A 54,316-nucleotide genomic window follows, 5' to 3' on the forward strand; every position below is an offset into this window, starting at 1 on the left:
CCGCGGTTAATGCCGTGCGGCGCGCCCGCGGGCAGGACGAACTGGATGCCGTGGCGTTCCTGAAGATGGCGCGTGAGGCGGCCAAAGCCCTTTCCATGGCGCCGGACATGCTCAAGCGTAATGTGAATGTCGGCTTTTCAGGTGGTGAGAAAAAACGCAACGAAGTGTTGCAGATGACCCTGCTCCAGCCAACCTTTGCCATTCTGGATGAAACAGATAGCGGGCTGGACGTGGACGCCCTGCGCATTGTGGCAGAAGGGGTGAACCGCCTGCGCGCGCCCACCTTCTCGGCGCTGGTTATTACCCATCATCAGAAGCTGCTGGATTATCTGGTGCCAGACCGCATTCACGTTATGGCCCGTGGGCGGATCATCCTGTCTGGTGGGCCGGAACTGGCCCGCCAGATTGACCAGGAAGGCTACACCAAGTTTCTGGCGGAGGTGGCGTGAACGCACTCAGCAAAGATATGTCTGGCCCGTTAGCGCTCTTTGCAAACAGGCTGAACACCCTTGCCGGGGCAGAGCGGCAATCTGCCGCCGGCGCTCTGGCCAGAACAGGCTTGCCCGACCGTAAGGTAGAGGCATGGCACTACACAACCCTGCGCGCTTTGGGCAAGCAGGACTATGCTGCCCCCCCCATGCAGGTGGAGGCCAGCACGGTCCGCTCCCTGCTGGACGGGGTCTTGCAGGCCCACCCCGCCATGGCAGCCCTGCCACGGGTGGTGTTTGTCAATGGCCGGCATGCGTCCGCCTTCAGTGCGCTGCCTGATGACGTTGATCTGTCCTTTTTTGCGGATGATCCCCAGTTTGGCCAGCAGGCTGCCCCCGACCGGGACCCGCTGGTAGCCCTGAACACCGCATTGGCGGAGGATGGTCTGGTGCTGCGTGTACCCGCGGGGGTGGATGCGGGGCATGTCATGCTTATCTCCCTTGGCGTTGCAGGGGCGGACCCGCTTTCTTTCCACCCACGGCACACGGTTGTGGTGGAAAAGGAAGCCCATCTGCGGCTGATCTGCGTGCAGGCGGGGCAGGGTGCGTATTTCCATAACCCGGTTACGGATATTCAGGTTGAAGATGGCGCAACGCTGGAACACCTGACCTTGCAGACCGAAGGCGCGCAGGCTGTCAGCCTTGGCACCCTGTATGCCCATGTTGGCCAGCAGAGCGTGTATGACAGCTTTGTGCTGGGGCTTGGCGGCCAGCTTGTGCGGCACGAGGTACATGCCCGTCTGGCGGCAACCCGTGGTGTTGTGCATGTGAATGGCGCGCAGCGTCTGGCCGGGCAGCAGGTGGGGGATATTACCAGCGTTATTACCCACGCGGCATCGGACTGCACATCGCGCCAGACGGTGCGCAATGTGCTGGATGGCCATGCGCGTGGTGTTTTTCAGGGCAAGGTGCTGGTCGAGCGCATTGCCCAGAAGACCGATGGCTACCAGATGAATCAGGCTCTGCTGCTCTCCCCCGAAGCGGAAATAGACGCCAAGCCTGAACTCGAAATCTATGCCGATGATGTGCGGTGCAGCCACGGTGCGACTGTTGGTGCACTGGATGATGACCAGCTTTTTTATCTGCGCAGCCGTGGCATTCCCGAGCAGGAAGCCCGCCAGATGCTGATTGATGCTTTTCTGGACGAGGCCATCGCCCTTGTGGAAGACGCAACGGCACAGACCTTCTGCCGTGCGGTTATGGCAGCGCGGTTTGCCGGTAAGGGAGAAAGCGCATGAGCACGCATACCCCCACAACCCACGCGCACGCACAGCTGGACGTGCAGGCCATTCGCCAGCAGTTCCCCATTCTGGGGGAAAAAGTGCATGACCGACCGCTGGTTTTTCTCGATAGTGCTGCTTCGGCCCAAAAGCCCAATGCGGTGATCGACAGCATGGCCAGCACCATGCGGCACCAGTATGCCAACATCCACCGTGGCCTGCACTGGATGAGCGAACGCACGACCGAGGCGTATGAAGGCGTGCGTGATCTGGTGGCCGACTTCCTCAATGCGCCCTCGCGCGAGGAAATCGTGTTTACCCGCAACAGCACCGAAGCCATCAATCTGGTGGCTCATTCCTTTGGTGCGCTGCTTAAACCCGGTCAGGCGGTTCTGATCTCCCAGATGGAGCATCACGCCAACCTTGTGCCTTGGCAGATGCTCCGTGACCGGGCCGGTATTGACCTGCGCGTTGCCCCGATCACCGATGACGGTGATCTGGACATGGACGCGTACACGGCCCTGCTGGCAGATGGCAAGGTTGCTCTTGTGTCCATTACCCACATGTCCAATGTGCTGGGCACCATAACGCCAGCAAAGCAGATAGCGGACATAGCCCATGCCGCTGGTGCGCTGGTGTTGTTTGATGGCAGCCAGTCCGTTGTGCACCACAAAACGGATGTGCAGGAACTGGGGGCGGATTTTTACACCTTTACCGGCCACAAGCTGTACGGGCCTAGCGGCATTGGTGTTCTGTGGGCGCGGCGTGACCTGTTGGAGCAGATGCCGCCGTTCCTTGGTGGGGGGGATATGATCTCCACCGTCACGTTTGAGCGTTCCACATGGGCCAATATTCCCCACAAGTTTGAGGCGGGAACCCCGGCAATTGTGGAAACCATTGGTCTGGGCGCTGCCATAGACTGGGTGAGCAAGATCGGGTTTGACGCCATTGCCGCGCACGAGGCGGAACTGACCGCCCATGCCCTCACGCGGCTTGCGACTGTACCGGGCCTGAGCATTGTGGGGCGTCCGCGTGTGCGGGGTGGGGTGGTATCCTTCACCATGGCTGATGTGCACCCGCACGATATTGCCACCCTGCTGGACCGCAACGGCATTGCCATACGGGCCGGGCACCATTGCGCCGAACCGCTGATGCGCCGTCTGGGCCTGAGTGCCACAGCCCGCGCCAGCTTTGGGATTTACACCCAGAAGGAAGAAATAGACGTGCTGGCGGATACACTGGTGCGGATACGGGACTTTTTTGTGTGAACACCACCACCACAGAGCGTGATGCCCTGTATGACAGGCTGATTGTGGAGCGTGCGCGCGCTCCCCTTTACGCCGGTCGGCTGAGCGCGCCAGACGTGCAGGGTGATGGCCGTAACCCGCTATGCGGGGACAAAACACATCTGGATATTGCGCTTGACGGGCACCATATTCAGGACATCAGGCACAACACGCGTGGGTGCGCCATTTGTGCCGCCGCTGCGGACCTTATGGCCGAGCATGTGCGTGGGAACACCGTTGCTCAGGCACTTGCGGTGTCAGACCGTTTCAGGGCCATGCTGGTAGGCTCACCATCGCTCCCGGTGGTGGAGGCCCAGCCAGCCCCTTTGGACGCGCTGGAGGTTTTTGCTCCATTGCAGTCCCATAAAGCAAGAATACGCTGCGCAGAACTGCCTTGGATTGCGCTGAAGGAGGCTTTTTCTCATGTCGATGGTTGAAGAAGGCGTTCAGGCGCAAACACAAGCATCTGCTTCGCCGCAGGATACGCCGGTGGAAACTGTTCTGCACGCGGAGCATGATCAGGCCGCAGGCGCTACCGCAAAGGTGGAAGGCTGGACCCCTGATGGTGATGCCGCTCCCCAGGAGGGGGAGAGTAAAGTCACAGGCCCGGCATCCGAAGATGCCGTGATCGAAGCCATAGCCACGGTGCATGACCCGGAAATCCCGGTGAATATTTACGAGCTGGGGCTGATCTACGCCATTGACCTGTATGATGACGGGCGCGTGCGTATTGAAATGACATTGACTGCCCCCAACTGCCCCAGCGCACAGGAACTGCCCATTCAGGTTAAGGATGCGGTGGAAAAAGTGCCCGGCGTTAAATCAGCCGAAGTGGAAGTTGTGTGGGATCCGCCATGGGATATGTCGCGTATGAGTGATGAGGCCCGGCTGGCCCTGAATATGTTCTAACGGAAAGGATGGAGTGTTATGTCCCAAACAGCGACCATTTCATCAACCAAAAGGGAACTTCCCCCTCTTATGCGGCTGACGGATACAGCCGCCACACGCCTGCGGCACCTGTACGCCACGGCGCATGCGGGTGAGTTGCTGCGTATTTCCGTTTCTACCAAAGGCTGCTCAGGCAAAGCCTATGACATGGAGTTTGTGACGCAGAGCGGGGAAGGGGACGAAGTTGTTAAAGACCATGGCCTGACCCTGCTGGTGGACCGCAAGGCCACCCTCTTCCTGATCGGTACACAGATGGATTACCGTGAAACCGATCTGGAGGAAGGGTTTGTGTTTATCAACCCTAATGAGAAAGGGCGTTGCGGCTGCGGCGAGAGCTTTCACGTTTAAAGCGGCACACGGCTTCGGTTTCGGGCGACCACAGGAACTGGTCAATGACCGAAACCGTCTCCAGCCTGTAACCGGCCTGTGCAAGCTGGCTTGCATCGTTGCTTAACGCGGCCGGGTTGCAGCTCACGTAAATCACGTAGTCTGGCTTGCCCAGAGCAATCTGGCGCATTTGCAGCTTTGCCCCCGCATGGGGCGGGTCCAGCACAACCACATCTGCCTTGCCTAAATCCTTGCCCATAATAGGTTGGCGGTTCAGGTCACGGCAGACGGGGGTAACGCGGGATTTGCCAACACTTTTAAGGGCTGCCAGAGCGGGTTCATACCCTTCGTAAGCCTGGACCTGGCACCGGTCCCCCAAAGGCAGGCTAAGCGTGCCGCACCCGGCATAGAGCTCAATCAGGCAGGCGCGCTTGCCAAGGCGTGCGGGTAAGGCGTCCAGCACAGCCTGCTGGATGGCTGTTTCGCTCTGGGCAGTTGCCTGCAAAAAAGCGCCGGGAGGGGGTGTAAGCTGGTGCCCGGCAATGGTCTGGTAAACAGGCGCACGCTGTACCGCAGTTTCATACGGGGTTGCAGTTTTCAGGCGCTGCCAGCTTATGCGTGGAATACCCAGTTCTTCCGCCAGCGCCGTCAGGCGTTGCCGGTCCGTGGCAATGAGCGGAGAATCGGTGCTGAGCAGAATATCCAGCCCCGAATCCAGCAGATTGATGTGCAGGTCAGCCGTTTTGTGCACAGCATTCAGGGTGCGCAGGGTGGTGCGTAATGCTGGCAGGCTGGACACAATGGCCGGGTGCAGCACTGCGCAACTGGTCATGTCTGTTACGTCCTGGCTGCCTTTGGCGTGCAGGCCAATGACAATACCCTGTTCCGTTCGGCGCACTGCCAGATCAGCCCTGCGGCGGCTGTTAGGCGGCACCTGAAAGCTGGTTATGTCCTGCGGGATGTCAAATCCGGCTTTTTCCAGTGCATGGCTTACCAGCCCGGTCTTCCATGCCAGAAGGGAGGGCTGGTCCATATACTGCAAAGTGCAGCCGCCACAGCGCTCAAACAGCGGGCAAGGCGGGGTCGTTCTATGGGGGGAGGGTGTGACAATCTCAACCAGCTGGCCGCGCCCATTAGGCTGGATGCGGATGCGAACCTGCTCACCGGGGAGCGTCCCTGCAACAAAGACGGTATGTCCGTCAGGGAGCCGTGCGGCACCATCTCCCTGAGTTGCAAGATGGGAGATGGTGACTTCCTGTATGTCGGACACTAATTTTCCTTGGGTCAGGATGCCACGTCAGAGACGTGGGCGGTATCCTGCACTGTTTCTGCTTCAAGCACACCCGGTGTGGCCGGGCGTGAAGAATTGCGGCGTGGGAGCAGCATGAAGGCGGGCGTCTGGTCACCAAAGCCTGCAAATTCGCCTGCGGGTGCGGGCGGAATTTCATCACGCTGGTTGCGCCCACCTTTATGGGGCTGGGGCTTATTGGCAACAGGCTGAGCGGCCTGCTGCTGGGCAGGGCGCTGCTGTTCACGCTCACGGTTGGGTTCACGGTCGCGCTCGCGGGTTGCTTCACGCGTGCGGTTGGGTTCACGCTCCCGCTGTGGGGCCGGTTTGTCCTTGCGGTTTTGTCCGCCACGGGACTGGCTGCCGCCGCGTGGGCGTTTTTCTTCCGACCATTCCAGTTGCTGCACGCCTTCTATGGAAAGGCGGGGAATGGGCTTGCCGGTCAGTTGTTCAATGGCTTCGGCCAGTGTCTTGTCATACGGCGTGGCAATGCTGAAGGCATGCCCTTCGCGCCCGGCACGGCCAGTGCGGCCAATGCGGTGGACGTAGTCTTCCGCATGGAACGGCAGATCAAAGTTGAACACATGGGACAGGCCGCCAATATCAATGCCACGGGCGGCTACGTCCGAGCAGACCAGTACCTTGAGTTCGTTGTTCTTGAATTTTTCCAAAGTGGAAAAACGCACGGACTGGGGCAGGTCCCCGTGCAGGGCACCCACTGAAAAGCCGTGCTTCGTCAAGGATTTGGTGAGAACATCCACATCGCGCTTGCGATTGCAGAACACAATGGCGTTCTGGAGTTCCGGGTCCTTGAGCAGCAGACGCAGTGTTTCGCGCTTGCTGAATTCATCAACAATCACCAGCCCGGTTGTAATGGTTGTTGCCACGGAAGACTGGCGTGCAACCGTGATTTCCTTGGGGGAATGCAGGAACGCATCCGCCAGTTTGCGGATGGGCGGTGCCATTGTTGCCGAGAAGAACAGCGTCTGGCGGGAAGGGGGCAGCAGGCTGACAATTTTTTCAATGTCAGGAATGAACCCCATATCCAGCATCCGGTCTGCTTCATCAATGACCAGAATTTTGGTGTGGTTCAGCAGCAGGCCGCCGCGTTCAAACAGGTCGAGCAGACGGCCGGGGGTTGCTATCAGCACGTCCACGCCGCGGTTGAGCACTTCCTTCTGGTCAGCCATGCTCTCACCACCAATCAGCAGGGCATGGTTGAGCTTGAGGTGCTTGCCGTATTCCACAAAGTTTTCCGCGACCTGCAAGGCCAGCTCACGCGTGGGCTCCAGAATGAGCGAACGCGGCATGCGGGCACGAGCACGGGAGTCGCTCAGAATTTCCAGCATGGGCAGCGTAAAGGATGCCGTTTTGCCGGTACCGGTCTGGGCAACGCCCAGCACGTCGCGCGCCATGAGCACGGCGGGAATGGCCTGTGCCTGAATGGGGGTGGGGTGCTTGTACCCCATCTCGTCAATGGCCTGCAGAATGGGCTTGGAAAGCTCAAGGTCGGCAAAGGTTAGCGTTGGTTCTTCCGCAACGGGTTCCGCAGTTGCTGGTGTGGCAGGCTCAACCGGGGCGGGAGCAGCTTCTGGCGCAGGGGCAACCGGCACCTGCAGTTCCACGGCAACGGGGGCTTCCGCCTTTGTTGCAGGGGCGGATTTGGTGGCCGTGGCCGCCTTTGTGCGCCGTCTGGCCGGAGCGCGTGGTTTTTTGGGAGCCTCTTCGGTTACGGCGTCTGTGGTTGCGCCTTCATCTGCGGCTGCGTCTGCTACAGGCTCGGCAGCCGATTCGGCTTTGGCTGTACGGCGGCGGGGTGCGCGCTTTTTGGGAGCGGGTTTTTCCTCAGCGGGAGCATCTGCATCGGCTGCGGGAGATGTGTTTTTCACCTCGGTATCCTGCACATCCAATGCGGTTGAACTGGCGGAAACCGCCGCCTTTTTCCGGCTGCGAGTTGTCGTCTTGCGGGGGCGGGCGGTTGTTTTGGCTGTCAATATGCTCTCGGAACTTAGGTCTGTCGTTGCTCAGCTTGCTGGTGGCTTTGTGCATGTCCGGCAAAGACCGTTTGCCAGTTATTCCATGGTATTACAAAGCCACTCAGGCGCTAGTTCCGATAAAGGTCTTTGGGCTTAAAATCAAGTTTTTGGCTGGGATACTTGCTATCTTCACACAAAAGGATGGCCAAGGCAGGCTGCCAGCACGGTAATGATTCCCAGAGCCACAATAACCAGCACCTGCTTGCGTACCGAGTCGAAACCCGATGCCTGCGGGCGGATGGCCCGGCGCAGCTTCTGGTAGGTGCCCATGTACATCCGTACAAACAGTGCCGCCATGATCAGGCCCAGCAGTTGCATGACGTTGGTTGTCCACGGTGCGTTGGCAAACCCGCCTTCGTGCAGCACCAGCAGCCAGCCGGTGATCAGCGTTGTGGGAATGGCGTGTGTCAGCCCCTTAAAAAAACGGGCCATGGTCTGCAGGTGCACGGAGTTGCGCTGTGTCTGGTCCAGAAGGCTCAGGCTGGGGCGCAGCACAACAGCCGCATAAGCGCCACCACCAATCCACATGATGATGCTGATGAGGTGGAGAGCGAGAACAAGGCTCCAGAGGATGGAATGTGGCATGGTGTCTCCGTGTTGGCACGGTTGGGGGTAGGGATGGGCGCGAAGGCTGTTATGCGCAGCATCATGCCCGGTGCGTATCTGCCTGCCTGATTGCCAAGGGGACGGGGCGGGTGCAAGGGGCTATTATGCCTGACAGTAGTCACACACCCTGTGCGGAGCCAAGCATGCAACCTGCTTATCCTTCTTCCCTCAGCCTTTATACCCCTTTGCAAATGGGGGAGGTGGACCGGCAGAGTGCAGCCCATGTGCCTGTTGCCACGCTTATGGATAACGCAGGCCGGGCCGTTGCGCGCGCCATCCGCCGGTACGAGCGGCCTGCGCGCGTGCTCGTGTTGTGCGGGCCGGGGAATAATGGGGGTGATGGGTACGTAGCAGCCCGGTATCTGGCAGGTATGGGCTGGCCGGTTGCCGTGGCGGAACTGGCTCCCCCTCGGGCGGATACGGATGCAGGGCGCGCCAGTGCCGCCTATGAAGGGCCGCGTGTTCCTTTTGCTCCGGCAGAGGCCGCGCGGGCTGAACTGGTGGTGGATGCCGTATTTGGTGCAGGGCTAAGCCGTGATGTGGGTGGCCTAGTGGCCGAAACACTGGCCGCAGCCCGCCGGATTGTGGCGGTGGACACGCCCTCGGGGGTGGATGGAGCCACAGGGCAGGTGCGCGGTTATGCTCCGCAGGCTGCCATGACTGTTACGTTCTGCCGGTTCAAACCCGGCCATCTGCTTTACCCGGCGCGGGGGCTGCTTGGGCGCCTGGTTCTGGCGGATATTGGTGTGCCCGACTCTGTGCTGGCGGCCGTGCCAGCCAACACGTGGCACAACAGCCCCGGATTGTGGGCGCTGCCCGTGCTGGGTGGGGAGAGCAACAAATACACGCGAGGGGTGGTGAGCATTTGTGCCGGACAGTCCATGCCCGGTGCCGCGCGGCTATGTGCCTCTGGTGCGCGCTCCGTGGGGGCGGGGCTTGTGCGCGTGGCGGCTGGGGCTGGGGCTCCGGCATACCGTCTGGGGCAGCCGGGGCTGATCGTGGATGATGCCCCGCTGGCACAATTGCTGGAGGACAAGCGCAGGCATGTATGGGTCTGCGGTCCGGGGTTGGCAGAGGCGGAGGTGGAGGCAGCCCTGCCCATGCTGCTGGACTCGGGGCGGAGTGTACTGGCCGATGCTGGCGCACTAAGTGCCTGCGCCGGGCAGCCGGAAAAACTGCGCGGTGTTTCCGTGATTACTCCCCATACGGGCGAATTTGCGCGGGTGTTCGGCCCTGTGGGGGATAACCCGCCCGAGCAGGTGCGGGAGGCCGCCCGACAGATTAATGCTGTGGTCGTGCTCAAGGGGGCTTCCACCATGATCGTGGCCCCCGATGGACGGCTGGCAATTAACACGCATGCCACCGCAGCATTGGGTACGGCAGGGTCCGGGGATACGCTCTCGGGCGTGATTGCGGCCTTGCTGGCGGCTGGTATGCCTGCGTGGCAGGCAGCATGTGCGGGTGTCTGGCTCCATGGGGAGGCCGGTTTGCAGGCCGGTCCGTGGCCTGTGGCGGAGGATCTGGACCGCTATCTGGGGCTTGCCCGGCAGAAGGCAGAGCAGGCGCAGGGGCACTAGCATGTGCAAAATCCGTTTCGGTGTCTTGCCGTGCCCGGCACTTTGAGCTAAGTCCACGCATCTTGCCGACGGTGAGTATATTGAGTGTGCGCGGGCGTGGTGGAATTGGTAGACACGCCAGATTTAGGTTCTGGTGACGCAAGTTGTGGGGGTTCAAGTCCCTCCGCCCGTACCAATAAATTTTCATGCTCCCGTCCGCAGTCCGCCGCCGCCTTTTGGCGTTAGTGCAGCGGGTGACTGATTTTTTGTACCGAGAGGAAGGCCTGGCCGATGCAGGTTACCGAGACCCTTTCTGAAGGGCTGAAGCGTGGTTTCACAGTTACAGTTCCGGCCGCGGAACTTGAGGCTAAGCGTGATGCGCGCCTTAAGGAAGTTGCTGGCAATCTGAACCTGCCGGGCTTCCGTCCGGGCAAGGTGCCTGTCTCTCTGGCACGCCAGCGTTATGGCGATGCCATCTGGGGCGAAGTGCTTGAACAGGCCGTGAGCGATGCCATTCGCACCGTGTTTGAAGAGCGTGGCCTGCGCCCCGCTGGCCAGCCCAAGGTTGATCTGGTTTCCGGCCAGGAAGACAAGGGCGCGGATCTGGAATTCAAGGTCGAAAGCGAAATCCTGCCAGAAATTGCTGTGCCGGACCTTTCCGACCTCGCGCTGACCCGCCTGAAAACCCCGGTTTCTGACGAAGCGATCAACAAGGTGCTCGAAGATATTGCCAAGCGTGGCCGTACCTTTGAAGTGATCGAGGAAGTGCGTCCCGCAGGCAAGGGCGATGTTGTCGCCATTGACTTTGTTGGTAAGCAGGACGGTGTTGCCTTTGATGGCGGTACCGCTCAGGACGTGAATGTTGAGATCGGTGGCGAAGGCTTTATTCCGGGCTTTGCTGAACAGATCGAAGGCATGAAGCCGGGTGAAGAAAAAGTCATTACCGTGACTTTCCCCGCTGATTACGGCGCAGAAGAGCTGGCTGGCAAGGAAGCAACCTTTGACATCAAGGTGAACCAGCTCAAAAAAGCTGTGGACGCCCCGGTGGACGAAGAGCTGGCCAAGAACATGGGCTTTGAAAGCCTTGAACAGCTCAAGGATCTGGTGCGCAAGCAGATCGAAGGCGAATACGACCAGATGTCCCGCCTGCGTATCAAGCGTGACCTGCTCGACATCCTTTCCAGCAAGGCAGATTTTGCTGCTCCTGAAGGTATGGTGGAAGCCGAGTTCCAGCAGATCTGGAATCGGGTGGAAGCCGACCGCAAGGCTGGTCAGCTTGATGACGAAGATAAAGACAAGGACGAAGACACCCTTCGCGCTGACTACCGCAAAATTGCGGAACGTCGCGTGCGGCTGGGTCTGCTCCTTGCTGAAATCGGCCGCAAGAACGGTATTTCCGTCAGTGCGGAAGAACTTGGGCGGGCTGTGCGGGCAGAAGCCATGCGCTACTCCGGTCAGGAAAAAGAGGTCTTTGAATTCTTCCAGAAGAATCCGCAGGCCGCTGAATCCCTGCGCGGACCGATTTTTGAAAACAAGGTTGTCGATTACCTGATTGAGCTCGCCAAGGTCACGGACAAGGACGTGAGTCTGGAAGAACTATCAGATATTCCCCCAGCTAATATCTGATAAAACGGCTCTGTCCCGCCAGTGTGAACTGGCGGGACATTCTTTTTGGGGCTGTTTTTCGTTTCTGGGGTGGCATATTGCCACTTTATCTCTATCTTGAATCAGTGTGCCTGACCCTGGTTCTGTCCATGGCAGAGGCAGGGAGGGGCGTTTAAGTTTTTTGTACGGGAATGAGTGGTATGAGGGATCGTGATCCCGTTGAGATCTTCAGCAATGCACTGGTGCCGATGGTGGTCGAACAGACCTCTCGCGGTGAACGGGCTTTTGATATCTATTCCCGCCTTTTGCAGGAACGGATCATCTTCCTGACCGGGCCTGTCTATGATCAGGTTGCTTCGCTTATTTCCGCGCAGCTTCTGTATCTGGAAAGTGTGAACCCGACCAAGGAAATCTCCTTTTACATCAACAGCCCCGGTGGTGTTGTGTCGGCCGGTCTGGCTATTTACGACACCATGCAATACATCCGCAGCCCCGTAAGCACGGTGTGCATCGGTCAGGCGGCCTCCATGGGCTCCCTGCTGCTGGCTGGCGGTGAAAAAGGGCGCAGGTTTGCGCTGCCTAACGCGCGCGTCATGGTGCATCAGCCCTCTGGCGGTGCACAGGGGCAGGCGAGCGATATTGAAATTCAGGCCAAGGAAATCCTGATTATCCGGCAGCGCCTGAACGAAATCTACCGTGAACATACTGGCCGCACGCTGGAAGAAATCGAGCAGAAGCTTGAGCGTGATAGCTACATGTCCGCAGCCGAAGCCCAGTCTTTTGGTATTGTGGATGAAGTGATCAGCCACCACAAAGCGGCCGAAGCAGGTAAAAAGGATAAAGGTCATCCTTAATCTGGCATACTTTAAGCCTCCTGTTACAATAAGGGGGTCGTCTGTTCCTGGGCATGCAGAAAAGGCCCAGGGCTTGGCTCCGGGTTTCGTGGAGTCCGGAGTGATCGGGGGAGTGGGCTGATGAGTACAAAGTCCGGAGAGTCCAAGAACACGCTGTATTGCTCGTTCTGTGGCAAATCACAGCATGAAGTGCGCAAGCTTATTGCTGGCCCCACCGTGTTTATCTGCGATGAATGCGTTGAACTCTGCATGGATATCATCCGTGAAGAGAACAAAACCTTGCAGGTCAAGTCGCGCGAGGGTGTTCCTACCCCCAAGGAAATCTGCAAGGTTCTGGATGACTACGTTATTGGTCAGATGCAGGCCAAAAAGGTGCTTTCCGTAGCGGTGCATAACCACTACAAGCGCCTGTCGCAGGTGACCAAGGCAGGCGATGTGGAAATTGCCAAGTCCAATATCCTGCTCATCGGGCCTACGGGTTCGGGTAAAACACTGCTGGCCCAGACTCTGGCGCGTATTCTGGACGTGCCCTTTACAATGGCTGATGCCACAACCCTGACAGAAGCCGGGTATGTGGGGGAAGATGTCGAGAACATCATCCTCAAGCTGTTGCAGGCATCCGATTACAATGTGGAACGCGCCCAGCGCGGGATTGTCTATATTGACGAAATCGACAAGATTTCCAAAAAATCGGACAACCCCTCCATCACGCGTGACGTGAGTGGGGAAGGCGTGCAGCAGGCTCTGCTCAAGCTGATGGAAGGCACTGTTGCCTCTGTTCCCCCGCAGGGTGGTCGCAAGCATCCGCAGCAGGAATTCCTGCAGGTGGATACGACCAACATGCTCTTTATCTGCGGTGGGGCTTTTGCCGGGCTGGACAAGATTATCTCTGCACGTGGCAAGGGCACGGGCATTGGCTTTGGGGCTGATGTACGTTCGCTCGATGACCGCCGGATGGGGGAAATCCTGCACGATGTTGAGCCTGAAGATCTGATGAAGTTTGGCCTTATCCCCGAATTCATCGGGCGTCTGCCTGTTCTGGCAACGCTGGGTGATCTGGACGAGGCCGCACTGATCAAGATTCTGACCGAGCCTAAAAACGCTTTGGTCAAACAGTACCAGCGGCTCTTCCAGATGGAAGATGTCCAGTTGTCCTTTACGGATGATGCGCTCAAGGCCATTGCGGACCGGGCCATTGTTCGCAAGACCGGGGCCCGTGGGTTGCGTTCCATTCTGGAGAGCATCCTCATGGCGACCATGTTTGACCTGCCGGGGCTTGATACGGTCGAGGAGGTGGTTGTCAACCGCGAGGTGGCGGATGGCAAGGCCAGCCCGGTCTATGTTTACGGCAAGAAGAAAGACGTGCCAGCAGAGCAATCCGCCTGAGGCAGGTTAGAGTTTTAGCGTAAGCAGCACGAGCGGGTCACCTGTTCGTGCTGTTCTTGCCTCTGCCCTATTGTTCCGGGTTGTGGGCATAACAACATAAGAGAAACACGGGGGTGTTCCCTTTCGGGGGTACCTTCTTCAGTGCAGGGGTATGCCGCTTGGCGGGTGCCCGGCACCGATCGTCCTTATCGGGAGGTCATGACGATGGCTGATAACGAAAAACCGGCACCACGGCGTAGGCGCAAGAGCGATCAGGCAGTTTCGGCCGTGCCCGAACAGTCTGTTCCTGCGGTTGATGCAACTGTCGTGGAAGCCCATACCAAGAATACCCACGTGGCTGTTCTGCCGCTGCGCGATATTGTGGTTTTCCCCCACATGATTGTTCCGCTGTTTGTCGGGCGGGAAAAATCTGTACGGGCTCTGGACTCGGTTACAAAAGACGACCGGCACATTCTGCTGGTAGCCCAGAAAGACGCAGCACAGGACGACCCCACGCCTGACGATATTTATCGGGTTGGCACGCTGTCCACCATTCTGCAGTTGCTCAAGCTGCCCGATGGTACGGTCAAAGTGCTGGTTGAAGGGGTTCGCCGTGTGCGCGTTAAGGCGCTGCATGAGGTGAATGGCCACTTCGAAGCCGATATTGAGGAAATGCCAGCCGAGGCGGCTATTGGGCCGGAAGCCGAGGCTCTGGGCCGCTCCATCGTGTCGCAGTTTGAGCAGTATATGAAGCTCAACAAGAAAATTGCGTCCGAGGTTCTGGTCTCGCTTAACCAGATCAATGATCTGTCCAAGCTTGCAGATACGGTGACGAGTCACCTCTCGCTCAAGATTTCCGAAAAGCAGGAAATTCTGGAGGCCCCCACCGTACAGGGGCAGCTGGAAAAGGTTTTCGGTCACATTGAAGCAGAAATAGATGTGCTTCAGGTGGAAAAGAAAATCCGCAACCGTGTCAAACGCCAGATGGAAAAGACACAGCGCGAGTACTATCTGAACGAGCAGCTCAAGGCCATTCAGAAAGAACTTGGCGAAGGCGAGGACGGTAAGGACGAAACGGCTGAAATTGAAGAGCGGATCGCCAAGACCAAGCTCTCCAAGGAAGCGCGCGAAAAAGCTCTGAGCGAGCTGAAGAAGCTGCGCGGCATGAGCATGATGTCCGCCGAGTCCGGGGTTGTGCGGAACTACCTCGACTGGATTTTGAGCATTCCGTGGAAAAAGCGGACCAAAGTGCGCCATGATCTGGTTGAAGCAGAGGAAGTTCTGGACGCCGATCATTACGGGCTGGAAAAAGTCAAGGAACGCATTCTGGAGTATCTGGCGGTTCAGAGCCGCTCGCAAAAGCTTAAGGGGCCGATTCTGTGCCTTGTCGGGCCTCCGGGTGTGGGCAAGACCTCCCTCGCGCGTTCTATCGCCAAGGCAACGGGGCGGCATTATGTGCGCATGTCCCTGGGGGGTGTGCGGGATGAAGCCGAAATCCGTGGGCACCGCCGCACCTATATCGGTTCCATGCCCGGCAAGATCATTCAGGGCATGAAAAAGGCGAAAGTATCCAACCCGCTCTTCCTGCTTGATGAAATTGACAAGCTGGGATCCGACTGGCGGGGTGACCCGGCATCGGCTCTACTGGAAGTGCTGGACCCTGAACAGAACGGCACGTTCGCTGACCATTATCTGGAGGTCGATTACGACCTGTCCGATGTCATGTTCGTGACAACGGCCAACAGTCTGGATATGCCCCAGCCGCTGCTGGACCGCATGGAGGTCATTCGCCTCTCCGGTTACACGGAGGATGAAAAGGTCGAGATCGCCAAGCGCCACCTCATTAACAAACAGATCGAGGCGCATAACCTCAAGCCGGGTGAATGGTCGATCAATGAGGACGCGCTGCGTGACGTTATCCGGTATTACACGCGTGAGGCCGGTGTGCGTAACCTTGAGCGCGAACTGGCCAAGCTTGCCCGTAAGGCGGTGAAGGAGATTGTGACCGGTAAGGCCAAAAAGGTCGCGGTTACGGCGCGTAATCTGGAAAAATACGCAGGTGTGCAGCGCTTCCGCTACGGTGAGACCGAGGCGGAGGACATGGTCGGTGTTGTAACCGGTCTGGCCTGGACCGAAGTGGGCGGGGAAATCCTGACCATTGAGAGCGTTATGGTGCCGGGCAAAGGTGGCATTGTTGAAACCGGCAAGCTGGGCGACGTCATGAAGGAGAGCATCTCTGCTGCGTTCTCTTTTGTGCGGAGTCGGGCGGCCAGTTTTGGAATCGTGCCAACGATCTTCGACAAGCGCAGCTTCCATGTGCATGTGCCCGAGGGTGCGACTCCTAAAGACGGTCCTTCCGCTGGGGTTGCCATGGTGACATCTCTGGTAAGTGTTCTGACCGGTATTCCCGTCCGTCGTGACGTTGCCATGACGGGTGAAATAACGCTCAGGGGGCGTGTTCTGGCGATTGGGGGGCTGAAGGAAAAGCTTCTGGCTGCTGTTCGTTCAGGTATTCGCACGGTGTTTATTCCGCAGGAAAACGAGAAGGATCTGGCGGAAATTCCTGACAGCGTGAAGAAGAATCTGGAAATTGTACCCGTTTCGCATGTGGACGAAGTTTTGGCCCGTGCACTGGTCAGCCAGCCTCAGCCGATTCACTGGGAAGAGGTGCCCGAAACAGTGCCCGCCAACGGTGCACAGGCAGTTGCTTCGGTGCTGCCGCATTAACCAAAATGCATGAGAAGCCCGAAGTTTGCGTTTGCTTGGTTGACGTAGGAAAAAACGGCTTCATAGTGCGTTCAGGCAGCGGAGAGGCGGACGAAACCCGCCCGCCGCTCCTATGAATTGAAAGAAAGTGAAAGGCGTAAGATGGAGAAGCCGCTTAACAAGCAGGAGCTCGTCTCAGCAGTAGCAGAGGCCGTTGACCTGCCGAAGGCTAAGGCCGGAGAAGTGGTCGACGCCGTATTCGGTGCGATTGAAAAAGCTCTGTCCACAAAGCAGGAAGTACGTCTGGTGGGCTTTGGCACGTTTGTGACCGCAACCCGCAAGGCTGCCAAAGGCCGTAACCCCCGTACCGGCGAGGAAATTGATATTCCGGCTTCTACCTCTGTCCGCTTCAAGCCGGGCAAGGCACTGAAGGACGCCGTTAGCAAATAATCCTCCTTCGGATTTTATTTCAGACCGGCCGGCAATTTCTTTGAAAAAAGGGGTTGCCGGCCGTTTTGTTTTATGACACATAGGGCGCGGGCGATTAGCTTAGCGGTAGAGCATCTCGTTTACACCGAGAGGGTCGGCGGTTCGATCCCGTCATCGCCCACCATTCCCAACATTGTGTGTTGTGGAGCAGAATAATTTATTCTGCTAATGGCTTCCTCCTCCGGGCAGGGAGCCTTTTTTTTCGCCAATCCATTTTATTCACAACAAAGTGGCCGCGACCATACGCGTTCGTGCATGGCCGTCTGCATTTTGCGGGTCTAGGGTGACTGCATCAAACGGCTTATTACAAGCCTTTCATGCGTGCGGGAATTTTCCATGCAGTCTGTTCTAGGCGATTATGCCCCGGTTCTGATTTTTGGTTGCGTATCGGTTGTTATCGCGGCCGCAATGCTCGGTATGGCTCTGTTGAGCGGGCACCAAAAACCATATCCTGAGAAGCTCACGGCGTATGAGTGCGGGTTTGGCCCTTTTGATGATGCCCGGCGCCGCTTTGACGTGCGGTTTTACCTGGTGGCCATTCTGTTCATTATTTTCGATCTGGAGGTCGCGTTTCTGTTCCCCTGGGCTATCAGCCTGGGGCGGATCGGGCTGTTCGGCTTTTTGTCCATGCTTGGCTTTTTGGCCGTGCTGGGGATCGGCTTTTTGTATGAATGGCGCAAAGGCGCGCTGGACTGGGATTGAGAGAGGACGCCAGCATGACCACACATCACGACGAAAACGCCATTATGTGGAACAGGGAGGCTCTGCCGCCGGGGCCTGAGCAGGATGCGGTGGTGCGCGGCATTACCGGTGTGCTGGCTGAAAAGGGCTTTGTGGTTGCAAGCCTGGATAAGCTGGTCAATTGGGGGCGCACGGGTAGTCTGTGGCCCATGTCCTTCGGGCTTGCATGCTGCGCGGTGGAGATGATCCACGCGTATATGCCGCGTTATGACCTGGACCGTATGGGTATTATTCCCCGCGGGTCGCCCCGTCAGTCTGATGTGATGATTGTGGCAGGCACACTCACCAACAAGATGGCCCCGGTATTGCGCCGCCTGTACGAGCAGATGGCCGAGCCGCGCTGGGTTATTTCTATGGGGTCATGCGCCAATGGCGGGGGGTATTACCATTACTCCTACTCCGTTGTGCGTGGGTGTGACCGTATTGTTCCCGTGGATGTGTATGTGCCGGGCTGCCCGCCAACGGCCGAAGCGCTCATTTACGGCATTATGCTGCTCCAGAAAAAAATTCGGCGGACAGGGACAATTCTCCGTGGCTGATATTTCAGTAAATCCAAGGCAGGCCCGGCTGGAAGGGCAGTTGTCCTCTCTGGCATTTACGTTCCTTGCCTCCCAGCCCCATGTGTCTTACGCGGCTGTGGAGAAGGGCGAACTGGTGGTGCACACAACGCGTGAGCATCTGGTGCCGTTCCTTACCCTTTTGCGTGATGATCCGCGTTACAGGTTCGAACAGTTGATGGACCTGTGCGGTGTGGATTTTCCTGCGCGTGCCCAGCGGTTCGAGGTGGTCTATAACCTGCTGTCGGTTACTTATAACCGCCGGATCAGGGTTGTGGTCTGCACGGATGAATACGCGGCAGTGCCATCGGTGCATCATCTCTGGCCATGTGCGACATGGTGGGAGCGTGAGTGCTACGACCTGTTTGGCGTGCTGTTCTCCGGCCAGCCCGACCTGCGCCGTATTCTGACCGATAACGGGTTTGAGGGGCATCCGCTTCGCAAGGACTTCCCGCTGACCGGGTATGAAGAGGTCCGTTATGACGCGGAGCGCAGGCAGGTTGTTAAAGAGCCTGTTTCGTTAACGCAGGATTTCCGTGATTTCGATTTTGTTTCTCCGTGGGAAGGTATGCTGACCTTACCGGGAGATGAAAAAGCGCACGAAGTCCGGCAGGGTATGAAGAGGTCCTCCTGATGACAAAACAGGATAACACCGAATCTCTCGCGTTTGCGCAGACGATCCTGCGCGAAGATATTCCCCAAAGCCTTTTGCCAGATGAAAAAGCTTTGGAAATTGAGAAGAAGGTTGTCGAAATTGACTCCCATGCTCTCAATTTTGGTCCCCAGCATCCGTCTGCACATGGTGTGTTGCGTCTGGTGCTGGAAATGGAAGGGGAGCTTGTTGCCCGCGCCGTGCCGCATATCGGCCTTTTGCACCGTGGCACGGAAAAGTTGATTGAATACAAGACGTATCAAAAAGCCCTGCCGTATTTTGACCGTCTGGATTACGTCTCCCCCATGTGCGAGGAGCAGGCATTTGCTCTGGCCACGGAAAAACTGCTGGGTATTGATATTCCAGAACGCGCCAAGTGGTTGCGCGTCATGTTTGCGGAAATTACCCGTATTTTAAACCATATTCTCAATCTGACCGCTATGGGGCTGGACTGCGGTGCGGTAACCCCGGCTTTGTGGGGATATGAAGAGCGCGAGAAACTTCTGGAGTTTTACGAAGCCGCATCCGGCGCGCGCTTCCATGCCAATTACTTCCGCCCCGGCGGTGTCGCGCGGGATATTCCGGCAAGTCTGGAAGACCGGATTGGGGTGTGGGCCAAGGAATTTCCTGCCTGGATTGATGAGCTGGAAGGCCTGCTGACCGAAAACCGGATATGGAAACAGCGCACGGTTGGTATTGGCGTTTTTACAACCGAGCAGGCTCTGGCCTGGGGGTTTAGTGGTCCGTGCCTGCGTGCATCTGGCGTGCCGTGGGACCTCAGGCGCAACCAGCCTTATGATAACTACCATAAGGTGGATTTTAATGTGCCCGTGACCCGGCAGGGTGACTCGTACGACCGCTATCTGGTGCGCGTTGCCGAGATGCGTGAAAGCGTCAAAATTATCGAGCAATGCCTGAGCCAGATGCAGCCGGGTGACATTAAAATACAGGACCCCAAGTTCAGCCCGCCCCCCAGAGCGGACATGAAGCGCTCCATGGAAGCCCTGATCCATCACTTCAAGCTGTTCAGCGAAGGCTACCATGTGCCTGCGGGCTCCACCTACACGGCGGTGGAAAGCCCCAAAGGGGAATTTGGGGTCTATCTGGTGGCTGATGGCAGCAACCGGCCGTATCGGTGCAAAATCCGGCCAACGGGTTTTGCACATCTGCAGGCCATAGATGAACTCTCACGCCGCGGTATGCTGGCTGACATGGTGGCCATTATCGGGTCGCTTGATCTTGTGTTTGGGGAAGTTGATCGATGAGCACAGCCTGGACACCGGCAGAACAGCCGGACAGCTTTGTATTCGATTCTGCATCGGAGGCGGAAATTGCTGGTGTTCTCAGCAAGTATCCGGAGGAGCGCAAGGCAAGCGCTGTTATGCCCCTGCTCTATATTGCGCAGCGGCAGATGGGGCGGGTAACCGGGAGTGTCTGGGTGCCCGTGGTGGCCATGGATGTTATTGCCCAGCGTCTGGGTATGGCGGCCATACGGGTTTACGAAGTGGCGTCTTTTTACACCATGTTCAACACGCGTCCCATCGGGCGTTACCATTTGCAGGTCTGCACCACCACACCGTGCTGGCTGCGTGGCTCTGATGATGTGGTGGAAGCCTGCCAGAAAGCGACAGGTATCCAGCATTTTGGAGAAACCAGTGCAGATGGCCTGTTTACCATGACAGAAGTGGAATGCCTTGGTGCCTGCGCCAACGCGCCAATTCTGCAGGTTGATGATGATTTTTATGAAGATATGAACGCCGAACGCACGGCGCAGGTCATAGCCGAGTTGCGGGCAGGGCGCAGGCCCACGCCCGGCTCCATGATCGACCGTAACGTTTCGGCCCCCGAGGGTGGGCGCAAAACGTTGCTATCATCCTCTACGGCGGATCAGGAATAGGAGAGACGGCCATGCTGGCTGACAAGGACCGGATCTTCACCAATCTTTACGGGCAGAATGACTGGCGGCTGGAGGCAGCCCGCAAGCGGGGTGACTGGGCTAACACGGCAGATATTCTTGCCAAAGGCCGGGACGCCATTATTGCGGAAATGAAGGCCTCTGGCCTGCGTGGCCGCGGTGGGGCGGGTTTTCCTACCGGGTTAAAATGGTCTTTCATGCCCAAGCAGTCCGACGGGCGGCCGCATTATCTGGTTATCAATGGAGATGAATCCGAACCCGGCACCTGCAAGGACCGGGAGGTTATGCGCCATGAGCCGCATAAGCTGATAGAAAGTGCTCTGATCGCATCTTTTGCGATGGGGGCGCATGCGTCCTACATTTACATCCGTGGGGAGTTCTGCCGCGAGGCCGAGCGCCTGCAGGCCGCCATTGACGAAGCCTATGCCGCAGGGCTGCTTGGTAAAAATGCGGCAGGCAGCGGCTGGGATTTTGATTTCCGTATCCACAGAGGGGCAGGTGCCTATATCTGTGGTGAAGAAACCGCCTTGCTGGAAAGTCTGGAAGGCAAAAAAGGCCAGCCCCGCATGAAGCCGCCATTCCCCGCAGGGGTGGGGCTTTATGGTTGCCCGACCACAGTCAATAATGTGGAAAGTATTGCGGTTACGTCCACCATCATGCGGCGTGGGGCAGCCTGGTTTGCCGGGCTTGGACGCCCGAATAACGCGGGTTCCAAGCTCATGGCCATTTCCGGCCACGTCAATACACCTTGCGTGTTTGAGGAAGAGCTAGGTGTGCCGCTCAAGGACATCATAGAGAAGCACGGCGGTGGTGTGCGTGGAGGGTGGGATAACCTTCTGGCGGTTATTCCCGGTGGCTGTTCTGTGCCGCTGCTGCCCAAATCGGTCTGTGAAACCGTTCTGATGGATTACGACAGCCTGCGTGCCGAGCGTTCCGGCCTTGGTACGGCGTGCATGATTGTTATGGACAGATCGACCGATATTATAAAAGCCATTGCAAGGTTCTCAAAGTTTTTCAAACACGAGAGTTGTGGTCAGTGCACCCCCTGCCGCGAAGGCACGGGCTGGATGATGCGCATGATGGACCGGATGGTGCAGGGGCGTGCGGATATTGAAGAAATTGATCTGCTTGAGCAGGTCACACGGCAGGTTGAAGGGCATACGATCTGTGCGCTCGGCGATGCCGCAGCATGGCCCATACAGGGGCTGATCCGGCATTTTCGCCCGGAAATGGAAGAACGGATCCGCCAGTACAAAGCCGCATATGGCAGTACCGGGCTGGTGCAGGTTCCCGCCGGTGGCGTTCCGGCAGCAGTGGAGTAACGGCAATGGTCAGGGTAATTGTTGATGGTACGCCAGTAGATGTACCTCCCGGTTCCAGCGCGTTGCAGGCCTGTGAGGCCGCAGGCAAGGAAATCCCGCGGTTCTGCTACCACGAGCGCCTGTCTGTTGCGGGTAACTGCCGTATGTGTCTGGTGGAAGTGGCGCGAGCGCCCAAACCTGTTGCGTCCTGCGGGTTCCCCGTTGCGGATGGCATGCAGATTTTTACGGACACCGAAGTGGTGCGCCGTGCCCGCCGGGCCGTTATGGAATTTTTGCTGATCAACCACCCGCTTGACTGCCCGATCTGTGATCAGGGTGGGGAGTGTGATCTACAGGATCAGGCTTACGGTTATGGCTCTGGTGTTTCGCGCTACAAGGAAGACAAGCGCGCCGTAACGGACAAGGATCTGGGGCCGCTGGTTAAAACGGTCATGACCCGTTGCATCCAGTGCACGCGGTGTGTGCGTTTTAGCACCGAAGTGGCCGGCACCCCCGAACTGGGTCTGGTCTCACGCGGGGAAAATGCCGAAATCACCACATATGTGGAAAAAGCCCTGACCTCCGAACTCTCGGGGAACCTGATTGATGTCTGCCCGGTTGGGGCGCTCACAGCCAAGCCTTCGGCTTTTCATGCCCGCTCATGGGAATACAAGAAGACTGACAGTATTGATGTCATGGATGCGCTGGGCACCAATATTCAGGTGCAGGCCCGTGGCGGAGAAGTCATGCGGATTGTCCCGCGTGTGAATGATGATGTGAACGAAGAATGGCTGTCTGATAAAGGCCGTTTTTCCATCGATGGTCTCAAGCGCAAAAGGCTGGACAGGCCTTGGGTGCGGGTTCATGGGAAAATTTCTTCTGTTTCATGGAAAGATGCACTCATAGCCCTTGCGCGCCGGTTTGATGGTGTTCCGGGTGACAGGATTGGCGCCATAGCTGGTGATCTGTGTGATGCAGAAAGCCTGTGTGCCATAAAAGACCTTTTGCAGAGCATTGGTTCTTCCAATCTGGATTGCAGGCAGGATGGTGCCTGGTACGATACCAGTGCGCGTGCGGGCTACCTGTTTAACAGTGACATCAGCGGGATAGATCAGGCCGATGCATTGTTGCTTGTTGGCACCATGCCCCGGCATGAAGCCCCGGTGCTGAATGCGCGTATTCGCAAACGCTTTGTGGATGCGGGCCGGGGTGGTTTTCCTATTGGCATGATCGGCACGCCCTCGGCGGACATGACATATGACGTGACCGTTCTGGGGAATGGGCCGGATGTGCTGGCGGATATTCTAAGCGGGAAGAATGCGTTTGCCGAAGTTCTGCAAAACGCCAAAAACCCCATGATTATTGTCGGCCATTCTGCCCTGACCCGGCGTGATGCCCCCGCAATTTATGCCGCCTGCCGCGAACTGGCTCATGCCTGTGGTGCTGTAACGCCCGAATGGCAGGGGCTGAACATTCTGCACACGGCGGCGTCCCGCGTTGGGGCGCTGGATCTTGGGTTCCTGCCCGGCCCGCATGGGTGCGATGCAGCCAGCATGCTCCGTGGCGGGGTGGAAATTTTGTGGCTGTTGGGTGCGGATGATGTGCAGCTTGATCGCATCCCGCCGGAAACATTTGTCGTGTATCTGGGCCACCATGGGGACGCTGCTGCACAACGGGCGGATATTATACTCCCCGGCGCAGCCTATACCGAAAAACCGGGCACATATGTTAACACGGCCGGGCGGGTGCAACGTGCTTTCCGCGCCGTGTTCGCTCCGGGGGAAGCGCGGGAAGACTGGCGGATTATTCGGGCTTTTTCCGAAGTGCTGGGCCACACCCTGCCTTACGACACGCTGGAACAGTTGCGGGCGCATATGGCGCAGGTCAACCCGGTTTTTGCCATGAACGGTGGCAGTGTGCAGCGTCTGTCGGGCACAGCGGGCGGACAGGCCGCGCCAGCCAGCGGGCAGGCGGGTGAACTTATGCCTGCTCCGTTCCGCCCTGTTATTCAGGATTATTACCAGACCAACGTCATAAGCCGCGCCAGCCAGACCATGGCTGAGTGTTCAAAGGTTTATGGCGTGGCGCCTGCGGTTGCAGCGGAGTAAGGGCAATGGCACATTTTTTCTACCAAACCCTTGTGGGCCAGATCCTGCTGATGCTGCTGGAAACACTGGCGGTACTGGTGCCGTTGCTGATTGGTGTTGCCTATCTTACGCTGATGGAGCGCAAGGTTATGGCCGCCATGCAGCGCCGCCGGGGGCCAAACGTGAACGGTGCCTTTGGTCTGTTGCAGGCCTTTGCCGATGCGATCAAGATGATTGTGAAGGAAACGGTTATTCCCGCAGGGGCCAACCGTGTGCTGTTCCTGTTTGCACCTTTCCTGACCTTTTCGCTCGCCATGGCTGCCTGGGCAGTTATTCCGACAGGGAACGGGCTGGCGGTAGCCAACATCAATGTGGGTATCCTGTACCTGCTCGCCATGTCCTCCCTTGGGGTTTACGGCATGCTTATTGCGGGGTGGGCCTCCAACTCGCGCTATGCGTTTCTGGGGGGCTTACGCTCTGCCGCGCAGATGGTTTCTTACGAGGTGTCCATCGGGCTGGTGATTGTGTCTGTCCTGCTGGCGGTGGGGAGCCTGAACCTGAACGATATTGTGCTGGCGCAACGGCATATATGGTTCTGCGTGCCCATGTTCCCCATGTTTATCGTGTTCTTTATTTCTGCTCTGGCGGAAACCAACCGAGCGCCGTTCGACCTGCCCGAAGGGGAGAGTGAACTGGTTGCGGGCTTTTTTGTGGAATATTCATCGCTCGCCTTTGGCCTGTTCTTTCTGGGCGAATACGCGAACATGATCCTCATGTCCTCCATGGTCAGCATTCTGTTCCTTGGTGGCTGGCTGCCGCCTCTGGGCATTGCGCCGCTAACATGGGTACCCGGCCCGCTCTGGCTGATTTTTAAAATCCTGTTCTGCCTGTTTGTCTTTATCTGGGTGCGCGCCACGTTCCCGCGCTATCGCTACGACCAGCTTATGCGGCTGGGGTGGAAGGTGTTCCTGCCTTTCTCGCTGCTGTGGATGATCGGCACGGCCGGGTTCCTTATGGCAACAGGCCTGCTGCCTCACATGGGAGGGGTAAATTCATGAGCGCTCTTGGCACCACATTGCGGTCTTTTCTGCTCAAGGAACTGGCCGCGGGCATGGTCTCCACCTTCCGTATGATGTTCCAGCCCAAAGTCACGCTGAACTACCCGTACGAAAAAGGGCCTCTGTCCCACCGTTTCCGGGGGGAGCATGCCTTGCGGCGCTACCCCAATGGGGAGGAGCGCTGCATTGCCTGCAAACTGTGCGAAGCCACATGTCCGGCAGAGGCCATTACCATTGAAGCCGAACAGCGTGATGATGGCTCCCGCCGGACCACGCGCTACGACATTGACATGACAAAATGCATCTACTGCGGCCTGTGTGAAGAAGCCTGCCCGGTGGATGCGATTGTTGAAGGCCCGAACTATGAGTTCGCCACGGAAACCCGTGAAGAGCTGATGTACGACAAGGGCAAGCTGTTAGCGAATGGGGACCGCTGGGAATCCCTGCTCGCACGGAGGCTGGAACTCGATGCACCGTATCGTTGAGCAGATGCAGACCACGCCAGGGCAGGAGGTTGGCCAATGATGGCACAGCTCGTTTTTTACGTTTTTGCGGCGGTATTGCTGCTTTCGGCCTCCATGGTCATCAGCGCACGCAACCCGGTGCATGCGGTTTTGTTCCTGATCCTCGGCTTCTTTAACGCGGCGGGGCTGTTTCTGGTCGCTGGTGCCGAGTTTCTGGCCATGCTGCTGGTCATTGTCTACGTGGGGGCGGTGGCGGTTCTCTTCCTGTTTGTGGTGATGATGCTGGACATAGATTTCAGCCGCCTGCGTGAAGGGTTCCAGCGTTATGCTCCTCTGGGGTTGTGCATTGGGGGTGTGCTGCTGGCCGAACTGGTCATGGCCTTCAGTAACTGGCGCATGGTCCCTGCGGGTGTGGTCGCTCCTTTGACTGTGCAGCCGGGGCTAACCAATACCGCAGCCTTGGGCACGGTTATTTACACGCATTATGTGCTGCTGTTTCAGGCTTGCGGGCTGGTTCTGCTGGTCGCCATGATTGGCGCCATTGTGCTGACCCTGCGTGAGACGGCTACAGGCCGCCGCCAGAATATTGGCCGCCAGCATGCACGCACACGTGAAGAAACGCTGGAGCTTGTTAATCTGCCACTTGGCGAAAACGTGTTTGAGCAGGGAGGTTTCCTGCGGCCCAAAGGCTCCTATTACGAAATTGCGGTTCCCGGCTCCTATGGCGCGGGTGAGCCGGAAAAGACGGAAACTGAGGAGAAAGGCGCATGAAGACGGCAATCGCGTCTGTAGGGCTGGGGCCTTACCTGTTTGTCAGTGCGGCCCTTCTGGTTCTGGGGGTGTTCGGGATTTTTCTGAACCGCAAGAACATTATTGTTCTGCTCATGTCCATGGAACTGATCCTGCTTTCCGCAAACCTCAATCTGGTTGCGTTTTCCTCGGCTCATGGGGACCTGTCGGGGCAGGTCATGGTGCTGTTTGTGCTGACCATTGCTGCGGCTGAAGCCGCCATTGGTCTGGCTATTGTTACGGTTTACTTCCGTAACCGCGGCTCCATCCAGGTCGAAGACGTGACGATGATGAAGGGATGAGCAGCGTTATGCAAACAGAACTCACTCTGTTTTCCGTTGCCGTGCTAACGCCTCTGGCGGGGGCGGTTGTGGCGGGCCTTGGTGGCCGCTTTATGGGGGATACTCTCGCCAAGGTTGTAACCATTGCCTGTATGGCGGTTGCTGCCCTGTGTAGTGTGGGTGCGCTGTGTGCGGCATGGCTTGGGGGTTTTCCCCACGCTGCTGTTCCGCTGGCGCAGTGGGTGCATGCCGGGGGCTTTGATGCAACATGGACCCTGCGGTTTGACACACTCTCCGTGACCATGACCGCCATGGTGCTTGTGGTGTCGCTGCTCGTGCATTGCTACAGCATTGGCTACATGAGCCATGAAAGCATGCCGACCTACCGGTTTTTCTCCTACCTTTCGCTCTTCACCTTTGCCATGCTCATGCTGGTCTCTTCCAATGACCTGATCCAGCTTTTCTTTGGCTGGGAAGGTGTTGGCCTGGCCAGTTACCTGCTGATTGGCTACTGGTATGACCGCCCGGCCGCTACGGCTGCGGCTATCAAGGCCTTTGTGGTCAACCGTGTGGCGGACCTGTTTTTTATTGTTGGCATTGGCCTGATTTACGTTCTGTTCCACTCGGTGCAGTACGATACCATTTTTGCTGCCGTGCCTGCGGTGCTTGACACCCCTTACACACTCTGTGGCGTTTCCTTCCGGATGCTGGAAGTCATCTGCTTCCTGCTGTTTGTTGGGGCTATGGGCAAGTCGGCCCAGTTGTTCCTGCACACATGGTTGCCTGACGCCATGGAAGGCCCCACACCTGTTTCCGCCCTTATTCATGCTGCTACCATGGTTACGGCAGGCGTGTTCCTTATGGCGCGTATGTCGCCATTGCTTGAGTTTGCGCCGGGTACGCGCACCTTTGTTATTCTGATCGGGGCAACAACCTGCTTTTTTGCCGCAACCGTTGGCATGGTGCAGCCTGACATTAAGCGGACCATCGCCTATTCTACCTGCTCGCAGCTTGGCTACATGTTTGCGGCTGTTGGGGTGGGGGCGTATCAGGCGGCGGTATTCCACCTGACTACGCATGCGTTCTTTAAAGCGCTTCTGTTCCTTGCCGCTGGTTCGGTCATTCATGCCATGCATGATGAGCAGAACATGTTCCGCATGGGCGGCCTGTGGAAAAAACTGCCTGTTACTTACGTGGTTATGTGGCTGGGCAGTCTGGCCCTGGCCGGGGTTTATCCGTTTGCCGGGTACTGGTCCAAGGATGCCATTCTCAACGCGCTCTGGGCGTCCGATGCTTCCTACAGCCATTACGCATGGGCCATGGGTAGCATTACCGCGTTCCTGACTGCGTTTTACAGCTGGCGACTTCTGTTCCTGGTCTTTCATGGCAAACCGCATGATGAGCATGCCCGTGACCATGCGCATGAAAGTCCGACTGTTATGACCGTGCCGCTGCTGGTGCTGTCCATTGGTGCGGTTGTGGCCGGTGTGGCGCTGGCACCGTTCTATATTGGCGCGCATCAGAGTGCGTTCTGGAACGGGGCGATTGTGAACGCGCCTGCCAACCACATTATGGAGGCGTTCGAGCACGTGCCTGCGCTTATTGCGCTGCTCCCCAGCCTTGCAGGGCTTGCGGGTATTGCGCTGGCGTTTGTGCTGTATGTGAGCGCACCGCATGTGCCGGCCGCACTGGCCCGCAGTTTTGGGCCGATTTACCGGTTCCTGCTCAACAAATGGTATTTTGACGAACTATACGACAGGATTTTCGTGCGCCCATATGCCGCACTGGCCCGTGTGCTGTGGAAAGGTGCGGATGAAGGGGTCGTGGAAGGTCTGCCGCTTGATATTGTGCGTGCCACACGGGATGGCGCGTTGCAGGCGGCCCGGCTCCAGAGCGGTTCCATCGCCATTTATGCCTTTACCATGCTGGCAGGACTTGTGGTGCTGCTGACAGTTGCGCTGTGCGGGTGATTTAGCATGACCAACGCCATTCCGACCCAATCCTCTTCCTATCCTCTGCGGAGTGCGCAGCGATGAGTGTGACAGTGTTCAACTGGACCGTAGCCCTGCCTGAAATTGTGCTTGCCCTGTCGGGTATTGTCATTCTGGTGGCCGGTGTGCTCCAGCGGAAAGGGGAAGGTTTTTTCCCCGCCGCCATACTCAGTCTGGCGGCTTTTCTGGTCTGTGGTTTTCTGGTCGTGCTGTCTCCTTCGGGGGCGGGGTATGTCGGAACCTTTGTGAATGATGGCTTTGCCCGGTTCATGAAGGTGCTCATTCTGGCCGGTGGCTTTGTGGCCGTGGCGCTGAGCGTAAGTTACCGTACTGCCGACCGGCGGCCCCTGCCGTTTGAAACCCCGGTGCTCATGCTGTTTTCCACGCTGGGGGCCATGCTCATGGCATCCTCAGCCAATTTGATGACACTGTTTGTCGGGCTGGAACTCTCCTCTTTGTCTATTTACATCCTGTGTGCTCTGGAACGGGATAATGTTCTCTCGTCCGAAGCAGGGATGAAGTATTTTATCCTCGGTTCTCTGGCATCAGGCCTGCTGCTGTATGGCATCTCGCTCGTGTATGGGTATGCGGGCACCATGGAATATACCGGGCTGGTGGATGCGGTCCGGGTCGCAGCCCTGCCGCCCATGGGGCTGGTCGTGGGGATTGTCTTTATCGTTGTCGGCCTGTGCTTCAAGCTCTCTGCCGTGCCGTTCCATATGTGGACGCCCGATGTGTATCAGGGTGCGCCAACACCCGTTACGGCATATATGGCCGGGGCCCCTAAATTTGCAGCCTTTGCCCTGTTCCTGCGTGTTATGGCTGGGCCGTTTGGCTCTGTTGCTCCTCGCTGGCAGATACTGGTGGAAGCGGTCTCTGTTCTGTCCATGGTTTACGGGGCTTTTGCGGCTATTCCGCAGACCAATATCAAGCGGCTCATGGCTTATTCCTCCATCGGGCACATGGGCTATGCCATGATGGGGCTGGCAGCCGCCTCCACAGCTGGTACGCAGGCCACGCTTATTTATCTGGCCGCCTATTTTGTTATGAATGCTGGTGTTTTTGCAGGCATTACGGCCATGCGCCGCAACGGGCGGGAAGTAAACTCCATTGCAGATCTGGCGGGCCTTGGGCGCTCGGACCCGGCTATGGCGCTTGCTCTGGCCGTGTTCATGTTCAGCATGGTCGGCGCACCACCTCTGGCTGGCTTTTTTGGCAAGTTCATGGTTTTTGCAGCAGCGTGGCAATCCGGCCTTTACGTGCTGGTGTGCATTGGCGCATTGTCCAGCATTGTCGGAGCCTATTATTATCTGCGGGTTGTAAAAGTTATGTATTTTGATGCGCCAGCCCATGCGCTGGACCGCCCCGCACCCAGCCTTCTGTTTGTTTCGGGCGGGATGGGTGTTGCAACTGTTGTTTTTGCTGTTGTGCTTGGCCCAATCATGTCTGTGGCGCATCAGGCCGCACTTGCTCTGGCTGGATGAGCGGGCAGGGTGATTTCTGGCGGCTCACCTGTTTTGATGAGCTGCCATCGACCTCCGATTATTGCCTGAACGCCTGCCGTTCGGGCGACCCTGTAGCCGGGCTTGCAGTTTTAGCCCGGCGGCAGACCAAAGGCCGGGGTAGCCGTGGCCGTACATGGCTGGATGGCGGGCAGGGGCTTGCACTCAGTGTTGTGCTGGATGGTACGCAGGCCGGGCCGGAAGCGCTGGGAGGCTGGCCTTTTGTGGCGTCCCTCGGGTTTTATGATGGGCTTTTGCGTGCGCAGCCTGCGGCCCGGCCCCACCTCATGATCAAATGGCCGAACGATATTCTGCTGGATGGGCGCAAGATGGGGGGTATCCTCATCGAGCGGGAGGGGCCTTACGTTCTTGTCGGCCTTGGGGCCAATCTTGTCTCGGCTCCTGACCCGGATGTGCTGGAGCGCACGGTGGCCTGTCTTGCACAATGTGGCCCTGTCCCGGATGTGGAAGCTGTGGCCCGGCATGTGCTGGACGGGCTTACGTTCTGGTCTGAGCAATGGCGGCAAAAAGGCTTTGCCAGCATTCGCGCAGCCTGGCTGGAAAGGGCGCATCCTGTGGGGACCCCCCTTGTCGTTCAGGGCGGGACTACTTATGAGAAGGGGCTCTTTGCAGGTCTGGCACCAGATGGCCGCCTGCTGCTGGACACGGAAGGTGGCATGAAGACAATCGCAACAGGGGATATTCTGCTTATGGAAAAGGGCGCATAGGAGTGCTACTTGTCATTGATGCAGGGAATACCAATGTTGTGTTTGCTGTACACGACGGCGAAAAATGGCGTGGTGTATGGCGGATTACCATGCAGCCCCAGCGGACTTCGGATGAATATGGGGTGTGGCTGCAAGCGCTGCTAAAAACGCAGGGCCTGACCTCTGATGATATTGAAGGGGCTGTTATAGGCACGGTGGTGCCTGCGGCCCTTTACCATTTGCGTACTTTATGCCGCCAGTGGTTTGCTGTAGAGCCACTGCTGGCCTCCGCCCGGCTGGACTGGGGGTTTGCCATCAAGATGGATAACCCGGATGAAGTCGGGGTGGACCGTCTGCTCAATGGTCTGGCCGCTCATTACACCTATGGTGGCCCGTTGACGGTTATAGATTTTGGCACAGCCACCACGTTTGATGTGGTGGATCAGGAGGGAAGTTACTGCGGCGGTGTTATTGCGCCCGGCATCAATCTGTCGGTCGAGGCATTGCATCAGGCTGCGGCAAGGCTCCCCCGTATTGGTATTGGTCGCCCCGTAGGGGAGTCCGCTATTGGGCGGAATACAGTTGCAGCCATGCGCTCAGGCGTGTTCTGGGGGTATGTAGGGTTGATCGAGGGGATCGTTGAGAGGATCCGCCGTGAAGTGGGGCCTTCCATGAAGGTGCTCGCAACAGGCGGTCTGGCTCCGCTTTTCTCGGAGGGGACAACGGTCTTTGACCATGTGGATTCAATGCTGACCCTTAACGGGTTGCGCTTGCTGGCGGGGCGAAACCCCCTGCCGAAACTGACAGTAGAACGAGATTTTTTGGCTGAAGGATAATCGGATAATATGACTGAACAGAACGGCGATCTGGCCTTTCTGCCCTTGGGCGGAACGGGTGAGATCGGCATGAACCTCAACCTGTATCGTCAGGGCGATACATGGTTGGCGATTGATTGCGGCATTGGCTTTAGCGGGAACGATACCCCCGAAGCAGAAATTCTGGTGCCCGACCCCGCCTTTATTGTCGAGCGGCGGAACCAGTTGGCCGGGCTGGTTATTACCCATGCGCACGAAGACCATATTGGTGCCGTGGCGCATGTGTGGCCCATGCTGCAATGCCCCATTTACGTTACGCCGTTTGCAAGTGCCGTACTGCGCCGCAAGCTGGCCGAAGCCCGCCTGATGGATGTGCCGATCCGCGTGATCATGCCCGGTGCACGTTTTAATGTGGGCCCGTTTGACATCGAGTTCGTGCCGGTTACGCATTCCGTGCCGGAAGCCCAGTCCATGGTCCTGCGTACTCCGGCAGGGATTGTGGTCCACACAGGCGACTGGAAGTTTGACCCCGAACCGCTGGTTGGCCCCGCAACAGACCTGAACCGCCTTGCCGAAATTGGTGAGGAGGGCGTTCTTGCACTGGTGTGCGACAGCACGAACGTGATGAAGCCCGGCCCTTCGCGCTCCGAGTCCGAAGTGCGCGTGAGCATGACCGAACTGGTGGCAAGCCTTAAGGGGCGCATTGCCGTGACCTGCTTTGCCTCCAACGTGGCGCGGGTGGAAACCATTGCCATGGCCGCACAGGCCGCTGGCCGCACGGTTGTGCTGGTCGGGCGTTCGCTGCGTAACCTGGACACGGCTGCGCGTGAGTGCGGTTATCTGTCCGGTGTTCTCCCGTTCCTGAGCGAGCAGGACGTGAATGATGTGCCTGATGACCAGCTGCTCATGATCATCACGGGCAGCCAGGGCGAACCGCGCTCGGCTCTGTCGCGTATTTCCATGGACGTGCATCCCAATATTTCCCTCGGGGAAGGGGATACGGTCATTTATTCCAGCCGCATGATTCCGGGTAATGAGCGGGCGATCATGGCGGTGCAGGATAATCTGGCAAAGCGTGGCGTTAAGGTTATTACCGACCGTGAACACTTTGTGCATGTTTCGGGCCACGCCACGGGTGGTGACGTGCAGAAGATGTACGAACTGCTCAAGCCCCAACATGTGGTGCCGGTGCACGGCGAATGGCGGCACCTGACCGCACAGGCCGCTCTGGCGCAGGAAATGGGTATTGCTCCCATTCTGCTGGAGGACGGGGATATTCTACGTCTTTCCCCGGGTAAGCTGGAAGTGGTGGATACCGCCCCCACAGGCCGCCTTGCGCTGGACGGCAACCGCCTGCTGCCCATGAATGGTGGCGTTCTGGCAGCCCGCCGCAAAATGCTGTTTAACGGCATTGTCATTGGCAGCTTTGCTGTGGATGACGAAGGCTTTGTTATTGGCGACCCCAAGGTGAGCGCGCCCGGTCTGCTGGACCCGGATGATCTGGAAAGTGTGCGTGTGCGCGAAGAATTCGCCAACGCACTGGACGTGATCCCCGATGAACTGCGCAACGAGGATGGAGCCTTCCGCGAGGCCGCCAAAACAGCCCTGCGCCGCGCCCTTGGCCGCAAGCTGCAAAAGCGCCCGCTGGTGGATGTGCACGTGCTGCGCGTATAAGGCGTTTTAGATACCGACGAACAAGAAAGCCCGGTCCTGCCGGGTTTTCTTTCGTTCAGGGCTGTTTTACAGCTTGATAACAGATAACACAGGCATGCCTCTCCTTTTGCCGGAGGCACGCCCCATACAAGGCTGAATGCACATGCGTCTTTCGCGCAGCTTTCTTCCCACCCTCAAGGAAAATCCGGCAGAGGCGCAGATCGTCTCTCACAGGCTCATGCTGCGTGCGGGGCTGATCCGCCAGACGGCTTCGGGCATTTATGCCTGGCTGCCAGCCGGGCTTAAGGTGCTGCGCAACATCAGCCAGATTGTGCGTGAAGAGCAGGACCGGGTGGATGCGCAGGAAGTACTTATGCCCACCTTGCAGTCCGCAGACCTGTGGCGCCGCTCCGGCCGTTACGATGCGTACGGGCCGGAAATGCTGCGTATTCAGGACCGGCACAAGCGCGAACTGCTGTACGGGCCAACCAATGAGGAAATGGTGACAGACCTGTTCGGTCAGTCAGTAAAATCCTACAAGGACCTGCCGCAGGTTCTGTACCACATTCAGTGGAAATTCCGCGATGAAATGCGTCCTCGCTTTGGCGTGATGCGTGGCCGCGAATTTCTGATGAAGGACGCCTACAGCTTTGATGTGGATTACGCATCTGCCGTAGCCACCTACCGGCGCATGATGCTGGCTTACCTGCGCACCTTCCAGCGTCTGGGTGTGCGCGCTGTTCCCATGCGGGCCGATACGGGGCCAATCGGTGGGGAACTGAGCCACGAATTCCTTATTCTCGCCCCAACGGGGGAAAGTGGGGTGTTCTATGATGCCGCACTGGAAGATCAGGACTGGCTGGACGAACCCGTAGACACCAGCAGCTCCGAAGCTCTGGAAGCCTTCTTCAACCGTGTGACCACGCCATATGCCGCCACGGATGAAATGCATGATACGGCAGCATGGGACGCAGTGCCCGACGCCCAGAAGCGTGAAGGCCGCGGTGTTGAGGTTGGTCATATTTTCTACTTTGGTACCAAATACACGGAATCCATGGGGGTGAGTGTTAGCGGTGCCGATGGTGCGCAGTTCTTCCCCGAAATGGGGTCCTACGGCATTGGGGTCTCCCGCCTTGCCGGGGCTATTATTGAAGCCTGCCACGACGAAAACGGCATTATCTGGCCCGATTCTGTAGCTCCTTTCCGCGCTGCTATCCTGAACCTGAAGTCCGGTGATGCGCTGTGTGATGAGATGTGCGAGCAGATTTACGCAAAAGCGCCAGAAGCATTCCTGTATGATGACCGGTCCGAACGGGCTGGCGTAAAATTTGCCGATGCCGATCTGATGGGCCATCCGTGGCAGATCGTGGTTGGCCCCCGTAGCGCCAAGGAAGGCCGGGTGGAACTCAAGCGTCGCGCCACAGGGGAACGGCAGGAGCTGAGCGTGGATGAAGCGCTGGCTCTGGTTCTGGCGGGCTGAGCACCATGTTCGGTCCCTTCGAGCGTGCGGTAGCTGGCCGTTATCTCCGCGCGCGGCGTGGGGAGCGGTTTGTTTCCATCATCGCCATATTTTCTCTGGTTGGTATTGCGCTGGGCGTTGCAACGCTGATCATTGTCATGGCGGTGATGAACGGTTTCCAGGCCGATCTTATGGGCCGTATTCTGGGCCTGAACGGGGACCTGAGCATTTATGGCGCAGGGCGCACCATCTCCCAGTATGAAGATGTGGCGCAGGAAGTCCGCTCTGTTCCTGATGTGCTGAGTGCCACACCTATTATAGAAGGGCAGGTGCTGCTCAGTGCCGGGTCTTACAGTGCCGGTGGTGTGGTGCACGGCATTACGGCACAGGGCCTGCACGACCTTACGGCGGTCAGTTCCTCCCTTGTTGCGGGGTCTCTGGACCAGTTTGGTCAGGGGGATGACTCCATTGTGGTTGGTGTAACCATGGCCGAGCGGGCAGGGCTGTCTATTGGTTCGCGCCTGACGCTGGTTTCGCCCGAAGGGGCGGCCACTGCTTTTGGCACGGTACCGCGTGTGCGTTCATACCGTGTGAGCGCGATTTTTGACGCCGGGGTAAATGACTATAATTCCAGCGTTGTGTTCCTGCCTATGCACGCCGCTCAGGTATATTTCCAGATGCCGGGCAAGGTGACGCAGATTCAGGTCGCCACAAAGGATGCGCAGCATGTGCGCCCGGTTACTATGGCCATTGTCAGGGCTGTGGATGATCCGGGTTTGCGGGTGCTGGACTGGACAACGGCCAACAACGCATTGTTCGGGGCCGTGCAGGTGGAACAGAACGTGATGTTCCTGATCCTGACCCTGATTATTGTTGTGGCGGCGTTCAATGTCATTTCCTCCCTGATCATGATGGTCAAGGACAAAACGGCCGACATTGCCGTGCTGCGCACCATTGGGGCCAGCCGTGGCGCCATTATGCGTATTTTTCTGATGTGTGGGGCATCGGTGGGTGTTACCGGCACGGTGGCGGGGACGGCACTGGGCATTGTGTTCTGCATGAATATCGAGCGCATCAGGCAACTGCTGCAAAGCCTGACGGGTACAAACCTGTTTAACCCGGAGGTGTATTACCTCGAACACCTGCCAGCCAAGCTGGATTGGGGGCAGGTTGGCGAGGTAATTGGCATGGCCCTCCTGCTTTCGCTTCTGGCAACATTGTATCCAGCCTGGCGCGCAGCCAGAACAGACCCGGTCGAGGCGCTACGTCATGAATGATACTGCGGTGCTCCGCCTGAACGGCGTTCAAAAAACCTATCGCAGTGGGGAGCATGACGTGCTGCCCATTTTGCAGGGGGCGGATTTTACCCTCAATGCGGGGGAAATCGTGGCGCTTGTTGCGCCATCGGGCACGGGTAAGTCCACGCTTTTGCATCTGGCAGGTCTGCTGGATACGCCAGATGCGGGGGACATTATTATTCGTGGTCAATCGACCAGCACCATGGCCGATGCCGGGCGCACAGCCCTGCGGCGGGATGAAATCGGGTTTGTGTACCAGTTCCACCACCTGCTGGGGGAATTTACCGCGCGGGAAAATGTGGTTCTGCCGCAAATGATCGCAGGTGTGCCCAAGCGGGTAGCCCGGAAGGAAGCTGAGCGTTTGCTGGAGATGTTTGGCCTTGCCCACAGGGTAGACCACCTGCCGGGCAAGCTTTCTGGTGGGGAGCAGCAGCGTGTGGCTATTGCGCGCGCGCTGGCTAATGCCCCCTCCCTGCTGCTGGCGGATGAACCCACTGGCAACCTGGACGTGCATACGGCAGACGCGGTGTTTACCGAACTGCTGGAAGCCGTGCGCAAGCGTGGTCTGGCCGCACTGGTTGCAACCCATAATGAGGAACTTCTGCCGCGCATGGACCGGGTTGTAACCCTGCGCGATGGCAAGCTTGTTACGCGTTAGAAGGCACACGGCATAAGGCGGCATTCCTCGCACTAGGGGGAATGCCGCTTTTTTTATGTTTGCTGGGGTTATCCGGTGGGTAGCAAAGCCCGTTCGACCGCATTGCGCACGCGGGCGGAGGTGGGTGGCGTTATGGAGGAAAACCATGCAACAGGCTGGCCGTTTCGCCCGATCAGGTATTTGAAGAAATTCCATCTGGGGCGTGCCAGAAAGCCCAGCTCTGTATCCAGCCATTTAAACAGCGGTATGGCGTTCTGGCCTTTGACAACGCTGCGTGCTGCCATGGGGAAAGCAACGCCGTAGTTCTTCTGGCAGAATGTTGCGATGTCTTCCGATGTGCCGGGTTCCTGCTGACCAAAGTCATTGCTGGGAACGCCAATAACCACCAGCCCGGCTTTGTGGAACTGTGTCCATAAAGCCTGCAATCCCTCATATTGTGGGGTAAACCCACATTTGGAGGCGGTGTTCACGATCAGGATGGGTTGGCCCCTGTAGGCACTCAGATCAATGCTGCTGCCATCGAGTGCGGGTAGGGTAAAATCGTATATGCTTGTTGCCAAGGTGCTGCCCTTTTGCTGCTTTTGTGGCAGGTAAGGCATCCTGTGTAGCGCACCACAAGAGAAGGAGCGAGATGTTATGCTGTCTGCAAGTAGTGGGTGGAAGCCTGCTGCCCTGTTCCGGGTTCTTGTGCCAGACTTCCACCACATCTTGTGCGCGGCAAGATCGTGTTCTGCTTTTTGTTGTTCATTATGTTGAACTCGATCCCGTATGTGGAATATGAAGATATGAGCCTCTCCTGTCAACATGGAAAATAAGAATAACATGTCCAAATCGCAGGATACGGTTCCCGCTCTACGCAGGGCCGTTCGTATACTTGATATGGTCAAGGATGCCGCCAAACCGCCTTTGGCGGCAGATGTAGCCCGTCAGCTCGATTTACCGCGTAGCACGGCCCATGGTCTGCTGGCGGTTATGCAGGAGCTGGGCCTGCTGGAAAAAACAGTCACGCAGGGGTACCGGCTGGGAACACGTCTGCTTGATTGGGCAGGCGACGTTACGGAAAAGCGGGATCTGGTGAGTGAGTTCTACCACGTGCTGGAGACTCGCACGGATCTGGAGGCCTTTACCGTTACCCTCACCATGCTGGAGGGGGCGGAGGTTGTGTATGTGGCCTGCCGTAACAGTGCGACCGTGCTGGGGGCGTCCTTCAGGGTAGGGATGCGCCTGCCTGCCATATTTACGGCCACAGGCAATGCCATGCTGGCGGGTATGGATGATGCCTCCTTCCGGGAATGGCTGGCCCTGCACCCTGTTACAACCTGGCCCCAGCCCCTGACGCCTAATGGCATATGCTCGGTTACAACGCTGGTGCGCGAAATTGCCGAAATCAAGGATCGTGGATATGCGGTGGATGACGAGCAGGTGCATGATGGGCTGTGGTGCTTTGGCGCGGCTGTCAAAGACCATTCAGGGCGTGCACTGGCCGGAATCGGGATCAGCCTGCCACAAGCGGAGCTGGGGCGGTACAGCGTTGCGCGTCTGGGGGGTGTTGCATCCCGTCTGGCAGAGGCGGTTTCCTTCCGGCTTGGTTATCGCGCAGGATAAGGTTTTGCCTGCGGGCGGAATGGAACAGAACATGCGTCTTGCTGCTATGCGGGCTGGAATAATGAACCGGAAAAACACATGCCGCCGCCATATGTGCGGCATGACCATGGGCCTGCTCCTTGGCATGCTGCCGTTGGCTTTTTGCCCGGCTGTGCAGCAGGCCCGTGCGGAAGGGGGGCTCATGCAGACCTCTGCGCGGTATCTGATCAATGTGCATGGCCTGCATGTGTTAACAGCCAATGTCGGGTACAGGCTGGGGATCAATGCCTATAGCGGCATTGCGCAGGTTCAGACCGCAGGCTTTTTTGGTCTGTTCGTACAGACCGATATGCGTATGCAGGGCTCTGGTCAGTTTTTGGCCAGCGGGCAGGCTGAACCCGCGCAGTATGACAGCGCAGGCACCTATAATCATGAGCAGAGCCACCTGCACATGACGTATCAGGCTGGTGTGCCGCAGATTACGGTACAGGAGCCCCCCATAGGCACCCGGGAAAAGGTAACCCCCGAAGAACGGGCAGGCGCGCAGGATATTGTTGCCCTGCTGGTTGGGCTGGTGCACCAGATGCAAACCCATAATCGTTGTGATGAAGCCCCCCAGAAGCTTTTTGATGGCCTGCGCCTGAGCGTGCTGAGCTTGCGCAATACGGGGGTGGAGCGTCCACCCTCCAGCGCATCCCATGCGTGGGGGAGCGAGTCCGTGACCTGCAATTTTGTTTTGCAGCAGGTTAAGGGATTTACGGCCAATGGGCAGTTCAGCAAACTCAGGCAGCCGCAGATCGGCCGGGTCTGGTTTGAGAATATTCCCAACATAGGTATGTCGGTTGTCAGGCTGGAAGTGGAGCACCCCAAAATGGGGCACGTTGTCATGCGGCTGGACGAAACACCCAAGCAAACGCCCTGAACCGCAAAAGCAAAAGCTGGCTCCCTGATAATAAAGGAGCCAGCTCTTGAGGTCTGGTTATTCCACCGTTACCGATTTTGCCAGATTACGCGGCTGGTCAACATCCGTACCCTTGAGCACGGCAACCTCATACGCGAGCATCTGCACCGGAATGGTTTGCAGGATCGGTGCGACAAAATCATGCACACGCGGGAGCACTACAATCTGCTCGGCAATGGCGGAAACACGGTCAGCTCCCTGCGTGTCGGTAAAGACCAGCAGGCGGCCGCCACGGGCTTTTGCTTCCTGCAGGTTGGACAGGGTTTTGTCGAACAGCGGTGTGGAGGGCACGCTGGCAACAATGGGTACGGTGCGGTCAATCAGGGAAATGGGGCCGTGCTTCATTTCCCCCGCCGCATAGGCTTCGGCATGGATGTAGGAAATTTCTTTCAGCTTGAGCGCGCCTTCCATGGCTACGGGGAACATGCTGCCCCGGCCGAGGTAGAGGACGTCTCGCGCTTCGGCCACAATGGTCGCCATTTGCCGAATGGCATTCCCCTGGTTGAACACTTCCGCCGCACGGCTTGGCAGGTCCATGAGTGCGGCGACCAGTTCTTCTTCCCCCATGGGGTCTAGCGTGCCGCGGGCACGGGCGGTGGCAATGGTCAGGCAGGCCAGTACGGTCAGCTGCGCGGTAAAGGCTTTGGTGGAGGCGACCGAAATTTCCGGGCCTGCCACGGTTCCCAGCATCACATCGCTCTCACGCGCCATGGTGCTGTGTTCCACATTAAGAACAGAGAGAATATGGATGGCTTTTTCACGCAGGCTGCGCAGGGCTGCCAGTGTGTCTGCCGTCTCCCCGGACTGGGAGATCAGCAGGCCAAGGGAGCCTGCGCTCAGCGGCGGATCGCGGTAGCGCATCTCGCTCGCCACATCAATATCAACCGGCAGGCGGGCAATTTCTTCCAGCCAGTAGCGGCCAACCATTCCGGCGTAAAAAGCCGAGCCACAGGCGGTTATGACCGCACGTGGCACGGTGGCAAGGTCAAACGGCAGGTCTGGCAGCACAACCTTGCGCGTTGCCGGGTCGATCATGCGCTGGAGGGTCTGCCCAATAACCAGCGGGTGTTCGTGCAGTTCCTTTTCCATGTAATGGCGGTAGCCATCCTTGCCGATGGAGCCTGCGGTCAGGGCGGTAATCTGCACCGGGCGCTCAAGGGGCGTGCCATCAAAGGTCATGAACTCGGCACCCTGCGGGGTGATCACCACGCAGTCGCCATTTTCCATATAGGTGATGCGGCGGGTCAGGGGAGCCAGTGCGAGGGAATCCGAACCAAGGAACAGTTCATCATCCCCAAAACCTACGGCGAGTGGTGCGTTGTTGCACGCCCCGATCATGAGCCCTTCATGGCCTGCAAAAATCATGGCAACGGCGTATGCGCCATCCAGACGTTTGAGCGCTTTAAGGGCTGCCTCCTTGGGGGGCAGGCCCTGTTGCAGGTGGTAGTCCACCAGCAGGGCAATGGTTTCGCTGTCGGTTTCGGTTTCAAACACCTGCCCGGCGGCTTCAAGCTCCTGGCGCAGTGTTTCAAAGTTTTCAATAATGCCGTTATGCACAATGGCCACGCGGGCTGTACCGTGTGGGTGTGCATTGCAGGTGGTGGGGGCACCGTGGGTGGCCCAGCGGGTGTGGCCAATGCCGGTTTTGCCCGCAAGGGGTTCCTGCTCCAGCAGTTTGGCCAGATTATCCAGTTTGCCAGCCGCCCGGCGGCGCTCTACGCGCCCATCTACCAGAGTGGCAATGCCTGCGGAATCATACCCACGGTACTCCAGCCTGCGCAGGCCTTCGAGCACAATGGGGGTTGCATGGCGTAACCCGACAACGCCGCATATTCCGCACATCAGCCGTTTTCCTTTTTTGCCTTCAGGGCATCTTTGAATAGTTTGCCGCGTTCCGGTTTGGTGGTCTGGCGCGCACGCCCCAGAGCCAGTGCATCCTGCGGCACATTGTTTGTAATGGTACTGCCTGCTGCGATCAGGGCGTTATCACCGATCTCGACAGGGGCAACCAGTACGGAGTTGGAGCCGACAAACGTATTTTTGCCGATGGATGTGGTGTGTTTGAACACCCCATCATAGTTGCACACGATGGTCCCGGCCCCAATGTTGGAGTGCGTGCCAACCTGTGCATTTCCTATATAGGACAGATGGTTGACTTTAACACCCGCACCCAGCTCGGCACTTTTGAGTTCAACAAAATTGCCAACCCGCGCGCTGGCACCAATAGTAGTTTCTGGCCGCAGGCGGGCATATGGGCCAATCACTGCGCCAGAATGTACCTCGCACCCTTCAAGGTGGCTGAAGGCGCGAATAACAGCACCTTCATGCACAACAACGCCGGGGCCAAAGACAACATTGGGCTCAACCAGCACATCGGCGGCCAGTTGGGTGTCTGTTGCCAAAAAGACTGTCTCGGGGGCAACTAGCGTTACCCCGTTGTCCATGGCGTTCTGGCGGAGGCGCTTTTGCAGGGCGGCTTCGGCCTGAGCCAACTCGCTGCGGGAGTTCACACCACGCAGTTCATCCTCTGCGGCCTCAACCGCACGGACCTGCGCATGCTCGGCCACAGCCAGGTCCACCACATCGGTCAGGTAGAACTCACCTTTGGCGTTGTCATTGCCCACGGCTTCCAGCCAGCGGCGGAAGTCTGCGGCATCGGCACAGAGAACACCTGCGTTGCACAGGTCTATGGCGCGTTCCTCGGGGGTTGCATCCGACCATTCCACAATGCGTTCCACATTGCCGGCGTTGGTCACCACACGGCCGTAGCGGGCTGGGTCTGCCGGGCGCATGGCCAGCAGGGCCAGACCCACATCGGGTTTACGCCGCTCCTCCAGCAGGGCGGTCAAGGTCTGGGCAGAAATAAGCGGGTTATCTGCATACAGGACTGCCATATCGCCATCACCAAACCACTGCGCTGCCTGCAGGGCCGCATGGGCCGTGCCAAGCCGCTCGTGCTGGATGACCACGGGGTAAGGGGCGGCAACTTCCGCCACATCTGCCATTTCCGGCCCGATGACCACAACCAGACGATCAAAGACCTCGGCTGCGTTGCGTAGCAGGTGGGCCAGCATGGGGCCGCCCGCAAGGTGCTGCAGGGCTTTGGGGCGGGAGGATTTCATGCGGGTGCCTAGCCCTGCGGCCAGAAGAACCGCTGTGGCAGGACGGAATGCGGGATCAGACGTCATAAATGATGCGGTAAGCCAAGCTCCGGCGTGTGTCAAACGTCTCGCTTATGGAAAAACTCCATGCCAATATCATAAAAGTTTTCTAATATTTACGAGGCGGAGGAACGGAATGTCTGCTTTGCGTCTGGCCGTGTTCGATATGGACGGCACTTTGCTGGATTCCTTGCCGGATCTGGCGGAATGCTGCCGCGAAATTCTGGCCCAATGTGGCTTGCCATTGCTGTCCGATACACAGGTGCGCGGCATGATAGGCAATGGCGTGCAGGCACTGGTGGAGCGGGCCCTGCACGCCAGCGTGGAGCAAAAAGCAAAAGAAAGCAGGACCGCTCCAGCCATACCATTTTCCACGGAGGAGGCGGTCAGCCGTTTTATGGCGGCTTACACACCCCGTGCCACCCGGTTGTCCCGCCTGTTCCCCGGTACGGAGGAGGCTTTGCACCGCTTGCGGGCACAAGGGTGGCTGCTTGCCGTCTGCACGAACAAGCCGGAAAAAGCGGCACGCCGTATTCTTGCGGATTTTGAGCTGACTTCCGTTTTCGCTGCCGTGGGCGGGGGGGATAGCTTTGCTGCCCGCAAGCCGGATGCGCGGCACCTGCTGGGCACAATTGCGCAGGCCGGAGGGAGTGCGGCAAGCAGTGTGATGGTGGGGGATATGCCGCCGGATTATCTGGCGGCTGAAGGGGCCGATTGCCCCTTTGTATTTGCAGGCTGGGGGTACGGTGCACCCGAACTGGCCAGCAGGGCCAAGGCTTCCGCTCCTTGCATGCAGGACATTCCGCCCCTGCTGGAACAGCTTATGCCAGCCTGAAGGTACGAGCCGGGGCTGTTCCAGCACCCGGCCTGGTTGGGTTAATGCCCGTATTGCGCCTTTAACACCGGTGCAAGTTGCTGGGCGAGAAGGATGTCGGCTTCCTTGTCCACATCCACCGCCGCGCGCCCATCTGATAGGGGAACCAGCTCGGCCTGTGCGCTGGTAAGGGCATAAATGCGGGCATACAAGGCCTGCGTGGATAGCCGCCCGGTTACTGCGCGAAGCAGAACGCCCAAGCCCAGAGTCCATGCGACCCGCAGCGGGTGTTTGCGGTTTTTTTCCACACTGCGCCACAGCTCGGCTACCCGGGCCGAAACAGAGGTTTTGAAGTAAAACAGATTGCAGCCGGAAAAAACCATGTCCGTCAGGCGGATATAGGTGCGCTTGGTCTGGGGTACACTTTGCTGGATGCTGCTCTGGGTGGCAACGCCAACGGCAATATCGGTTTTATCGGCTGCAGTGTGGAGCAGTTCCTCCACCCATTCAGGCTGGAGCAGGGCATTGTCTGCTGTGGTCACCAGCAGCGGGGTACCAAAATGTGCAAGACTGTCCAGCACGCTGGCACTTGGCCCTTCGGGGCGGGATGCCACAACCTGCACATCGTCTGGTAAAATCCCGGCCAGAATAGCCGGGTCTTCCAGACAGACGACAATACGGGTAACGGCGGGTACGGCCTGCAGGGCGTGAACCACCCGCACAACCATTGGAACCCCATCAATGGGCAGAAGTGCCTTGTGCGAGACACCACCGGCAACAGCAACGGGGTCCGGCTTGCCGGGGCGTGTTCCGGCAAGCACCAGAGCGGTAATGGCGGGAGCCGTGCTCATGCCGCGCGTTTCTGGTCCGGACGCGCGCCATCGGGCCGGTCGCGCGGGGGAGCGCCGGTTAGTTCCATAACCCAGGGGTAGCGCGAGGCCTGTTCAACATCATATCCCAGATTGAACACGGTCGGGCTGCGCGGGCGTGCTTTGGCATCCACGTAGTAGGAGCCCAGAACCCGGTCCACCACAAAGCTGGTAATGCCAAAATTACCATCTTCATCATGGAAGTGGTGCAGCACGTGGCGGGCTTTCATGCGCTGGATCCAAGCTGAACGGGGTTTGTAGTTCAGATGTTGGATGCAGTGGAAAAACTCGTAAATGCAGGTAATGGCAATGCCTGTGCCCAAAGCCGCGGCTGCCGTGGCAACGCCACCGATCAGGTAGCCAATGGGCAGGGTGATTACGGCAATGGTGGGCAGGGTTGTAACCGGCGCGCCAAACAGAACATCCAGCAGGTGCGGGTCCTGATGGTGGTCAAAATGGATACGCTTCCACAGTCCGGCGGTCCATTTGTTTTTATAAAGCAGGTGCCCGTGCAGAACGTAGCGGTGCAGCATGTACCACACTATGGGGTAGACAAACACCACGGCCAGTATGGCGCTGAGTGTTTTGGGCCAGCCTGCAAAAAAATGGGCAGAGACAAACGCACTGGCAAGGGCAAGGGCAAAGTACAGCAGAATGGTTGGATACGTCAGATAGGCGATCCACAGCTGCCGGAGATCCATTTTACCCAGGTCAAAACTGCGACCAGTCTTGAGGGAGGGGTTGTTCAGAGTTCCGCTCATCGTGTTTCGTTCCTCAGGAGCACAGTCAGTGCCCCCAATGTAAAGATGATCAACGTGGGAACTGTTGCAACCGGAGGCGGGAGCAGACCGGCATTACCCATAGCCCGCAGCAGTCCCTGTACAACAATAAACAGCAGCCCAGCGCCCAGACACCATACTGGCAACCAACTGCGTGTCCCCGTTCGTGGAGGGATATAGATTACTGGCATTGCGATCAACAGCAGAACCAGCAGAGACGCCGGGCGAAGGAACCGCTCGATCAGCCCCGCCCGGAGGAAACCCGGGCTGGAATCCGAGGCAAGCTGCCCGCGTAGCATGCCAATAATGGTTGCGGTGGACAGCGGCGCATTGCCCGAAGACAGGCGAATAAAATCCCGTGGCGCCAGAGTCGTGTGCCATGGCATGTCGGCTTGATGCTCCAGACGGTCCACCTTCTGGTCCCTGAGGTCCACGTCCAGCCCTTCCACGTTGTAAAGGGTCCAGCCGTGTGCGCCGGTGTAATGGGCCGTTTGTGCGTGCAGGGTTTTGTTCAGCATCCGGTTGGCATCGCGCATGTACACGTCAACCGTGTCCAGTATGTTGCCGCCATCGGCCACGTGGCCAATATGGGTCAGGCTGGAGCCTTCATGAAACCAGAAGGAATGCCCATCCTCGGGGGTGGGGTCGGTGCGATTCCACCATGCGGCCAGAGCCTGCTCGGAGCGGGGGGTTACCTGATCATCCAGCACAATGCCTGCCAGCCCGATCAGTAACGTTGCGGGCACCAGATATTTGTATAACCCGAGCGTGGATAGGCCTGCGGCACGAAGAATGGCTATTTCGCTGGCAAGGGTCATTTGCGTTAGCATAAGCAGCGCACCAATGAGCGTGCTGAGCGGCAGCGCGCCAGACAGCAGGAAGGGTAGGCGCATACAGGCGTAATTGAAAATCCCCAGAATACCCAGATGCCGCTGCAGAATGGGGGTTGTCTGCTCTAGCAGTGCCAGAATTTCCAGCAGGCTGACCAGCACGCAACTGCAGAACACCACGCGAAAAAGCAGTGCCCCGGACAGGTAGCGCAACAGAACATAACGCGGGTTGGGTGAAGGCTTGCTCATATACGGTTTTCTTTATGCCTGCCGGGTTCTGGCTGGCTGTGCCCAGCGGGCACGCCAGAGGAGGAATGTGCCCGAGCGGTAAAGGAGCAACGCCACGCACAGAACAATAAACACAAGTGCTGGTGCCCATATGACCAGTACAGAGAGCTGCCGGGTTGCAACCATGCTGTGCCCGAACTGCAGGATATGGTCGAAACCGATCATGAGGATAAAGGCAATGGGCAGGCCCGCATTATTGCGCTGGCGCTTGCGGGCCATGGCCAGCGCGGTTGCAAGGAGCGGAATAAAGGGAATGGTCAGGCTGCGGGCAAGGCGGAAATGCAGCTCCGACCACATATGCGGCCGCGAGATACTGCCGTCCTGGCGAACAATCTTGCTGATCAGTTCGGGGGATGTGAGCTCGCGCTCATCGTCCCCACGTTCGCGGAAGGGCGTGGTCTGGGAGGCATGGGTCAGGTAGCGGGTGGAGTGCTGGAATGTTGTCAGGCTGGGAGGTTTGTCACCCGAGTCCGAGACAATGATGCCATCCTCCAGATCCAGTTGCACGGTGCTGCCATCCGAGGCAATGCGGATGTGGCCTTTGCGGGCGGTAATGTTCCGTTCCTGATGGTCTGACGTATCGTGAATAAAGACGTTTTTCAGCTCAGACCCACTTTGGGTTACGTCCTCGGCAACAAGTGTGAGGTCGGAGGAGGGGCGGGCAAACATGCGTGGTTGCAGGCGCGGGGACCAGCCGGTGTGGCTGGCAAAATAGAACGCAGCCCGGAAGTCATACCGTGCATGGGGCTGGATAAACCCGTAAAGCAGGAAGGAAATAACGCCCAGCACCAGCCCCAGATGGATATAGGGCCGCGTGATTCGCAAAAGGGAGAGGCCGCTGCTGTTGGCGGCGTCAATTTCCTCATTCTGGCTCATGCGGCGCATGACGGCAAAAACCGACACGCAAAGAGCGGCCGGTATGGCCAGCCCCAGATAATGGGGGAGCAGGGTGGTCAGCAGCTCAACAAACGTGCGTAAATTGTTGTTGCCTTCCGCCAGCAGGTTAAACAGAACCAGCAGGCGCTCGAGCAGAAGCGCCGTCATGACCACGGCCAGAGCAATGGTAAATGGCGGAATAACCTGATTGATCAGGTAACGATCAAGCGTTGTGGGCCGGAACCGCTGGAAAAAGCGGCGGATGGCGGGCGCGTTCAGCATGAAAAATGTCATACTGCGGTTTTTGGTAAATGGCGATGCCGTGAGTAAACTCTACCTGCCTCGCTGTCGTGCATAAAACCATCCGTACCAAGTGCCCTGCGTTGCACGGTAATATCCCATGTGGTGGGCTGGGCGGTAATGGTTATTTGGTTCCAGCCAGCGGCTTTCTGGGGGCTGCTGGCAATATGGGATGCAGACGTCGTGCCAATTACAGGAATGGAGGTGCCCGGAATGGTGCATGTCGTGGCGCGGTGGGAGTGCCCGTGTAGCACCAGTTCCGCTCCTTCGCGGCGCAGGATGTCCTGTAGCATGTTCAGGTCCGTCAGGCCCTTGCGGTTCTGGACCAGATGGGCGACCGGCGGGTGATGGAGCAGCACAACGCGGCATAACCCGGACTCGCCGAGTGTTCTGAGTGTCTTGCCCAAAAGTTCCAGTTGCTGGTCCCCCGTTCTGCCTGTTGCCATGAAGGGGAGGGAGGGCACTGCCGTATTCACCCCGATCAGGGCGACATGGTTCTGAACAAGAACAGAGGGAGCCTTGCTGTTCTCCCCCATATGGAGCCACGGTGCCCACAGGGCGCGTTTTTCCCGGTTTTTTTCCCGCACCAGAGCCTCATGGTTGCCCGGCACAAGCAGTGTGGGGGGGAGGTTCTGCTCCTTTAGCCAGCGTTCCGCCGCACGGAATTCAGATAGGAGGCCAAGATTGGTCATATCCCCTGTAAGGGCGACCAGCGTGGGGTGTGCCTGCTCAATGTCCTGCATGACCTGCAACAGGGGGGCCGGAGCATGCAGGTGCCTGCGGCGGTAAAACCAGCTCAACAGGCTTAATACGCGTTTAAAACGCCATTCCCGCCAAGTGGGCAGGCCAGCCAGAGGCAGGTGCGGGTCGGAAAAATGGGCAAGAAGAACGCTGGCCAAGAAAATTAGGTCTCCAGTCGGGGGCGTTGCCAGCGTACAGTATGTGACAAGCGCGCTCTGGCTCTTTATACCACTGAGCCGAGCCGGGGCAAAAGCACCGACCTGTAACTTGTGCATTATAGAGTACGTGAGTGCCCGATCATCTAGCCCTTATTTATAATCCGTTCAGCCGTAAAAACCTGAAGAACGGCCCGGACTATCTCCAGAGTATCCAGGCGTTGCCCAATGTCCTGTTTTACGCACCAGATACACATGCCGCATTGCAGGGTGTTGTGGAGGATCTGCGTACGCGCAGCCTCTCCTGCATTGTGGTGGATGGCGGGGATGGTACGGTTGGCAAGGTGCTGAGCGTTCTGCATGCCTCTGGCTGGCCGCCGGAGGAGTGGCCACCTGTTGCGGTTATTCCATCGGGCAATACCAACCTGATTGCGGCGGATGTGGGGTACGGCAAACGTGGGGCGGAGGCGTTGCGTTGCCTGCAAACCGAACTGCGGTCCGGGCAGGCCATGCGTAAGGTCAAGCAGCGCCATCCGCTGGTTGTGCTGCGCACGGGGTACGAGGGGGCTGCTGTTCTCGGCTTTTTTGGGGGTATGGGGGCTTTTGGCAGGGGCATAAGCATTGCCCACCAGCCTGCGGTGCTCAAACGTTATGCGCACGACATGGCGGTTATAGCGACTTTTGTCATGACAGTTATGCAGCTTTTGCTCCCTCGCCAGCGAGATGGTTGGCTGGCAGGGGCCGCAGCCCGGCTGACATACGATGGCAAAGCCAGTAGCGTGAACAACCATTTTATGGTGCTTTGCACGGCGCTGAACACGCTGCCCTATGGTGTCTGGCCGTTCTGGCGTGCCGGTGGTGCGCCGTGCAATGGCATGCATTATCTGGACGTGGCGGCATATCCGCCTTCTCTCATGCGGGCTGTGTGGACCTTGCTGCGTGGGAAGGCTCCGGAATGGCTACGCCGCTCCTCAGCTTACCAGAGTGGTGCCGTGCAAACCCTTCAGATGCAGACAAACGAAAGTTTTGTGCTGGATGGCGAGATTCTGGAGCCGGGCGACAAGACGGATTTTACCATTCAGGCAGGCCCTCCCGTTTCCTTCCTTTATGCGTAATGGCTGACACACATGGCTAATACCGAGCAGACAACCCGCAGGCAGGCCGTTGGCCAGATCACACATATGCTGGCGCAGGAGCTGGCTCTTCCCGTTGCTCCGGAAGTGACCCGGTTTGTGGAGCAGATGTTGGGTCATGTGCGACCTCTGGGCGTTCTGTTTTATGGCTCGGGGCTGCGTGCTGGTATTGATGAAGACACGCTGCTCGATTTCTACATTATTGTCAGCCAGCAGTCAGACTGGCCGCGCTCTGCTCTGGCCTGCATGGCCAATGCGGTATTGCCACCCAATGTGGAGTATCAGGAACTCAGGGTGGCAGGCCGTGCCATGCGCGCCAAAATTGCCATTCTTACCCTGGCACAACTGCATGAGCTGACCGGATTTTCCACGTTGAATACCACGGTCTGGGCGCGGTTCTCCCAGCCTGTCAGGCTGGTCTGGAGTAATAACGCACAGGCTGCGCAGGCCATTACCCACTGCATTGTGCGCGCCAATGTAACGGCAGCAAAATGGGCGGCCCTTCTTGGTCCACTCAAGGCTCCATACAGAGTATTCTGGGATGCTCTGTATGCCAGTACCTACAAAGCAGAATTACGTGTTGAAAACGGGCAGCGGAGCAGCAGTCTGGTTGATGCCAATCTGGCGCGGTATGAGCATAGTCTCCTCCCGTGCTGGCAGGCTGCGGGCATTCCGTTTGAGGCGGAGGGAGGGGAGGTTTTGCCCTTGCTCACTGCTGAACAGAAAAACAAGGCCCAGCGCCAATGGCGGCTCAGGGCGCGGTTGGGGCGTCCGCTGAACATCCTGCGCCTGATCAAGGCGGTTTATACATTTAAAGGAAGTGCCCGCTATGCCGCGTGGAAAGTCCGGCGGCATAGCGGAATAAACATTCCCCTTAGCCCATTTGCGGAAAAACATCCGCTACTGGCTGCTCCGCCAGTGCTGTGGAAGCTCTGGCGGCAAGGGGCCTTCAGGCAGGGCGCGTAATGTTACGCGGCTTCTGGCTGGAGCGGTACACCGCATTCCACGGCAGCCTGACCAAAAATGGCAAGGGCCTGGTCAATCTGTGCCGCTGTGTGCGTTGCCATAACGGAGCAGCGCAGCAGCGGGCGTGAATCCGGCGTTGCCGGAGGCAAGCTGAGATTGACGTAAACCCCAAGTTCAAGCAGCCGGTTCCACATGGGAATGGCCTGCTCAACCGTTTCCAGTGTTACGGCAATAACCGGGCTGACCCGCTTGCTGGCGTTAAGGCCAAGCTTGGTAAAGCCCGCATGCAGCTGGGCGGCATTGTCCATAAGCTGGCGGCGCAGCTCTGGCTGGGCAATCATGTCCTCAAGGGCTGCCCCTGTTGCTGCAATCACTTCCGGGGGGAGTGAGGCAGTAAACATGTAAGGGCGGCAGTTCAGGCGCACGAGTTCCAGTTCAGGGTGGTCAGATACGCAGTAACCGCCAACCGTGCCCAGACTTTTGGAAAAAGTGCCAACAATAAAGTCAACATCTGCTTCCACGCCTTCGGCTTCGGCCGCACCGCGCCCATGCTCGCCCAGCACCCCAAAGGAGTGGGCTTCGTCCACCATAAGGTATGCGCCGGTTTCACGCTTGACGGCGGCAAACTCGGCCATGGGGGCCACGTTGCCGGTCATGGAGTAAATGCCCTCCACAACAATCAGCTTGGCACTGTTGGGCGCATCCAGCCGCTTGAGGCGCTTGTACAGATCGTCCGGGCTGTTATGGCGGAAGCGGATAACCTGCGCTGCACTCAGGCGGCTGCCATCATAGATACTGGCGTGGCTGTCGGCATCCAGAATCAGATAATCGTCTTTCCCGGCCAGAGCGGAGATCATGCCAAGGTTGGCCTGATACCCGGTGGAGAACACCATGGCGTCCCGCCGTTTGAAAAAGTCGGCTATCTTGCGTTCCAGGTGGCGATGGAGCGACTGTGTTCCATTGGCAATGCGGGAGCCGGTTGTGCCAACACCGCAGGTTTCTGCTGCTGCCTGCGCGGCCTTGATGGCGCGCTCGGACTGGCTGAGACCCAGATAGTTGTTGGTGCCAAAGAGCAGGGTTTCACGCCCCTCTATAATCCCAACAGTAGAGGAAACCGGCTTTTCAATGACAACGGCAAACGGATTGCGCCCGCCAGCCGCGACAACAGAGCCCAGAGCGCCCGCAAGGCCCTCGAATTTGGAAAACAGTGACGTCATCCACGCTTACCCTTTGTTCTTCAGGTCAACAATGCAGGCGGCCAGATCATTGATCGTGCGAATATCCGCCAGTTTGTCGAGCGGAACAGAGACGTCCAGACTATCTTCCACTTCCATGACAAAGTTCATGACTGCGAGAGAGTCAAATGCCAGATCTTCCATGATCTTGCAGTTGCCGTCGATGTCGCGCGGGACTTTGGGATTGGCAAGAAGCTTTTGGATGATCAGCGCGGAAACGCTTTCAACGGTTTCGCTCATGTCGGGTCCTTCATCCTTTATGGCATTTATATCAAGCCGAGCTTCCGCCCGCTGTGGCCGCCTTATGAGAGAAAAAACCAGATTTGACTAGCCTCTCACTCACAGGCGACTTTTCTCCCGTGCTTCAGGCGACTTCGGGCTGCTGGGCAAAAGCGCCGTTCACATACATTGTGCGGGCTTTGGCGCGGGTCAGCTTGCCAGAAGAGGTCTGGGGCAGCGTATGAGGGGGAACCAGCACAACCATAACATCAACCCCATGCAGCCTGCGGAACAGGCTCGCCGTTTCGGCGCGGAGGGCTTCACGGGCTTCGGGGTTGGTGGTGCGGCACTGGATCAGCGCCACGATTTCTTCATGGTTGTCTTTTTCAAGGGAAAAAACAGCCACGTCGCGGCTACGCAGGGTGGGAATGTGGGTTTCTGCCGACCATTCCAGATCCTGCGGCCAGATGTTGCGGCCGTTGATGATAATCAGGTCCTTGGCGCGTCCTGTGACCACAACCTGACCGTTGAGCATGTAACCCAGATCACCCGTGTTCAGCCACTTATCCTGATCCAGCACCTGCGAGGTTTCTTCCGGCATGCGGAAGTAGCCGGACATAAGGCTCGGACCACGGACGTAAATGGTGCCAACCTCACGGTCCTTCAGCACAACGCCATCGGGGTTGCGAACTTCCATGGCATGCTTGGGCAGCACCTTGCCGCATACAACAAAGGTGCGCGACGGTGTGCTGGGGTTTCCCGGAGCCTGCGCAATCCCTTTGCTTTCCAGTAGGGGCAGGTCAACCGTATCTGTTTCAATCCCGGTGTCGAGCGGGACAAAGCTGATGGCAAGCGTTGCTTCGGCCATGCCGTAACTGGCAACAAAAGCTTTGGCGTTGAACCCGGCAGGTGCAAAGCGCTCGGCAAATTCCTGCAGGATATGGGCGCGGATCATATCGCCACCAATACCTGCAACCCGCCAGCGGGACAGGTCCAGTCCGGGAGCGGCAGGGCGGCGGGCGCACAGCTCGTACCCAAAGGATGGGCTGTAGGCGATGGTGCCGTGGTTACGGCTGATCAGATCAAGCCAGACATGGGGGCGGCGCGCAAACTCACGCGTCGGCAGCAGGTCAACAGTGAGCTGGCATGTCATGGGGGTCAGGAAAAAGCCCACCAGCCCCATGTCATGGTAAAGCGGCAGCCACGAAACGCAGCGATCTCCGGTTTCGCGGACCTGCAGCCCGTCATGCGCAATGGCAGCCACATTGGCCATACCCGAACGCTGGGAGACACAAACCCCCATGGGGAAACGGGTGCTGCCTGAAGAGAACTGAAGGTAGGAAAGCGCATCGGGGTCCACCTTGCCCAGTTCCATATCCGGCACGGGGCGGGCCATCAGTTCGCTGGGGGAGCCAGCAAAAACCAGACCAAGACCTTCTACAATGTCATCCGTCCAGCCTTCAATAATGGCCGGAATAACGACCGCGCTGGCCTGCGCACTGGTGATCATGCCACGCAGGGTGGTCAGGTAAGCATCCTTACCACCAAATGCGACGGGCAGGGGGAGGGGCGCTGCAACAAGGCCAGCATACTGGCAGCCAAAAAAGATGCGGGCGAAGTCGCCATCGCTTTCCGCAACAATCGCCACGCGGTCACCGGCCTGTAGCCCCATGCCAAGCAGGCGCTTTGCGGTTTCAATAGCCTGTGTCCGCAGCACGCTGTAGGGCAGGGCTTCAAGCAGCACACCTTTGCCCGAATAGATATTAAACCCGGCTGTGCCTTGTGCGGCGTAATCCAGCGCATCTGGAAAAGTCGCAAAATCACCGTAACGGCGCAGTTGTCCAGACGCGGAGGGAAGCGGCTGGAGTGTTGCTTCCGTGGTGGGTGCAGAGGCTGGGTTCATAAGGTTCATCAGTTGGCCATTCGAAGAAAATCAAAAATTGCGGCGGCGCCAACCGGCGCAGTAAGTCCGTCCCCCAGAAAGGTCGAACGTCAGGCGTATATAGTCTTTTTGTGGATTTATGAAAGTATCATGAGAGCGGGAAAGCCGATTGCTCCCCGCATCAGGCACAGTCACTACTCATTATGGCGGGAGTTTGCCTTGAAGGAGCGGGGCGAACCTATCGCTCTATATAGAGCATGTCGACATTCACGCCATGTGGCGACCTCAAAGACATATTCCACAGTAAATTCAGTGCGTTGCAAAACGCGCCATAAGGCAGAACTCTTTGGGGCGTGCTCTTTCGCTTGATCCACGGGGAGTTGCCAAAAACAAGGAGCCTCGAGGCCAGAAACGTCAGGAACCATAAGGACCGCTAGGGCGTTACTATGGCAGCATTGTCCGGATATGGGCGGCTTTTCCAGGTGTTTTAGGCCGGGGCAATTATGCTGAGGCTGCTGAAAAGCTTGGGCTTCTATTCATGCTGGGCGATGGAAACGTAAAGTAACAAATTGTGTTGGTTTGCCGGGGCGGGAGCGGTCTGGTTTTAGTCAGTTAAGCAGTCTGTTTACGATTCCTGTTTGGGCTATTTGCTTCGTCGCGCAGTGTGTCTTGGTCTGCTGACGAATGCAGGGGCCGAACATGAGCTGGCAAGCATACGTTGTTTTGCTTCAGGGGGATGGGCAAAAGTGCCCCTGAAAGAAAAATGTCATTTTTTTTGTTTTCTAGTGTTGACGGTATAGTGTTGGTGGGTATAGAAGCTG

Annotated in this window: 50 protein-coding genes and 2 tRNA genes (1 of these 52 running past the window's edge); 38 read left to right on the forward strand and 14 right to left on the reverse strand. The window is 58.1% G+C overall.

Annotated features, from left to right (window positions below):
• The 6 genes in view from sufC to ACSYTG_RS04755 are tightly spaced (at most 18 nt apart) and all read left to right on the forward strand, a layout consistent with a single transcriptional unit that may run on beyond the window.
• Positions 1-449: the 3' portion of a Fe-S cluster assembly ATPase SufC gene (sufC, locus tag ACSYTG_RS04730; RefSeq protein WP_086645443.1), read on the forward strand. The gene continues 322 nt to the left of window position 1, outside the view; 449 of the gene's 771 nt are visible here — the last part of the coding sequence; its start codon lies beyond the left edge, outside the window; its stop codon occupies positions 447-449.
• Positions 450-466: 17 nt separating this feature from the next.
• Positions 467-1,726: a Fe-S cluster assembly protein SufD gene (gene sufD, locus ACSYTG_RS04735; RefSeq protein WP_489783108.1), complete on the forward strand. Its 1,260-nt coding sequence runs from the start codon at positions 467-469 to the stop codon at positions 1,724-1,726.
• A complete protein-coding gene (locus ACSYTG_RS04740) occupies positions 1,723-2,976 on the forward strand; it encodes an aminotransferase class V-fold PLP-dependent enzyme (protein WP_489782996.1) in 1,254 nt (417 codons plus the stop codon). The genes sufD and ACSYTG_RS04740 overlap by 4 nt, the downstream gene beginning before the upstream one ends.
• A complete protein-coding gene (gene sufU, locus ACSYTG_RS04745; RefSeq protein WP_489782995.1) occupies positions 2,973-3,431 on the forward strand; it encodes a Fe-S cluster assembly sulfur transfer protein SufU in 459 nt (152 codons plus the stop codon). Before ACSYTG_RS04740 ends, sufU begins: the two co-directional genes overlap by 4 nt.
• On the forward strand, positions 3,418-3,903 hold the full coding sequence (locus ACSYTG_RS04750) for an SUF system Fe-S cluster assembly protein (RefSeq protein ID WP_489782994.1): 486 nt from the start codon (positions 3,418-3,420) through the stop codon (positions 3,901-3,903). Before sufU ends, ACSYTG_RS04750 begins: the two co-directional genes overlap by 14 nt.
• Positions 3,904-3,921: 18 nt before the next feature.
• A complete protein-coding gene (locus ACSYTG_RS04755) occupies positions 3,922-4,290 on the forward strand; it encodes a HesB/IscA family protein (RefSeq protein WP_086645439.1) in 369 nt (122 codons plus the stop codon).
• On the opposite strand, the gene rlmD is transcribed toward ACSYTG_RS04755, so the two are convergent.
• The 3 genes from rlmD to ACSYTG_RS04770 all read right to left on the reverse strand — a co-directional run bounded on the left by rlmD (position 4,244) and on the right by ACSYTG_RS04770 (position 8,178).
• On the reverse strand, positions 4,244-5,539 hold the full coding sequence (gene rlmD, locus ACSYTG_RS04760; protein WP_489782993.1) for a 23S rRNA (uracil(1939)-C(5))-methyltransferase RlmD: 1,296 nt from the start codon (positions 5,537-5,539) through the stop codon (positions 4,244-4,246). The two genes, ACSYTG_RS04755 and rlmD, sit on opposite strands and share 47 nt — an antisense overlap.
• 14 nt (positions 5,540-5,553) lie before the next feature.
• Positions 5,554-7,551: a DEAD/DEAH box helicase gene (locus ACSYTG_RS04765; protein WP_489782992.1), complete on the reverse strand. Its 1,998-nt coding sequence runs from the start codon at positions 7,549-7,551 to the stop codon at positions 5,554-5,556.
• Positions 7,552-7,722: 171 nt separating this feature from the next.
• A complete protein-coding gene (locus ACSYTG_RS04770) occupies positions 7,723-8,178 on the reverse strand; it encodes a hypothetical protein (RefSeq protein ID WP_166112270.1) in 456 nt (151 codons plus the stop codon).
• Positions 8,179-8,342: 164 nt separating this feature from the next.
• Here ACSYTG_RS04770 and ACSYTG_RS04775 point away from each other — a divergent pair, with 164 nt between their 5' ends.
• From ACSYTG_RS04775 to ACSYTG_RS04905, 27 genes are all read left to right on the forward strand, one after another.
• Entirely contained in the window at positions 8,343-9,776 is a 1,434-nt protein-coding gene (locus ACSYTG_RS04775; RefSeq protein ID WP_489783107.1) for an NAD(P)H-hydrate dehydratase, read from the forward strand.
• Between the two features lie 90 nt (positions 9,777-9,866).
• Positions 9,867-9,951: transfer RNA gene (locus ACSYTG_RS04780), tRNA-Leu, on the forward strand.
• A 95-nt stretch (positions 9,952-10,046) separates the two neighbouring features.
• Positions 10,047-11,381 (forward strand): trigger factor, encoded by a 1,335-nt coding sequence (gene tig / locus ACSYTG_RS04785; RefSeq protein WP_086645434.1) that lies wholly within the window; start codon positions 10,047-10,049, stop codon positions 11,379-11,381.
• A gap of 170 nt (positions 11,382-11,551) precedes the next feature.
• Positions 11,552-12,214 carry an ATP-dependent Clp protease proteolytic subunit gene (locus ACSYTG_RS04790; protein ID WP_179290119.1) on the forward strand — a complete coding sequence of 221 codons (663 nt, stop codon included), beginning with the start codon at positions 11,552-11,554 and terminating at the stop codon, positions 12,212-12,214.
• Positions 12,215-12,334: 120 nt separating this feature from the next.
• Positions 12,335-13,600 (forward strand): ATP-dependent Clp protease ATP-binding subunit ClpX, encoded by a 1,266-nt coding sequence (gene clpX, locus ACSYTG_RS04795; RefSeq protein WP_086645432.1) that lies wholly within the window; start codon positions 12,335-12,337, stop codon positions 13,598-13,600.
• Positions 13,601-13,804: 204 nt separating this feature from the next.
• Positions 13,805-16,306, forward strand: coding sequence for an endopeptidase La (lon, locus tag ACSYTG_RS04800; protein ID WP_086645431.1), 2,502 nt, complete (start codon positions 13,805-13,807; stop codon positions 16,304-16,306).
• A 141-nt stretch (positions 16,307-16,447) separates the two neighbouring features.
• A complete protein-coding gene (locus ACSYTG_RS04805; RefSeq protein ID WP_086637932.1) occupies positions 16,448-16,735 on the forward strand; it encodes an HU family DNA-binding protein in 288 nt (95 codons plus the stop codon).
• Between the two features lie 88 nt (positions 16,736-16,823).
• Positions 16,824-16,898: transfer RNA gene (locus ACSYTG_RS04810), tRNA-Val, on the forward strand.
• A 212-nt stretch (positions 16,899-17,110) separates the two neighbouring features.
• Positions 17,111-17,476 (forward strand): NADH-quinone oxidoreductase subunit A, encoded by a 366-nt coding sequence (locus tag ACSYTG_RS04815; protein WP_059024086.1) that lies wholly within the window; start codon positions 17,111-17,113, stop codon positions 17,474-17,476.
• Positions 17,477-17,490: 14 nt separating this feature from the next.
• Positions 17,491-18,054, forward strand: coding sequence for a NuoB/complex I 20 kDa subunit family protein (locus ACSYTG_RS04820; RefSeq protein WP_025826157.1), 564 nt, complete (start codon positions 17,491-17,493; stop codon positions 18,052-18,054).
• Positions 18,047-18,706 (forward strand): NADH-quinone oxidoreductase subunit C, encoded by a 660-nt coding sequence (locus tag ACSYTG_RS04825; protein ID WP_086645430.1) that lies wholly within the window; start codon positions 18,047-18,049, stop codon positions 18,704-18,706. Before ACSYTG_RS04820 ends, ACSYTG_RS04825 begins: the two co-directional genes overlap by 8 nt.
• On the forward strand, positions 18,706-19,989 hold the full coding sequence (locus ACSYTG_RS04830) for an NADH-quinone oxidoreductase subunit D (RefSeq protein WP_095349417.1): 1,284 nt from the start codon (positions 18,706-18,708) through the stop codon (positions 19,987-19,989). Before ACSYTG_RS04825 ends, ACSYTG_RS04830 begins: the two co-directional genes overlap by 1 nt.
• A complete protein-coding gene (locus tag ACSYTG_RS04835) occupies positions 19,986-20,621 on the forward strand; it encodes a complex I 24 kDa subunit family protein (protein ID WP_489782991.1) in 636 nt (211 codons plus the stop codon). Before ACSYTG_RS04830 ends, ACSYTG_RS04835 begins: the two co-directional genes overlap by 4 nt.
• An 11-nt stretch (positions 20,622-20,632) precedes the next feature.
• Positions 20,633-21,961, forward strand: a complete 1,329-nt coding sequence (nuoF, locus tag ACSYTG_RS04840; RefSeq protein WP_253528899.1) for an NADH-quinone oxidoreductase subunit NuoF — start codon at positions 20,633-20,635, stop codon at positions 21,959-21,961.
• Between the two features lie 5 nt (positions 21,962-21,966).
• Positions 21,967-24,048 carry an NADH-quinone oxidoreductase subunit NuoG gene (gene nuoG, locus ACSYTG_RS04845; protein ID WP_415442912.1) on the forward strand — a complete coding sequence of 694 codons (2,082 nt, stop codon included), beginning with the start codon at positions 21,967-21,969 and terminating at the stop codon, positions 24,046-24,048.
• A 5-nt stretch (positions 24,049-24,053) separates the two neighbouring features.
• On the forward strand, positions 24,054-25,085 hold the full coding sequence (nuoH, locus tag ACSYTG_RS04850) for an NADH-quinone oxidoreductase subunit NuoH (protein ID WP_086645425.1): 1,032 nt from the start codon (positions 24,054-24,056) through the stop codon (positions 25,083-25,085).
• On the forward strand, positions 25,082-25,570 hold the full coding sequence (gene nuoI / locus ACSYTG_RS04855) for an NADH-quinone oxidoreductase subunit NuoI (protein ID WP_095349420.1): 489 nt from the start codon (positions 25,082-25,084) through the stop codon (positions 25,568-25,570). The genes nuoH and nuoI overlap by 4 nt, the downstream gene beginning before the upstream one ends.
• 36 nt (positions 25,571-25,606) lie before the next feature.
• Entirely contained in the window at positions 25,607-26,320 is a 714-nt protein-coding gene (locus ACSYTG_RS04860; protein ID WP_489782990.1) for an NADH-quinone oxidoreductase subunit J, read from the forward strand.
• Positions 26,317-26,640, forward strand: coding sequence for an NADH-quinone oxidoreductase subunit NuoK (gene nuoK, locus ACSYTG_RS04865; protein ID WP_489782989.1), 324 nt, complete (start codon positions 26,317-26,319; stop codon positions 26,638-26,640). The genes ACSYTG_RS04860 and nuoK overlap by 4 nt, the downstream gene beginning before the upstream one ends.
• Positions 26,641-26,648: 8 nt before the next feature.
• Positions 26,649-28,589 (forward strand): NADH-quinone oxidoreductase subunit L, encoded by a 1,941-nt coding sequence (gene nuoL, locus ACSYTG_RS04870; protein WP_489782988.1) that lies wholly within the window; start codon positions 26,649-26,651, stop codon positions 28,587-28,589.
• A gap of 62 nt (positions 28,590-28,651) precedes the next feature.
• Positions 28,652-30,094 carry an NADH-quinone oxidoreductase subunit NuoN gene (gene nuoN / locus ACSYTG_RS04875; RefSeq protein WP_489782987.1) on the forward strand — a complete coding sequence of 481 codons (1,443 nt, stop codon included), beginning with the start codon at positions 28,652-28,654 and terminating at the stop codon, positions 30,092-30,094.
• Positions 30,091-30,840 carry a biotin--[acetyl-CoA-carboxylase] ligase gene (locus tag ACSYTG_RS04880; RefSeq protein ID WP_489782986.1) on the forward strand — a complete coding sequence of 250 codons (750 nt, stop codon included), beginning with the start codon at positions 30,091-30,093 and terminating at the stop codon, positions 30,838-30,840. The genes nuoN and ACSYTG_RS04880 overlap by 4 nt, the downstream gene beginning before the upstream one ends.
• Positions 30,841-30,842: 2 nt before the next feature.
• Positions 30,843-31,655 carry a type III pantothenate kinase gene (locus tag ACSYTG_RS04885; RefSeq protein ID WP_086645420.1) on the forward strand — a complete coding sequence of 271 codons (813 nt, stop codon included), beginning with the start codon at positions 30,843-30,845 and terminating at the stop codon, positions 31,653-31,655.
• Positions 31,656-31,664: 9 nt separating this feature from the next.
• Positions 31,665-33,308, forward strand: coding sequence for a ribonuclease J (locus tag ACSYTG_RS04890; RefSeq protein WP_095349424.1), 1,644 nt, complete (start codon positions 31,665-31,667; stop codon positions 33,306-33,308).
• A gap of 142 nt (positions 33,309-33,450) precedes the next feature.
• The gene (gene proS / locus ACSYTG_RS04895) at positions 33,451-34,767 is read left to right on the forward strand and encodes a proline--tRNA ligase (protein WP_489782985.1); all 1,317 of its coding nucleotides are present in this window, start codon (positions 33,451-33,453) and stop codon (positions 34,765-34,767) included.
• Positions 34,768-34,772: 5 nt separating this feature from the next.
• Positions 34,773-36,023: a lipoprotein-releasing ABC transporter permease subunit gene (locus ACSYTG_RS04900; protein WP_086645418.1), complete on the forward strand. Its 1,251-nt coding sequence runs from the start codon at positions 34,773-34,775 to the stop codon at positions 36,021-36,023.
• Positions 36,016-36,702 (forward strand): ABC transporter ATP-binding protein, encoded by a 687-nt coding sequence (locus tag ACSYTG_RS04905; protein WP_165925446.1) that lies wholly within the window; start codon positions 36,016-36,018, stop codon positions 36,700-36,702. Before ACSYTG_RS04900 ends, ACSYTG_RS04905 begins: the two co-directional genes overlap by 8 nt.
• A 68-nt stretch (positions 36,703-36,770) precedes the next feature.
• Here the strand turns inward: ACSYTG_RS04905 and ACSYTG_RS04910 are convergent, their stop codons facing one another.
• The gene (locus ACSYTG_RS04910; protein WP_489782984.1) at positions 36,771-37,301 is read right to left on the reverse strand and encodes a glutathione peroxidase; all 531 of its coding nucleotides are present in this window, start codon (positions 37,299-37,301) and stop codon (positions 36,771-36,773) included.
• Between the two features lie 223 nt (positions 37,302-37,524).
• Here ACSYTG_RS04910 and ACSYTG_RS04915 point away from each other — a divergent pair, with 223 nt between their 5' ends.
• Both ACSYTG_RS04915 and ACSYTG_RS04920 read left to right on the forward strand, forming a co-directional pair.
• A complete protein-coding gene (locus ACSYTG_RS04915) occupies positions 37,525-38,307 on the forward strand; it encodes an IclR family transcriptional regulator (protein WP_086645662.1) in 783 nt (260 codons plus the stop codon).
• 61 nt (positions 38,308-38,368) lie between these two features.
• Positions 38,369-39,208: a DUF3108 domain-containing protein gene (locus tag ACSYTG_RS04920; RefSeq protein WP_489782983.1), complete on the forward strand. Its 840-nt coding sequence runs from the start codon at positions 38,369-38,371 to the stop codon at positions 39,206-39,208.
• Between the two features lie 57 nt (positions 39,209-39,265).
• On the opposite strand, the gene glmS is transcribed toward ACSYTG_RS04920, so the two are convergent.
• Both glmS and glmU read right to left on the reverse strand, forming a co-directional pair.
• Positions 39,266-41,089, reverse strand: coding sequence for a glutamine--fructose-6-phosphate transaminase (isomerizing) (glmS, locus tag ACSYTG_RS04925; protein ID WP_489782982.1), 1,824 nt, complete (start codon positions 41,087-41,089; stop codon positions 39,266-39,268).
• Complete coding sequence (gene glmU, locus ACSYTG_RS04930; protein ID WP_489782981.1) at positions 41,089-42,435, reverse strand: bifunctional UDP-N-acetylglucosamine diphosphorylase/glucosamine-1-phosphate N-acetyltransferase GlmU; 1,347 nt, start codon at positions 42,433-42,435, stop codon at positions 41,089-41,091. The genes glmS and glmU overlap by 1 nt, the downstream gene beginning before the upstream one ends.
• A gap of 109 nt (positions 42,436-42,544) precedes the next feature.
• Between glmU and ACSYTG_RS04935 the strand changes: the two genes are divergently transcribed.
• The gene (locus tag ACSYTG_RS04935) at positions 42,545-43,243 is read left to right on the forward strand and encodes an HAD hydrolase-like protein (RefSeq protein ID WP_489782980.1); all 699 of its coding nucleotides are present in this window, start codon (positions 42,545-42,547) and stop codon (positions 43,241-43,243) included.
• Positions 43,244-43,284: 41 nt separating this feature from the next.
• Here ACSYTG_RS04935 and ACSYTG_RS04940 read toward each other — a convergent pair whose 3' ends face one another.
• The 5 genes from ACSYTG_RS04940 to ACSYTG_RS04960 are packed head-to-tail and all read right to left on the reverse strand — an operon-like array spanning position 43,285 to position 48,063.
• Complete coding sequence (locus tag ACSYTG_RS04940; protein ID WP_489782979.1) at positions 43,285-44,073, reverse strand: nucleotidyltransferase family protein; 789 nt, start codon at positions 44,071-44,073, stop codon at positions 43,285-43,287.
• Positions 44,070-44,852 carry a sterol desaturase family protein gene (locus tag ACSYTG_RS04945; protein WP_165925454.1) on the reverse strand — a complete coding sequence of 261 codons (783 nt, stop codon included), beginning with the start codon at positions 44,850-44,852 and terminating at the stop codon, positions 44,070-44,072. The genes ACSYTG_RS04940 and ACSYTG_RS04945 overlap by 4 nt, the downstream gene beginning before the upstream one ends.
• Positions 44,849-45,949 (reverse strand): LptF/LptG family permease, encoded by a 1,101-nt coding sequence (locus ACSYTG_RS04950; RefSeq protein ID WP_489782978.1) that lies wholly within the window; start codon positions 45,947-45,949, stop codon positions 44,849-44,851. Before ACSYTG_RS04950 ends, ACSYTG_RS04945 begins: the two co-directional genes overlap by 4 nt.
• Positions 45,950-45,961: 12 nt before the next feature.
• The gene (locus ACSYTG_RS04955; protein WP_086645408.1) at positions 45,962-47,158 is read right to left on the reverse strand and encodes an LptF/LptG family permease; all 1,197 of its coding nucleotides are present in this window, start codon (positions 47,156-47,158) and stop codon (positions 45,962-45,964) included.
• Complete coding sequence (locus ACSYTG_RS04960) at positions 47,155-48,063, reverse strand: metallophosphoesterase family protein (RefSeq protein ID WP_489782977.1); 909 nt, start codon at positions 48,061-48,063, stop codon at positions 47,155-47,157. The genes ACSYTG_RS04955 and ACSYTG_RS04960 overlap by 4 nt, the downstream gene beginning before the upstream one ends.
• Positions 48,064-48,194: 131 nt before the next feature.
• Here ACSYTG_RS04960 and ACSYTG_RS04965 point away from each other — a divergent pair, with 131 nt between their 5' ends.
• Both ACSYTG_RS04965 and ACSYTG_RS04970 read left to right on the forward strand, forming a co-directional pair.
• A complete protein-coding gene (locus tag ACSYTG_RS04965) occupies positions 48,195-49,175 on the forward strand; it encodes a diacylglycerol/lipid kinase family protein (RefSeq protein WP_095349435.1) in 981 nt (326 codons plus the stop codon).
• Between the two features lie 12 nt (positions 49,176-49,187).
• On the forward strand, positions 49,188-50,159 hold the full coding sequence (locus tag ACSYTG_RS04970) for a hypothetical protein (protein WP_489782976.1): 972 nt from the start codon (positions 49,188-49,190) through the stop codon (positions 50,157-50,159).
• A 2-nt stretch (positions 50,160-50,161) separates the two neighbouring features.
• Here the strand turns inward: ACSYTG_RS04970 and spt are convergent, their stop codons facing one another.
• From spt to ACSYTG_RS04985, 3 genes are all read right to left on the reverse strand, one after another.
• Positions 50,162-51,376, reverse strand: a complete 1,215-nt coding sequence (gene spt, locus ACSYTG_RS04975) for a serine palmitoyltransferase (RefSeq protein ID WP_086645405.1) — start codon at positions 51,374-51,376, stop codon at positions 50,162-50,164.
• Positions 51,377-51,382: 6 nt separating this feature from the next.
• Positions 51,383-51,634, reverse strand: coding sequence for an acyl carrier protein (locus tag ACSYTG_RS04980; RefSeq protein WP_025826198.1), 252 nt, complete (start codon positions 51,632-51,634; stop codon positions 51,383-51,385).
• Between the two features lie 124 nt (positions 51,635-51,758).
• Positions 51,759-53,525, reverse strand: a complete 1,767-nt coding sequence (locus ACSYTG_RS04985; RefSeq protein ID WP_489782975.1) for a fatty acyl-AMP ligase — start codon at positions 53,523-53,525, stop codon at positions 51,759-51,761.
• Positions 53,526-54,316 lie beyond the last annotated feature (791 nt).

The sequence above is a fragment of the Acetobacter sp. ESL1128 genome (assembly GCF_058505085.1).

Bases quoted from the DNA above. Each gene is read 5' to 3' on its own strand.
- ACSYTG_RS04950 (WP_489782978.1), bottom strand. From the start codon at position 45,949: ATGAGCAAGCCTTCACCCAACCCGCGTTATGTTCTGTTGCGCTACCTG.
- ACSYTG_RS04815 (WP_059024086.1), top strand. From the start codon at position 17,111: ATGCAGTCTGTTCTAGGCGATTATGCCCCGGTTCTGATTTTTGGTTGC.
- ACSYTG_RS04980 (WP_025826198.1), bottom strand. From the start codon at position 51,634: ATGAGCGAAACCGTTGAAAGCGTTTCCGCGCTGATCATCCAAAAGCTT.
- nuoH (WP_086645425.1), top strand. From the start codon at position 24,054: ATGGCACATTTTTTCTACCAAACCCTTGTGGGCCAGATCCTGCTGATG.
- ACSYTG_RS04920 (WP_489782983.1), top strand. From the start codon at position 38,369: ATGAACCGGAAAAACACATGCCGCCGCCATATGTGCGGCATGACCATG.
- ACSYTG_RS04820 (WP_025826157.1), top strand. From the start codon at position 17,491: ATGACCACACATCACGACGAAAACGCCATTATGTGGAACAGGGAGGCT.
- glmS (WP_489782982.1), bottom strand. From the start codon at position 41,089: ATGTGCGGAATATGCGGCGTTGTCGGGTTACGCCATGCAACCCCCATT.
- ACSYTG_RS04945 (WP_165925454.1), bottom strand. From the start codon at position 44,852: ATGAGCGGAACTCTGAACAACCCCTCCCTCAAGACTGGTCGCAGTTTT.
- ACSYTG_RS04790 (WP_179290119.1), top strand. From the start codon at position 11,552: ATGAGTGGTATGAGGGATCGTGATCCCGTTGAGATCTTCAGCAATGCA.
- ACSYTG_RS04830 (WP_095349417.1), top strand. From the start codon at position 18,706: ATGACAAAACAGGATAACACCGAATCTCTCGCGTTTGCGCAGACGATC.
- ACSYTG_RS04890 (WP_095349424.1), top strand. From the start codon at position 31,665: ATGACTGAACAGAACGGCGATCTGGCCTTTCTGCCCTTGGGCGGAACG.
- spt (WP_086645405.1), bottom strand. From the start codon at position 51,376: ATGACGTCACTGTTTTCCAAATTCGAGGGCCTTGCGGGCGCTCTGGGC.
- nuoN (WP_489782987.1), top strand. From the start codon at position 28,652: ATGAGTGTGACAGTGTTCAACTGGACCGTAGCCCTGCCTGAAATTGTG.
- ACSYTG_RS04940 (WP_489782979.1), bottom strand. From the start codon at position 44,073: ATGAGCACGGCTCCCGCCATTACCGCTCTGGTGCTTGCCGGAACACGC.
- ACSYTG_RS04935 (WP_489782980.1), top strand. From the start codon at position 42,545: ATGTCTGCTTTGCGTCTGGCCGTGTTCGATATGGACGGCACTTTGCTG.
- ACSYTG_RS04955 (WP_086645408.1), bottom strand. From the start codon at position 47,158: ATGACATTTTTCATGCTGAACGCGCCCGCCATCCGCCGCTTTTTCCAG.
- ACSYTG_RS04740 (WP_489782996.1), top strand. From the start codon at position 1,723: ATGAGCACGCATACCCCCACAACCCACGCGCACGCACAGCTGGACGTG.
- ACSYTG_RS04905 (WP_165925446.1), top strand. From the start codon at position 36,016: ATGAATGATACTGCGGTGCTCCGCCTGAACGGCGTTCAAAAAACCTAT.
- ACSYTG_RS04775 (WP_489783107.1), top strand. From the start codon at position 8,343: ATGCAACCTGCTTATCCTTCTTCCCTCAGCCTTTATACCCCTTTGCAA.
- ACSYTG_RS04755 (WP_086645439.1), top strand. From the start codon at position 3,922: ATGTCCCAAACAGCGACCATTTCATCAACCAAAAGGGAACTTCCCCCT.
- ACSYTG_RS04770 (WP_166112270.1), bottom strand. From the start codon at position 8,178: ATGCCACATTCCATCCTCTGGAGCCTTGTTCTCGCTCTCCACCTCATC.
- nuoG (WP_415442912.1), top strand. From the start codon at position 21,967: ATGGTCAGGGTAATTGTTGATGGTACGCCAGTAGATGTACCTCCCGGT.
- sufD (WP_489783108.1), top strand. From the start codon at position 467: ATGTCTGGCCCGTTAGCGCTCTTTGCAAACAGGCTGAACACCCTTGCC.
- ACSYTG_RS04985 (WP_489782975.1), bottom strand. From the start codon at position 53,525: ATGAACCTTATGAACCCAGCCTCTGCACCCACCACGGAAGCAACACTC.
- ACSYTG_RS04910 (WP_489782984.1), bottom strand. From the start codon at position 37,301: ATGCCTTACCTGCCACAAAAGCAGCAAAAGGGCAGCACCTTGGCAACA.
- ACSYTG_RS04805 (WP_086637932.1), top strand. From the start codon at position 16,448: ATGGAGAAGCCGCTTAACAAGCAGGAGCTCGTCTCAGCAGTAGCAGAG.
- ACSYTG_RS04970 (WP_489782976.1), top strand. From the start codon at position 49,188: ATGGCTAATACCGAGCAGACAACCCGCAGGCAGGCCGTTGGCCAGATC.
- ACSYTG_RS04880 (WP_489782986.1), top strand. From the start codon at position 30,091: ATGAGCGGGCAGGGTGATTTCTGGCGGCTCACCTGTTTTGATGAGCTG.
- ACSYTG_RS04915 (WP_086645662.1), top strand. From the start codon at position 37,525: ATGTCCAAATCGCAGGATACGGTTCCCGCTCTACGCAGGGCCGTTCGT.
- ACSYTG_RS04900 (WP_086645418.1), top strand. From the start codon at position 34,773: ATGTTCGGTCCCTTCGAGCGTGCGGTAGCTGGCCGTTATCTCCGCGCG.
- glmU (WP_489782981.1), bottom strand. From the start codon at position 42,435: ATGACGTCTGATCCCGCATTCCGTCCTGCCACAGCGGTTCTTCTGGCC.
- nuoI (WP_095349420.1), top strand. From the start codon at position 25,082: ATGAGCGCTCTTGGCACCACATTGCGGTCTTTTCTGCTCAAGGAACTG.
- nuoK (WP_489782989.1), top strand. From the start codon at position 26,317: ATGAAGACGGCAATCGCGTCTGTAGGGCTGGGGCCTTACCTGTTTGTC.
- clpX (WP_086645432.1), top strand. From the start codon at position 12,335: ATGAGTACAAAGTCCGGAGAGTCCAAGAACACGCTGTATTGCTCGTTC.
- nuoF (WP_253528899.1), top strand. From the start codon at position 20,633: ATGCTGGCTGACAAGGACCGGATCTTCACCAATCTTTACGGGCAGAAT.
- lon (WP_086645431.1), top strand. From the start codon at position 13,805: ATGGCTGATAACGAAAAACCGGCACCACGGCGTAGGCGCAAGAGCGAT.
- nuoL (WP_489782988.1), top strand. From the start codon at position 26,649: ATGCAAACAGAACTCACTCTGTTTTCCGTTGCCGTGCTAACGCCTCTG.
- ACSYTG_RS04750 (WP_489782994.1), top strand. From the start codon at position 3,418: ATGTCGATGGTTGAAGAAGGCGTTCAGGCGCAAACACAAGCATCTGCT.
- tig (WP_086645434.1), top strand. From the start codon at position 10,047: ATGCAGGTTACCGAGACCCTTTCTGAAGGGCTGAAGCGTGGTTTCACA.
- ACSYTG_RS04860 (WP_489782990.1), top strand. From the start codon at position 25,607: ATGATGGCACAGCTCGTTTTTTACGTTTTTGCGGCGGTATTGCTGCTT.
- proS (WP_489782985.1), top strand. From the start codon at position 33,451: ATGCGTCTTTCGCGCAGCTTTCTTCCCACCCTCAAGGAAAATCCGGCA.
- ACSYTG_RS04835 (WP_489782991.1), top strand. From the start codon at position 19,986: ATGAGCACAGCCTGGACACCGGCAGAACAGCCGGACAGCTTTGTATTC.